The organism is Paenibacillus pasadenensis (assembly GCF_002864175.1).
Classification (GTDB): domain Bacteria; phylum Bacillota; class Bacilli; order Paenibacillales; family Paenibacillaceae; genus Paenibacillus_O; species Paenibacillus_O pasadenensis.
This window is the reverse complement of sequence record NZ_NFEZ01000004.1, coordinates 3,346,530-3,401,078: the sequence shown is the minus strand read 5'-3', so window position 1 is coordinate 3,401,078 and position 54,549 is coordinate 3,346,530. Positions and strand designations below refer to the sequence as shown.

Below are 54,549 nucleotides of genomic sequence, written 5' to 3'. Positions count from 1 at the left end.
GACGAGCTGGAGCGCGAGCTCGCCGGACGCGAGCGCGCCGCGCTCGCGGAGCTGGCGGCGGAATCGCAGCGGCTCGGCGGCGAGCGGGAGGCGGCGGATGCCCGCTGGCGCGAGGCGGAACGCCGCCGCGGCCAGGCGCAGGCGCTCGGCGCGGCCGCGGCCGAAGCGGCGCGCCGCTGCGCCGCGACGGAGTCCGAGCTCGAGGAGGTCGCCGACCTGCACGAGATGCTCAAGGGCGACAACGCGCTCAAGATCTCGTTCGAGCGCTATATCCTGATCGAGTTCCTCGAGCAGATCCTGCATGCCGCCAACGAGCGGCTGCATGAGCTGTCGAGCGGCCAGTTCGTGCTGGAGCGCAGCGGCCGCCTCGAGGCGCGGGGGCGGCAGAGCGGCCTCGGCCTCGACGTCTACGACAGCTACACGGGCCAGAACCGCGACGTCAAGTCGCTGTCCGGCGGCGAGAAGTTCAACGCCTCGCTGGCGCTCGCGCTCGGCATGACCGACGTCATCCAGTCGAGCCGCGGCGGCGTCTCCATCGAGATGATGTTCATCGACGAGGGCTTCGGCTCGCTCGACGAGGAGTCGCTCGGCCGGGCGATCTCCGCGCTCGCCGACCTGCATGAGGCGGGCCGGCTGATCGGCGTCATTTCCCATGTGCAGGAGCTCAAGGACGCGTTCCCGGCCGTGCTGGAAGTGAGCAAGACCAAGGAAGGACACAGCAGCACGAGGCTGCTGCTCAAATAACGACGCCCGGAGGCGAGAGCCGCCGGAGGGAGGGAGCGGGCAAAAATGGCGCTGAGATTCATCATCGGACGGGCGGGCACGGGCAAGACGTTTGCCTGCATGGAGGAGATCCGCCGCGAGCTGGCGGCCGATCCGGCCGGTCCCCCGCTCGTGCTGCTGACTCCGGAGCAGGCGACGTTCCAGACGGAGTACGCGCTGTTCGGCAGCGGCATCCGCTCCAGCCTGCGGGCGCAGGTGCTCAGCTTCCGCCGGCTCGCCATGCGCGTCATGCAGGAAGCGGGCGGCGCGGCGCTCGTGCCGGTCGGAGAGAACGGCAAGAACATGCTGCTGCATAAGATCGTGCACCGGCTCTCGCCGCAGCTCCGCCTGTTCCAGGGTGGCAGCGGGCAGCAAGGCTTCATCGCCAAGATGGGCGAGCTGCTGACGGAATGGAAGCGCTACGGCGTCGATGCAGCCGCCGTGCGCGGCAGCCTGGGGTACGAGACAGGCGCGGAATCGGAGGGCTCTGCCGCCGAAGCGCGCGCCCGCGGCTCGCTGCTGGAGCGCAAGCTCCATGACCTGTCCCTCGTCTACGGCGAGCTGGAGCGGGAGCTGGCGGGACATTACATGGACGACGAGGACCATCTGACGCTGCTCGCCGACGGGTATGCCGACTGCGGCTCGATGCGCGGAGCGCGGTACTGGCTCGACGGCTTCAACGGCTTCACGGCCCGCGAGCTGGCCGCGGTCGGCGCGCTGCTGCGCCAGGCGGAGTCGGTCACCGTGACGCTCTGCCTGGACCGTCTCTACGGAGCCGAGGAGCGTCCGCATGAGCTCGATCTGTTCCACCCCGCCGCCGACGCCTGCATCCGCTTGACGCGGCTGGCGGCCGAGCTCGGAGTCGAGGTCGATTCCCCGCTCGTCCTGCCGCCGGCCGATGCGCCCCGCTATCGCCCGGGGGGGATGCTGGAGCATCTGAACCGGCATTTCGGCGGGCGCGTGCCGCTGCGCCGTGCGGGGGATCGGGATCGGCTCGCGGAGGACGCCGCCGAAATCGTCCTTCGTCCGTCCGCCTCGCGGCGGGCCGAGGTCGAGGCGGCCGCCCGCGACATGGTGCGCCAAGTGCGCGAGCGCGGCATGCGCTGGCGCGAGCTGGCCGTCGTCGTGCGGCAGACGGCGGACTACAGCGACATGATCCAGCAGGTGTTCGCCGACTACCGCATCCCGTTTTTCCTCGACGGCAGCCGCGACGTGCTCCATCATCCGCTCGTCGAGTTCATCCGCTCGGCGCTGGAGACGGCGCTGTACGGCTGGAAGCACGAGGCGGTGTTCCGCTGCGTCAAGACGGAGCTGCTGTTTCCGGAAGACGGCCGGCTCGACCGCGAGCGGTTCGACCGGCTGGAAAACTATGTGCTGGCGGCAGGCATCGAGGGCCGCAGCTGGAAAAGCCTGAAGCGCTGGCAGCCGCTTCGGACCGGCAGCGTCGAGGACGAGCCGTCTGAGGCCGGAGCCCGCCAGCGCGAGGAGTTCGAGGACGTGCTGCGCGCCCGCAGCGAGCTGATGCGGCCGCTGACGCGCTTCGAGCGCGCCATGGCCAAGGCGGAGACGGTGCGGGAGCGCTGCGAGGCGCTGTTCGACCTGCTCGACCGCTCCGGGACGGCCGACCGGCTGGAGCGGCGCGCGGAGCAGGAGCTGGCCGCCGGCCGGCCCGGCGCCGCCCGCGTTCACCGCCAAGTATGGGACGGCGTGCTCGGCCTGCTCGACCAGCTGGTGGAGCTGGCGGGCGAGGAGCCGATCCCGGCCGACCTGTTCGCCGGCATGGTGGAGACCGGCCTGGAGTCGATGAAGCTGTCGGCCGTGCCGCCGTCGCTCGATCAGGTCGTCGTCGGCGCGATGGACCGCGTCCGCAATGGGCGCGTGCGCGCCGCCTATATTCTGGGCGCGTCCGACGGCGTGCTGCCGATGCGCATCCAGGAGGACGGCCTGCTCACCGAGCGGGAGCGCGAGCAGCTCGCGGACGCGGGGCTGGAGATGGCCCCGGGCGTGCGCCGCCGCCTGCTTGACGAGCGCTTCCACATCTATCGCGCCTTCCTTGCGCCGTCCGAGCGGCTATGGGTGAGCTGGCCGCTTGCCGACGAAGAGGGCAAGGGACTGCATCCGTCCGAATACATCCGCCACCTGCAGACGCTGTTCCCCGGCCTGCCGGCGAATGCCGCGGCCGGAGCGCCGGACGCCTCCGCGGCGTCCGAGCGGCAGCTCGACTATCTCGAGCTGCCGCAGCGCGCCTTGTCCTATCTCGTGCCGAGGCTGCGCGAGTGGCTGGACGGAGGCGAGCTCGCTCCGCTTTGGCAGGACGTGTACAACTGGTTCGCGGCGCGGCCGGACTGGCAGGGCCGGCTGACGGCGATGACAGGCGCGCTCGGCTACGACAACCAGGTCGTCCGGCTTGGCCGCGGCTTGGCCGACCGGCTCTACGGCGGGCAGCTGACGACGAGCGTGTCGCGGATGGAGCGCTTCGTCTCGTGCCCGTTCCAGCATTTCGCCGCGCACGGCTTGAAGCTCAAGGAGCGCCGTCTCTACCGGCTGGGCGCGCCGGACATGGGCCAGCTGTTCCATGCGGCGCTCACCAAGGTCGCGACGGAGCTCGGCGAGGGCTGGGGCCGCGCCGGCGAGGCGCGCATCCGCGAGACCGCCTCCCAGGCGGTCGACGAGCTCGTGCCGCGCCTGCAGTCGGAGATTCTGCTGAGCAGCAGCCGCTACCGCTACATCGCCGGCAAGCTCAAGGCGGTCGTCTCGCGCGCGGCGGTCGTGCTCGGCGAGCATGCCCGCCGCGCGGACTTCCAGCCCGTCGGGCTGGAGGTCCAGTTCGGGCCGGGCGGCGAGCTGCCGCCGCTCGACATCGAGCTCCCCGACGGCAGCGGCTCGATCACGCTGGTCGGGCGCATCGACCGCGTCGATGCCGCCCGTTCGGACAAAGGGCTGCTGCTGCGCGTGCTGGACTACAAGTCGAGCGCGACGCAGCTGCGGCTCGAGGAGGTGGCGAGCGGCCTATCGCTGCAGATGCTCGCCTATCTGGACGTGCTGCTGACCCATGCCGAGAGCTGGCTCGGAGAGCCGGCGCATCCGGCCGGCGTGCTCTATTTCCACGTGCAGAACCCGGTGCTCAGCGTGCCGGCGGGCCTAGGGGCGGAGGAGGCGGCCGCGATGCTGCTCAAGCGCTTCAAGATGCGCGGCCTGCTGCTCGACGACGCCGATACGGTCCGCATGATGGACGCCGGGCTGGAAGGGCGCTCGGACCTGCTGCCGGCCGGCTTCCGCAAGGACGGCGGCTTTCTGTCCGACTCCTCGGTCGCGAGCGGACGCCAGTGGGAGCTGCTCCGGCGCTCGGTCCGCCGCACGATCGGCGGCATCGGCCAGTCGGTCAAGGACGGCGAGATCGCGATCCGGCCGTACCGGCTCGGCGCCAAGACGCCATGCCAGTTTTGCGCGTACAAGCCGGTCTGCCAGTTCGATCCGCTCAACGAAGGCAACGAGTATTTGAAGCTGCCCGCGCCGGGCAAGGAGGAGTTCTGGACGTCGCTGGAGGAGCTCGCCGAGGCGCAGGCGGAGCCTGCAGCCGGGGCCGAGAACCCGCCGCGGCTTCTGCCTGCGGGCGAGGACGGAACGCAGGACAAGCACAGGAAGGATGGAGCCGGAGACGGGACCTTCCATTGGGAGAGGAGAGAGGACGATGAGCGCAGCCGATGACCGGGCGGCCGAAAGAGCCGGGGACGACACGATCGTCGGATCGACAGGCGATCCGACAGGCGAAACGGTAGTCGGACGGAAAGTCGGACCGGAAGTCGGACCGAAGGTCGGACCGAAAGTCGGTCCGGCTGGCGAACCGATGGACGAAACGATCGTCGGTCCGGCAGGCCGAGCATCGGACGAAGCGCGTCCCGAGGCGCTGGACGCGCCGCCGCCCAAGCCCGCCGGCTCGCGCTGGACGGACGACCAGTGGGCGGCGGTGACGGCGCGCGGCGGGGACGTGCTCGTTGCCGCCGCGGCCGGGTCCGGCAAGACGGCCGTGCTCGTGGAGCGGATCATTACCATGATCTCCGAGGATACGGATGTCGACCAGCTGCTCGTGGCGACGTTCACCAAGGCCGCGGCCGCCGAGATGAAGGAGCGGATCCGCGCCGCGCTGGAGGCGGCGCTCGAGCTCGAGCCGGAGTCGGAGCATCTGCGGCGGCAGCTCGCGCTGCTCGGGCGGGCGTCGATCACGACGCTGCACTCGTTCTGCCTCGACGTCATCCGCCGCTACTACCCGATGATCGGGCTCGATCCCGGCTTCCGCGTCGCCAACGAGACCGAGGGCGAACTGCTGCGGCTGGAGGTGCTGGACGAGCTGTTCGAGGAGCGCTATGCCGCTTCGGACAACGACGGCGGCCTCTTTCTCGAGCTGGCCGACCGCTACGGGCGAAAAGAGCGAGAACTATGTATCGGCTCGTCCAGGCTGTATGAGTTTTCGCGCTCGCAGCCGTGGCCGGACGACTGGCTGCGCGGCATGGCGGCCGCGTTCCGCGTGGAGGAGCCGTCCGATCTGGAGGCTACGCCTTGGCTGGCGGCGCTCTCCGCGGATTTGCGGCTCAGCCTCGAGGGGGCGGAGGCCGCCCTGTCGGAGGCGCTCGAGCTGGCCGGGGCGCCGGGAGGGCCGATGGCTTACGCCGACACGCTGCGGGAGGATCTGAGCCTCGTCTCGTCCATCCGGGAGTCCGTGCTGACCCGTCCTTGGGACGAATGGCGGGACGCCTGGCAGCTGGCCGGATCGTTCGGCCGGCTGAAGGCCGCGCGCGCGTCCCAGGATGCCGATCCGCTCCTGCAGGAGCGGGCCAAGGAGCTGCGCGCGGAGGCCAAGGGCATCGTGGAGGAGCTCGGCAAGGAGCTGTTCAGCCGGCCGGCCGCCGACTACGTCCGCGAGCTGCGGGAGCTCGCGCCGCTGCTCGAGACGCTGGCGGAGCTCGTCATCGAGTTCGACCGGCGCTACCGGGACGCCAAGCGCCGCAAGGGACTGCTCGACTTCGGCGACCTCGAGCACTACTGCCTGGCGATTTTGCGCGGGGAAGGCTCCTCGCCGGAGCGGGCCGTCCCGTCGGCGGCCGCCCTGGACTACCGCAGGCAGTTTCGCGAGGTGCTGCTGGACGAATACCAGGATACGAACCGCGTGCAGGAATCGATCGTCGAGCTGCTGACCGGCTCCCCCGCGGATCCGCCGGAGGAGAGAGGCGGGCGGCGCTTCATGGTCGGCGACGTCAAGCAGAGCATCTACCGCTTCCGCCTGGCGGAGCCGGATCTGTTCCTGGCCAAATACCGCCGCTTCGGGCGCGGGGACGCGGAGGCCGGCCGGCGCATCGACCTGGCCCGCAACTTCCGCAGCCGCTCCGAGGTGGTGGACGGCGTGAACGCCGTCTTTCGCGCGCTCATGCGGGAGTCGGTCGCCGAGATGGACTACGACCGCTCCGCCGAGCTCGTGCTCGGCGCCTCCTATCCCGAGCCGGAGCCGCGGGACGCGTTCGCAGTCGAGCTGGCGCTGATCGACCGCGAGCGCGGCGCGGCCGCCGCCGAAGCTCCCGCCGCGGCGGAAGGCTCGGACGGCGCCGAGGCCGGCCAGCGGGAAGAAGCGGCCGACCTGCAGACGGCCCAGCTCGAGGCGCGCTACATCGCCCGCCGCCTGCTGGACCTGCATGCCCGCAGCTATGCGGTGCATGACGGACGCGGCGGCAGCCGGCCGATGGCGTGGCGGGATGTCGTCATCCTGCTGCGCGCGACCAAGTCGTGGGCGCCCGTGCTCATGGAGGAGCTGCAGGCGGCGGGCATCCCGGCGTACGCCGAGCTCGGCAGCGGCTATTTCGACGCCGTCGAGGTCGACGTCATGCTGTCGGCGCTGCGCGTGACGGACAATCCGTTCCAGGACATTCCGCTCGCCGGCATCCTCCGCTCGCCGATGTTCGGGCTGACGGCCGAGGAGCTGGCGCTGATCCGCATCGTCGGCGGCTCAGGGCCGTATTATGAAGCGGCCGTCCGAACGGCCGACCATCTGCTCGCGCCGCAGGAGCTGCGCGCCAAGCTGTCGGCTTTCCTCGGGAAGCTCGACGAATGGCGCGACGCGGCGCGCCAGGGCAGCCTGGCCGACCTGATCTGGCGGATCTACAGCGAGACGGGGTATTATGACTGGGCAGGCGGATTGCCGGCCGGAGCGCAGCGGCAGGCCAACCTGCGCGCCCTGCACGAGCGGGCCCGCCAGTTCGAGGCCGGCACCGCGCGCGGCCTGTTCCGCTTCCTCCGCTTCATGGACCGGATGCGGGAGAACGGCGGCGACCTCGGCACGGCAGGCGCGCTCGGAGAGGGCGAGGACGTCGTGCGCATCATGAGCATCCACAAGAGCAAGGGACTGGAGTTCCCGATCGTATTCGTGGCGGGCCTCGGCAAGAAGTTCAACCAGCAGGATGTGAGCTCTCCGTTCCTGCTGCACAAGGAGCTCGGCTTCGGACCGAAGTTCGTCGATCCCGAGCTGCGGCTCAGCTACCCGACGCTGCCTTGCCTGGCGATCCGCCGCCGGATGCGGATGGAGATGCAGGCGGAGGAGCTGAGGGTGCTCTATGTCGCGCTGACGCGGCCCAAAGAAAAGCTCGTTCTCGTCGGCACGGTCGACGACGCCGTCCGGCAGACGGAGCGCTGGAACGCTTCTCTCGGCGAGAGCGGCGTCTTGTCGGACTACCGGATCGCCGCCGCCCGCCGCTTCCTCGACTGGCTCGGACCGCTTGCCGGCTTCGCCTCTAGCGAGCATTCGGACGAGCGGTCCGACGGTCAGGCGCCGCCGGCTCCGGCCGCGCCGGTCGAGCTGACGGGAGCGCGCGCGGAGCCGATTCCCGCCTCCGGCGCCGTTCCTTCTCCGGCCTCGCGTCCCGAAGCGTCTTTCGCCAGCTGGAAAAAGGGCATCCTGCCCTACTACGTCCTCGGGGGCCAGGCTGCCGCCGGCGCGGAGCCGGCCGCGGCGCCCGATCGGACGAAGGAACGGCAGGCGGCGCTGCATGCGGTGCCGCTCGCGCCGGGAGGCTGGGAGCGCGAGGTGGAGAGGCGCCTGTCCTGGAGCTATCCTCATGCCGAGGCGTCTCGGGTCGCGGCCAAAACCTCCGTCACCGAGCTCAAGCGCCTTCGCGGCGATGCCGCAAGAGGCGAGGACGCGGTTCCGATGGACAGCGGTCCGTTCGTCGAGCCTGTCGGCCGCATGGCGGCAGGCCGCGCTCCAGCTGGGGCCGCATCCGCCGCAGGCGCAGGCGCTGCGCCGCTGCGCTCCGCCCCGACGGGCGAAGAGGCCGCGCTGCGCCTGCGGCGGCCGAAGTTCATGGAGCAGCGCGGGATGACCGCCGCCGACAAAGGCACCGCCGTGCATACGCTGCTGCAGCATGTGCCGCTGGACGGACCGCTGCCGGACGGGGCGGTCGAGGCTGCGCTGGCGCGGCTCGTGCGGAAGCGCATCCTGACGGAGGAGCAGGCCGGGGCGGCCGACGTCGAGGCGGCCAAGGCCTTTTTCGCCGGGCCGCTCGGGCGGCGGCTGCTCGCCGCGGAGCGCGTCTGGCGGGAGCTGCCGTTCAGCTGCCTGCTGCCGGCGCGGGAGGCGTTCCCGGACGCCGGCCTGGAAGCCGCCGGCGAGCCGGTGCTCCTCCAGGGCGTCATCGACTGCCTGTTCGAGGAGGCCGGCCGGCTCGTGCTGTGCGACTTCAAGAGCGACCGCGTGCCCTCCGGCGATTACGAGCGGGCGGCGGACAAGCATCGCTTCCAGCTGGAGCTGTACCGCAAGGCCGTCGAGCAGGCGCTCGGCCGGCCCGTCGCCGAAGTCCACGTCTATTTTCTTCGGGGCCGTCAGGCGGTCCGCATGGTACTCGACTAAGAAAGGAACGATCCTGTGAAGCAAGAGCCTCAACCGAAACGCAGCATGACGACAGCCGTGCTTTTCATCCTGCTGACGATGAGCCTGGTCGGCAACGTCTTCCTATTCGCGCATTATCTGCAAGAGCAGCAGCAGGAGCGGGCAGAGCAAGGCGAGCAGGCCTTCCTCCTCTGGAAGGAGACGCAGGAAGGGCTGGACAAGGCGATCCAGGCATTCGGCAAGCTTCAGGAAGGCGCGGCTCCGGAAAAGGAGCGAGTCTCCCTGTTGGTTGGACTCGGACCGGACGGCGCCGGGCAAGGCCTGGGCGACATTCCGCTCGACAAGCTGTTCGAGACCGCGCGCAGCCGTTCGGCGGATTGGCCGGACAGCGCAGGCAAGGACGCCGCGGAATTTGTCCAGCTCATGAAAAAGACGGCTCTCGAAGGGTCGGCGGACGAGCTGCAGAAAATGGCCGGCGCTCTCGCCGAGCTGAAGCAGCTCGCGGATTCGGTCGACACCTCGATCGGCTCGCGCGAGCGCTACCTGACGCTGCTTGCCGACAAGAGCTGGCCGGATGCCGCCCGCCGGATGGCGGACGCCGTGGACGGGTACAAGTAGGAGACGGCCGAAGGAATCAGGCCGACGGGGGCGGGGCGGCAGGCGCCGGTCGGATGCGTGTGTTGGAGTCGGGACCTCCGCCTTCCTTTTTTTTGCGGCGCGCGGCAGCGGGCGATTAACCAATCGCCCATAGGCGGCATAGGATAGGGCAGAACGAATGTTGAGGAGATGGTAACCGACAATGGAACCGACGAATCCGACAGCTGTTGCCCCTGCGCCCGTGCCGGCAAAGACGCCTACGGCCGTGAAGCCTGCGGCCCCGATGCCGATCAAGGCTCCGACCGCCGCCATGCCGGTCGCGCCGCCCGAGCCGGTCATGCCGGTCGCGCCGGTCGCGCCGAGCCAGACGACGATCAAGAATACGGTCGTCGTGGTCATGGAAAAGCCGGAGATGAAGCATTTCTGCGACAACCACAAGCATCGCTACGTGCTCGCCCATACGAAAGACGGCTGGTGCGTCGACGGCTTCATCGAGCACTATGACGACGAGTACGTCTGTATCGCCGTTCCTTGCGGCATGAACGAGATCGACCCTCGCGCCTTTGTCGGCGGTCCCGGCTCCGGTCCTGGCTTCGGTCCCGGCTTCGGCCCCTATCCGCCGCTTTATCCGTACCCTTATTATCCGCGCCGCCGCTTCGCCCGCGCCGTGTTCCCGCTTGCTGCGCTGGCCGGCCTGACGCTGCTGCCGTTCCTGTAAGCCGCCCTTGCCGCCATGCGGCCCCGGACGGCCCGGATGCCGCTCCCCGGCACGCATCCGCGGCATCGTCCGCCGCCGGCCGCCATGAGCCGCGAGCCGCGGCCGAAGCCCGCCTCATCCATGCCCTTTGCGGCCGGATGGGGCTTTTTCGTTCGCGTTAGACGAACCGTGCGGAATCGGCTACAATAAGGAAAGCAAGGACAGGAGAAAAGGAGCTGGCGGGAGCTGTGAGCGATTGTGTTTTCTGCAAGATCGTCGAAGGATCCATTCCCTCGGCCAAAGTGTTCGAGAACGAGAGCGTGCTGGCGTTCCGGGATATCGCGCCTGCGGCGCCCGTACATATCCTCGTCATTCCGAAGCGCCATCTTTCCACGATGAACGATGCGGCTCCCGAGGACGCCGCCCTGCTGGGAGAGCTGCTGCTCGTCGCCCAGAAGCTGGCCGCGCAGGAGGGCATCGCCGAGTCCGGATACCGTCTCATCAACAACTGCAATTCCGACGGAGGGCAGACCGCCTACCACCTGCATGTGCATCTACTGGGAGGACGTCCTCTCGGCGCGCTTGTCGAAGGCCATACGAGTTGACACTGGCTCTTTCATTGAACTATAATTAAATTTGATTAGCCGTGTTCATCTTCTGGACCGTCTGTTTCGGAGGGAGGGATAACAAGTGTCTGAAACGAAAGTTCGCAAAAATGAGACCATCGATGCTGCACTCCGCCGCTTCAAGCGCACCATTGCTAAGGACGGCGTCCTGGCTGAGGTGAAGAAACGCAAGCATTACGAGAAGCCGAGCGTTAAGCGCAAGAAGAAATCCGAGGCTGCGCGCAAGAGAAAGTTTTAGGAGGATCCTTCCGAAATGAACCTTAGCCAAAGATTGGACGACGACATGAAGCAAGCCATGAGGGACAAGGACAAGTTCCGCTTGACCACGATCCGCATGGTGCGCGCAGCTGTGAAGAACCAAGAGATCGACCTGAAGCGTCCGCTTGAGGACGGCGAGGTTCTTGACATCGTCAGTCGCGAGATCAAACAGCGCAAAGATTCCCTCCAAGAATTTCAAAAAGCCGGCCGCGACGATCTTGTAAAAGATGTCGCAGCAGAAATTGATATTATTAGTGTCTACCTTCCCTCACAGCTGACCGAAGAAGAGATCAAAGCAATTGTAGAGCAGACGATCCAGGAAACCGGTGCTTCTTCCAAGGCCGACATGGGCAAAGTGATGAGCGCTCTCATGCCGAAAGTGAAGGGACGCGCCGACGGTAAGCTAGTAAACCAAACGGTACAGCAATTTCTGCCATAATCTCGGACCACAACAACACTCCCCTAGGGGAGTGTTTTTTGGCTTTTCGGCTGAATGGCGCCGCATAGGGCAAAATAGTCGAAACGAATCGGCTCCTCGCCCGTATCTAAGAAGGAGTTATTGCTTCACCACTGAATTAGTTAGGGACGAGAATGCATCAAGGGGGTATGCCATCTGAGAAGCAAAATAAGGATCGCGGCTGCAGGAGCCGCGCTGTTCGGCCTGTCGGCAGCGGCTTCCGCCTCGGCCGCAGGCGCGGGGGGAGCCGGGGACGGAACCGTCTGGCTCGCCGACCCGTACGTCGCGACGCTGCTGCTGTTCGCCGGCTTCGCCGGCACGATGCTCGCGCTGCTGCTGTCGGGCTTCGCGGCCCCGGGACTGATCGGCATCGTCGGCTTCGGCCTGTTTTTCCTCGGCGGACATCAGGCCGGCTACAGCGACGGCATGGACGTCTTCTTCTTCGTCCTCGGCATCGTGCTGCTCGTGCTGGAGCTGCTCGTGCCGAGCTTCGGCATCCTCGGCATCTTGGGAGCGGCCGCGCTCGTCCGGGCGATCCTGTTCAGCTTCGAGGACACGGCGACGGCGACGATCGCCATGCTGTCGGCGTTCGCCGCGGCCGTCATTGTCGTCGTCCTGATCGCCCGCCGCTTCAAGGAACGGGGCATCTGGAACCGCTTCGTCTTGAGAGAACGACTGACGAGCGAAGAAGGCTTCGTCCCGTCGTCGTCCAAGTCGAGCCTGCTCGGCCAGGCGGGCACGACGGTGACGCCGCTGCGTCCGGCCGGCATCGTCGATATCGGCGGGGAGCGCATCGATGTCGTCACGGCGGGAGAGTTCATCGCCCAGCATGCCCGGGTCGTCGTCTCGCGGGTCGAGGGCACGCGCGTCATCGTCAAGGAAATCCACTAACAGAGGAGTCGATTCAATGGGTATGGAATTTGCAGGTGTCGGATACGTCGTCGCCGCGATCGTCGCGGTCATCCTGATCGCGGTCTTTCTGAGCTTCTTCCCGATCATGCTCTGGATCTCGGCTCTCGCCTCGGGCGTGCGCATCGGCATCATCACGCTCGTCGCTATGCGGCTGCGGCGCGTAACGCCGAGCCGCATCGTCAATCCGATGATCAAGGCGACCAAGGCCGGCCTCGGCCTGTCGATCAACCAGCTGGAAAGCCACTATCTCGCGGGCGGCAACGTCGACCGCGTCGTCAATGCCCTGATCGCCGCCCAGCGCGCGAACATCGAGCTGGAATTCGCCCGCGCCGCGGCGATCGACCTCGCCGGCCGCGACGTGCTCCTGGCCGTGCAGATGAGCGTCAATCCGAAAGTGATCGAGACGCCGACCGTCGCCGCCGTCGCCAAAGACGGCATCGAAGTGAAGGTCAAGGCTCGCGTCACGGTCCGCGCCAACATCGAGCGGCTCGTCGGCGGCGCCGGCGAGGAGACGATCATCGCCCGTGTCGGCGAGGGCATCGTCACGACGGTCGGCTCGTCGAACTCGCATAAGGACGTCCTGGAAAACCCGGACCTGATCTCCCGCACGGTGCTCGGCAAAGGTCTGGATGCCGGCACGGCGTTCGAAATTCTGTCGATCGATATCGCGGACGTGGACGTAGGCAAGAACATCGGCGCCAATCTGCAGACCGAGCAAGCCGAGGCCGACAAGCGCATCGCCCAAGCAAAAGCCGAGGAGCGCCGCGCGATGGCCGTCGCCCAGGAGCAGGAGATGAGGGCGCGCGTCGTCGAGATGAGAGCCCGCGTCGTCGAATCGGAATCCCAGGTTCCGCTTGCGATGGCCGACGCGCTCAAATCCGGCAAGCTCGGCGTGATGGATTACATGAACCTCAAAAACGTCGAGGCGGACACCCAGATGCGGAGCAGCATCGCCAAGCCGGAAGGCCAGGCGAACGACAATAAGAACGGGGGCTGAACCGGCGCTCCCGAGCCGCATCGCAGGAGGTGAGCCGCGGCCATGCCCAACCCGATTCAACTGCTGATCAACTTTCTGCTCGACCATATCTTTTTCGTCTTCATCATTGCCGGCGCGATCTGGTCGGTCCTCGGCAAGCTGTTCAAGTCGGCGTCGCAGCAGCAGCCGGGCCGTCCTGCAAGCCGTCCGCCGGGGCGCATGCCGGATTTCGGCGGCGGCGGCCTCGACCCACGTCCGCAGCGTCCTGTCCCGGCTCCGCCGTCAAGGTCCGAGCGCGAGCCGGCCCCGCGAAGGGCGGAGACGGTTCGTCCTCCGGCCGTCCGTCAAGACCAGGCGGGGCCGATGGGCCGTACGGCAGAGCATGGACGCTCTCCCTTCGAGGCGGAGCCGGAAGGAACGAGCGGCGGCGAGGGCCGCTCGCTGGAATGGCGGGAGGAGCCGGCGCGAAGTCCGTTCCGGCCGCCTGAGAGAAGGATGGCGATGGAGCGGCCGGCCGGCGAGGACCCGGGTGAGTTCTGGGAAAAGTCGGCTTCCGATGCGATCGCCGAATCTCTGCCTTCGCATCCCGCTGCCGTCGGCAGCAAGCTGCCTCGAGCCGGCAGCGTGAGCGGAGACGATCTGCGCCAGGCTGTGCTCTGGGCAGAGATCCTCGGACCGCCCCGCTCGCGCGGCGGCGGCCGCCGCTAGGGCCCTGACCGAATGACTGTCCCGCTTTGCTAGAGCCGCTTCGACCGCCTTCCCGGCGGCGGAGCGGCTTTTTGCCATGCGCCGCCGGCGCCTCGGGGCCGCCGCAGCTCCTGGCCGTGCGCCGCTTGCCGTTCATAATCGCCCTTTTCGAGGCATAAGTATGGATAGATAAGCTCGATCAAAAGGGAGGGCGGACGCCTCGATGGGCAAGCTGAACCGCAAGCTGCGCAAATGGACCGCCGACATGCTGGACCTTCCTCAGGATGTAGCCTACGACCTGCCCCGCATGACGATGATCGGCGACCGGCAGCTTTATATCGAGAACCATCGGGGAGTGCTGCATTTCTCGTCGCATCAGCTGCGGCTCCAGCTGAGCCATGGCGTGCTCGAGGTGAGCGGCGCGGATCTGGTCATCCGCACGATCTGGACCGAGGAAGTGTTCGTCGAAGGCAAGATCGAATCGATACACCTGATGGACAGGGAGGGGCAGCGATGAAGGAAGGCTGGCTGCAGAGGATGAAAGGAATCGTCACGGTGCAGGTCCGCGGCGGAGAGCCGGAGGCGCTCGTGAACGGCGCGCTTCAGGACGGGCTCTCGCTCTGGTCCATCCGCCGGACGAGCCCGGAGCATATGGTGTTCTCTCTGACGGTGCCGGATTTCTTCCGGCTGCGCCCGTACTTGCGCCGGACAGGCTGCCGCATTCACGTGACGCGCCGGGAAGGCCTGCCGTTCTGGCTGCGCAAAGCCCGGAAGCGCAAGTTTTTCCTAGGCGGCATCGCGCTCTTTTTCGTCGCCATGTACTTGCTGTCCTCGCTGCTCTGGAACATCGAGGTCCGCGGCAACAAGGCGATCCGTACGGAAGATCTGCTCGCGGCGGCCAAGGCGGAGGGCGTGCATCCTTTCCAATGGGAATGGAAGCTGCCCGAGCCGTCGGATCTGGCCAAGCGGCTGGCGCAGCGGCTGCCGGACGCGGCCTGGATCGGCGTGGAGAAAAAAGGGACGAGGCTGATCATCCAGGTCGTCGAGACGAAAAAGCCGGCCGTGCGCGCGCCGCGGAATACGAGGCATCTGATCGCCTCCGCCGACGCCGTCGTCACCCGCATCATCGCGGACAAGGGGCGGCCGGTCGTGCATGTGAACAGCCGGGTGAAAAAGGGCCAGACGCTCATCTCCGGCACGATCGGCGAGGGGGCCAACACGGCGACGGTCGTGGCGGACGGAGAGGTGCGCGGGCTGGTGTGGTACGAGTATGACGTCGTGTCGCCGCTTGAGCGCACGGCGAACGTATATACGGGCGAGACGAAGACGAAATGGTCGCTCGTGCTGTTCGGACGGGCGCTTCAGCTGACCGGCTACGGCAAGGATCCGTTCTCGGCCTCCCAGACGAGGGAGCAGCTGCAGCAGCTCGGCTGGCGCGGCTGGGAGCTGCCGGTCGGCCGGCTCAAGGAGACGGTGATGGAGCTGCGGCAGGAGCGGAGGCAGCTCGGCCGCGAGGAAGCGGTGGAGAGCGGACTGCTTCAGGCTCGAGCCGACGTCCTGTCGAAAGCCGGCGCGGATGCCGTCGTGAAGGAGCAAAAAATTTTGCATGAGAAGACGGACAATGGTAAAGTTTATATGAAAGTTCTGTTGGAAGTGGATCAGTCTATCGTCAAGGAAATGCCACTAGTTCAGATGCAAGGAGAATGAGGAACGTTTGCCGACAGAGACGAGAACCGTAAAGATTGCACTGGACAACGCCGCGGAGGGACTGGCCCTGTTCGGCCCCCGCGACCACTACTTGAGGCTGATCGAGGAGCAGACGGAGTCGACGATCCGCTCGCGCGAGGCCGAGATCGTCATCACCGGCCCCGAGGCCGACGTCGCCTCGCTCGAGCAGCTGTACACCGTGCTGCTGCAGCTCGTGCGCGGCGGCTACACGCCGTCCGAGCGGGACATGCAGTACGCGTTCGATCTGTCCCGCACGCTGGAGGCCGACCAGCTGCTCGACCTGTTCAAGATGGAGCTGACGTCGACGTTCCGCGGCAAGCCGATCCGGGTGAAGACGATCGGGCAGCGGCATTACGTCAAGACCGTCAAGGCCAAGGACATCGTGTTCGGCATCGGACCGGCGGGCACCGGCAAGACCTACCTCGCCGTCGTCATGGCCGTCGCCGCCCTCAAGGAAGGCGCAGTCAAGAAGATCCTGCTGACGCGTCCTGCCGTCGAGGCGGGAGAGAGCCTCGGCTTCCTCCCCGGAGACCTTCAGGAAAAGGTCGACCCCTATTTGCGGCCGCTCTACGACGCCCTGCATGACGTGCTCGGCCCGGAAGCGACGGCCAAGGCATTCGAACGAGGGATCATCGAGATCGCGCCGCTCGCGTATATGAGGGGGCGGACGCTGGACGATTCCTATATCATTCTCGACGAGGCTCAAAATACGACGCCGGAGCAGATGAAGATGTTCCTGACGAGGCTCGGCTTCGGCTCCAAGATGATCGTGACCGGCGACGTGACCCAGATCGACCTGCCGCGAGGCAAGAAGTCGGGCCTGCGGGAAGCGCAGCGGATTCTCGCCGGCATTCCCGAAATCGGATTCATCCTGTTCACCGAAGCCGATGTCGTCCGCCACTCGCTGGTTCAGAAAATCATTCTCGCTTATAATGAGGATGCCGAAAACCAAGCATAGAGAGGATGGTTGCCTGCATGGACCGGAAGAGCGCCGAGACTCGGAACGCGGCCGAACAGCCTTCATGGGCAGCCAGCTGGAAGCAGAGCACGGGCATCCGCCTGTCGCTCTGCGTTTTGTTCGTGCTGCTGTTCTATCTCAACCTTTCGCCGCATCTCATCCCCCAGACCTACAACATCACGCTCGGCGAGGAGAGCGACCGGGACATCATCGCATCCAAAAGCTTGGAGGACAAGATCGCTACCGCCAAAGCGCAGGAGCTGGCGGCCGAATCGGTGGAGCCGATCTCCAGCTCGCTGCCGCTCAAGCCTGAAGCGATCCTGAACCGCGTCTTCAACCGCATCGAGGTGCTCAATCAGGACGAGGGCGTCAGCACGAGCGACAAGATCGAGATCTATCGCGGCGATATCCCCGGTTATTACAACGAATACATCGACGAGTTCGTGCGGACGAACTCCGGCAAGCCGGATGTCAGCGAGGCGCTGCTGGAGGAGATGTCCCGCGTCGCCAAGAGCCAGAGCTATGCCGTGCCGGCGGAGGTATTCTACAAGCTGCCGGCGCTGACGGCGGCCCAGGTGGCGGAGATGCGGCAGGTGGCCGTCAACGTCGCCCGCAAGCTGTCGGCGGACTCCATCCGCGAGGCGGAGACGTCCCGCGCCAAGGTGGCGGAGCTCGTCAACGCGAGCTCCCTGACGCAGCGGACGACGCGCGAGGTCGTGCAGGAGCTGGCGCGCATGTCGCTCATGCCCAACAAGTTCCTCGACACGGCCGCGACGGAAGAAGCGCGGGAGCTCGCCCGCCAGAATACGACGCCGGTCATCATCAAGGAAGGCGGCGTCATCGTCAAGAAGGGCGAGATCGTCACGCAGGAGAAGCTGGACATGCTCGCCGGTGCCGGCCTGCTCGGCGGCCAGCGCAGCTATTGGCCGCAGCTCGGCCTGCTGCTGACGAGCCTGCTGTTCCTGCTCGTGCTGATGGTCTACCTGTACCAAAGCGGCCGGATCGGCGGCGTCAAGCCGCGCTACAACAACATGCATCTGTTCATGCTGTGGCTGATCCTGTTCCTCGACCTGGCGCTCATGCAGGCGACGGCGCTGGCGCAGTCGCCGACGATGCCATATGTCGGCTATCTCGCTCCGGCGGCAGTCGGCACGATGCTCATCACGCTGCTGCTGGACAAGCATCTGGCGATCGTCAGCTCGTTCGTGTTCGCGATCATGGGCAGCATCATCTTCAACCATGACGTGAGCCTGATCTTCGACTTCCGCTACGGCTTCGTCATCTGCGTCGTCTCGTTCAGCGCCATCTTCACCGTGCACCGGGCGAGCCAGCGCTCGACGATCCTCAAGGCGGGCATCATGGCGAGCCTGTTCGGCGCCGTCACCGTGCTGGCGCTGCTGCTGCTCGGCGACCTGCCGGAGCGCCAGGAGCTGCTCTACTCGATCGGCTTCGCCTTCGGCAGCGGACTGATCACCGCCGTGCTCGTCATCGGCCTGATGCCGTTCTTCGAGCTCAGCTTCGGCATCCTGTCGGCGCTCAAGCTCGTGGAGCTGTCCAACCCGAACCATCCGCTGCTGCGCAAGCTGCTGACGGAGACGCCGGGCACGTACCATCACAGCGTGATGGTCGGCAACCTGTCGGAGGCGGCGGCCGAGGCGATCGGCGCGGACGGGCTGCTGTGCCGGGTCGGCTCCTACTACCACGACATCGGCAAGACGAAGCGGCCCGGCTATTTCATCGAGAACCAGAGCGGCGAGAATCCGCATGACAGCATCGATCCGAAGCTGAGCAAGTCGATCATCGTGGCCCATGCCCGCGACGGGGTGGAGATGCTCAAGCAGCACGGCATCCCGAAGCCGCTGCGCGACATCGCGGAGCAGCATCACGGAACGACTTCGCTCAAGTTCTTCTACTTCAAGGCGGTCAAGCAGGCGGAAGCCGAGGGAGCCGAGCCGGACTTCGTCGAGGACGACTTCCGCTATCCGGGGCCCAAGGCGCAGTCCAAGGAAGCGGCGATCGTCGGCATCGCCGATTGCGTCGAGGCGGCAGTCCGCAGCCTGCGCAGCCCGACGATGGAGAACGTCGAGTCGATGATCCAGAAGATCATCAAAAGCCGTCTGGACGACGGCCAGTTCAATGAGTGCGACCTGACGCTCAAGGAGCTGGACAAGATCGGCCAGACGCTGAAGGAAGCCGTCATCGGCATCTTCCATTCCCGGATCGAATATCCGGAAGAGGTCAAACCAAAGGAGAAGCTGGCATGAGCGTGACGATGGATTGGAGCAACGAGCAGGAAGCGGTCGAAATTCCCGTGGAGTGGGGGAAGCGGCTCGAACGGCTGCTGGAGCTGGCGGCGCGAGCCGAAGGCATCGAGGACGGAGAGGTGGCGGTGACGTTTGTCGACGACGCGCGCATCCATGAGCTGAACCGCGACTATCGCGGCATCGACCGGCCGACCGACGTGCTCAGCTTCGCGATGCAGGAAGACGGCGAGGACGAGCTCGGCATCGTGTACGAGGTCGAGGACGAGGCCGACGAGCTGCCGGTCAGCGAGCCGCTCGGCGACATCATCATCTCCGTCGAGACGGCGGTCCGCCAGGCGGAAGAATACGGCCACTCGCTGGAGCGGGAGCTCGGCTTCCTGTTCGTGCACGGCTTCCTGCATCTGATCGGCTACGATCATCAGGATGCCGAGGCCGAAGCCGTCATGACGGCCAAGCAGGAGGCCGTCCTGCAGCAGGCCGGCTTGACGCGGGAATAGGGCGGCCGCCATGGCAAGGCCGTTCCGCGACAGCTTGGCGGACGCATGCGCCGGCATCGCCGCCTCGATCCGCAGCGAGCGCAACCTGCGCGTCCATCTGGCCGCCGCCGCTGCCGCCATCGGCATGGCCGCCTGGCTGCGCATCGGTCCGCTGGAATGGGCGGCGATTTTGCTGGCGATCGCGCTCGTGCTGGCGGCCGAGCTGCTGAACACCGCCGTCGAACGGGCGGTGGATCTCGCAGCCGGCGGCAGCCTTCACCCGCTCGCCAAGGCGGCCAAGGACGCGGCTTCCGGCGCGGTGCTCGTCTGCGCCGCCGCCTCGGCCGTCATCGGGCTGCTTGTGCTGGGGCCGCCGCTATGGCGGCTTCTGGCCGTTTAGAAGTGATTGAATCCGGTCCTGAAGGACCGGCCAAGGAGAGAATACATGAGCCCGACCAACCAACCGATCGACAAGCTGCTACAGCAGCTGTCCGAACCTGCGCGCCAGGCGATGAGCCGCGCGTACGTCCCTTATTCCAAATTCCAGGTAGGCGCCGCCTTGCTGGACGAGCATGGCCGCATCCACCAAGGCTGCAACGTCGAGAACGGAGCCTACAGCCCCGGCAACTGCGCGGAGCGCACGGCGCTGTTCCGGGCGATTGCCGACGGCTGCGAGCCCCGCTCGTTCCAGGCGATCCTCGTCGTCGGCGACACGCCGGGGCCGATCTCGCCCTGCGGCGTCTGCCGTCAGGTGCTGTCCGAGCTGTGCCGGCCGGACATGCCGGTCGTCATGACGAACCTCAAAGGCGACCAGGCCGTCATGACCGTCGCCGAGCTGCTTCCGGGAGCCTTTTCGCTGGAAGAGAGCCGCATGGAAGACAAGGAGGACGAGCGCTGATGGCGAACGCGGCAGGCAGCAAAAAAGGCTCCGAGGCAAAGTTCCGCTCCGGGTTCGTCGGCATCGTCGGCCGGCCGAACGTCGGCAAGTCGACGCTCATGAACCGGATGATCGGCCAAAAGATCGCCATCATGTCGGACAAGCCGCAGACGACGCGCAACAAGATCCACGGCGTGCTGACGCGCGACAATTCGCAGATCGTCTTTCTCGATACGCCGGGCATCCACAAGCCGAACTCCAAGCTCGGCGACTATATGGTCAAGGCGGCGGAAGGCGCGCTGTCCGAGGTGGAGGCGATCCTGTTCCTCGTCGACGTGGCGGAGGGCTACGGCGGCGGCGACCGCTTCATCATCGAGCGGCTCAAGTCGGTCAAGACGCCGGTATTCCTCATCCTCAACAAAATCGACAAGATCGACGACGAGAAGCTGATGAAAACGATCATCGAGTACAAGGACCGGTACGACTTCGCGGAGATCATCCCGATCTCGGCGCTGCAGGGCAGCAACGTCGAGCGGCTGCTCGACCAGATCGACCGCTACCTGCCGGAGGGACCTCAGTATTATCCCGCCGACCAGGTGACGGACCATCCGGAGCAGTTCGTCTGCGCCGAGATGATCCGCGAGAAGATCCTGCAGATGACGCGCGAGGAGATTCCGCATTCCATCGCCGTGACGATCGAGAGCATGAAGGTCCAGGAGAACGGCGTCGTCCATATCGGCGCGGTCATCTTCGTCGAGCGCGATTCGCAGAAGGGCATCATCATCGGCAAGCAAGGCGCGCTGCTCAAGGAAGTCGGCAAGCAGGCGCGGCGCGACATCGAGAAGCTGCTCGGCTCCAAGACCTTCCTCGAGCTGTGGGTCAAGGTCAAGAAGGACTGGCGCAACCAGGACCGCGTCCTGCGCGATCTCGGCTTCCGCAACGAATAGCCGGACGTTTCCCGCTTTTTGACAGCATAGCCCCCCTTCCTTTTTCGCATGCTAAGAGTGCCAGACGCGGGTAGCCGCACCACTTTGGAAAGCGAAAGGAAGATGGCGGCATGCGGGATTTTTCGTGGACGTACTTTGCGATGACCGGTGATGTTGAGTCGTTTTTGCTTTACAAGGAAGTGGATCAGGTTCGCGAGGCGGGAAGCGCCGAAGCGGCGGCCGCGGCGGAAGCCGCCGCGCAGGAGGCGGCCGATGAGGCGGCATGGGGGACGTTGACGGTCTGACGTCCGTTCGTCGGCCATTCTGCAGATGCGGCTTTCCGAAGCCGTTCGGGCCCGCCCGGAGCACAGCGCTCCGGGCGGTTTTGGCATGTCATGCCTGCCCGTCGTCGCCTCCATGACGTCCGCGAGCAGGAAGGGGGAAGACGATTGATCTACCGGGTGGAAGGCATCGTCATCCGCAGCACGGATTACGGCGAAGGCAACAAGATCGTCACGCTGCTGACCGATTCGGCCGGCAAGGCGGGCATCATGGCCCGCGGCGCGAAAAAGGTGCGCAGCCGCCACTCGTCGCTCGTGCAGCCGTTCACGCACGGCGAGTTCGTTTATTTTCGCAACGCCGGACTGGGACAGCTGAACGGAGGCGAGATTCTGGAGTCGAACCATCGGCTGCGCGAGGATCTCGAGCTGTCCGCCTATGCGGCCTATGCGGCCGAGCTATGCGATCGGGCGTTCCAGGACGACGAAGCGGGCGCTTATCTGTACCATCAGCTCAAGGCGTGCTACGACGCGCTGCGGGAAGGGAAGGACCCGAGCGTCGTCATCCATCTGTTCGAGATGAAGATTCTCGAAGCGGCCGGTTATGCCCCGCAGCTGGACGTCTGCGTCGGCTGCGGCTCGGACCGCGGGCCGTTCCGGCTGAGCGCGGCGGGCGGCGGACTGCTCTGTCCCCGCTGCCGCCATCGCGACTCGCAGGCGTTTCCGCTGGAAGAGGGGGCGCTGAAGCTGCTGCGGCTGTTCGGAGCGATCGACCTGCGGCGTCTCGGCTCCATCCAGGTGCGCCCGGAGACGCGGCAGCAGCTGAAGGCGGCGCTGCGCTCGCTCATGGATGCCCATCTCGATCTGCGGCTCAAGACGCGCGGCTTCCTCGACCAGCTGGAGCGGATGAACGAGCCGATGCCGGCATCGGCCGCCGAAGCGGCCGAGCGCCGGCGGCTACGGGCGCAGGAGCGGGCAGCGCAGGAGGATGCTCCGGAAGCTTGACAGCGACTGGGCGAACGGTTACAATGGGAAAATATGCTCGAACGAACGATGATGGAGAAGGTAGTCTGCTGATCTTCCGAATTCCAAAGCGGGAACAGCGAGCCGGGGGCGGTGGGAGCCCGGCCGGAAGCGCAGGCGAGGGCACTCCGGAGTGCGTGCAAGTGAGGAAAGCGGGCTTCGAAGCGCGCCGCCGAGGCGGACGGAGAAGCCAAGTAGGGTGGAACCGCGGGAGATGCAAGCTCTCGTCCCTACGTCTGTATCGCAGACGTAGGAGGCGGGAGTTTTTTTGGCGTCTTCCGGACGGCTGCTGATTTTTCCAAGATTCCATTGAAGGAGAGTGGCCACAAGCATGAATTTCCAAGGCATGATTCTGACGCTGCAGCAGTTCTGGGCCGAACAGAACTGCATCCTCGTGCAGCCCTACGACACGGAGAAGGGCGCGGGCACGATGAACCCGATGACGTTCCTCCGCTCCATCGGACCGGAGCCGTGGAACGTCGCCTATGTGGAGCCTTCCCGCCGCCCGGCGGACGGCCGCTACGGGGAGAACCCGAACCGTCTGTACCAGCATCATCAGTTCCAGGTCATCCTCAAGCCGTCGCCGGACAACATCCAGGAGCTCTATCTCGAGAGCCTGAAGCGCCTCGGCATCGACCCGCTGCATCATGACATCCGCTTCGTCGAGGACAACTGGGAGTCGCCGACGCTCGGCGCCTGGGGACTCGGCTGGGAAGTATGGCTGGACGGCATGGAGATCACGCAGTTCACGTATTTCCAGCAGGTGGGCGGCATCGACGCGAGTCCGGTCGCGGTCGAGATCACCTATGGCATGGAGCGGCTCGCTTCCTACATCCAGGACAAGGAGAACGTGTTCGACCTCGAGTGGGTCGAAGGGGTCACCTACGGCGACGTGTTCCTGCAGCCGGAGTACGAGCATTCCAAGTACACGTTCGAGATCAGCGATTCGGACATGCTGTTCAAGCTGTTCTCGATGTACGAGGAGGAGGCGCGCCGCGCGATGGAGCAGAACCTCGTCTTCCCGGCGTACGATTATGTGCTCAAGTGCTCCCATGCGTTCAACCTGCTCGACGCCCGCGGCTCGATCAGCGTGACGGAGCGGACCGGCTACATCCAGCGCGTGCGCAATCTCGCCCGCTCTTGCGCGGCGACGTATCTGGAGGAGAGGGAGCGGCTCGGATTCCCGCTGCTCAAGAAAGGAGTGGACGCGAATGGCTAAGGACCTGCTGTTCGAGATCGGCCTCGAGGAAGTGCCGGCCCGCTTCGTGCGCGCCGCGGTCAATCAGCTTCGCGAGCGCGTCGAGAAGTGGCTCGCCGACTCCCGCATCGGCCATGGCGGCGTGACCGCCTATGCGACTCCGCGGCGGCTGGCGGTGCTGGCGCGCGCGGTGGAGGAGAAGCAGTCGGATGTGAGCGAGGAGGTCAAGGGCCCGTCCCGCAAGATCGCCCAGGACGCCGAGGGCGGCTGGAGCAAGGCGGCGCTCGGCTTCGCCCGCAGCCAGGGCGTAGAGCCGGAGCAGCTTTTCTTCAAGGAGCTGGCCGGCGTCGAGTATGTCTATGCGGTCAAGTCGAGCCTCGGCGTGGACACGGCTTCCGTGCTGTCGGACGGGCTTGACGGAATCGTGCATGCGATGACCTTCCCGAAAAACATGCGCTGGGGCTCGTACGAGCTGAAGTTCGTCCGTCCGATCAAATGGCTGCTCGCGCTGTACGGCACGGACGTCGTGCCGCTGGAGATCGCCGGCGTGAGAAGCGGAAACGTCTCCCGCGGCCATCGCTTCCTCGGCGAGGAGACGGCCGTGGCCGAGCCGGCCGCCTACGTGGAGGCGCTGCGCAGCCAGCATGTCATCGTCGACATCGCGGAGCGCGAGCGGCTGATCGTGGAAGGCATCGAGGCGCTGGCCGCCGAAAAAGGCTGGACGATCTCGATCAAGGACGACCTGCTCGAGGAGGTGCTGTTCCTCGTCGAGACGCCGACCGTGCTGTTCGGCTCGTTCGATCCGGCCTTCCTCGACATCCCGCAGGAGGTGCTGATCACCTCGATGCGCGAGCATCAGCGCTACTTCCCGGTGCTGGACAGCGCCGGCAAGCTGCTGCCGTTCTTCGTGACGGTGCGCAACGGCGACGCCGTGTCGCTTGAGAATGTCGCCAAGGGCAACGAGAAGGTGCTTCGGGCCCGGTTGTCGGATGCGAAATTCTTCTATGCCGAGGACCAGAAGCTCCATATCGCCGACGCGCTCCGCAAGCTGGAGACGATCGTCTATCACGAGGAGCTCGGCACGGTAGCCGACAAGGTCGGCCGCATCGTCGCCTTGACGGGCCGCATCGCCGCCGCCGCAAGCGCCGAGCCGCATGCCGCCGCGGCTGCCGCGCGCGCCGCGGAGATCTGCAAGTTCGACCTCGTGACCCAGATGGTCTACGAATTCCCGGAGCTGCAAGGCATCATGGGCGAGGACTACGCCCGCAAGGCCGGCGAGGACGAGGCCGTCGCCAAGGCGATCAACGAGCACTATCAGCCGCGCTTCTCCGGAGACACGGCTCCCGCCTCGCTGCCCGGCGCGCTCGTGAGCCTCGCCGACAAGCTCGACACGATCGTCGGCTGCTTCTCGATCGGCATCGTTCCGACCGGCTCGCAGGATCCGTACGCGCTGCGCCGCCAGGCGGCGGGCATCGTGCAGACGCTGATGGCGCATGAGCTGCCGGTTCGTCTCGGAGAGCTGTTCGACCTGGCGCTGGACATCCATGAGCAGCGCGGCCTGAAACGGAATCGGGCCGACATTCGTAAAGAATTATACGATTTCTTCGCGCTGCGCTTGAAAAACGTGCTGACCGAGCAAGGCAACCGCTACGACGTGATCGAAGCGGCGCTCGCCGCCGGCTTCGACGATCTGACGCTGACCGTGAAGCGGGCCGCGATCCTGCTGGCGCGGGCCGCGGGACCGGAGCAAGGCGAGTTCAAGACGGTCGTCGACGCGCTCACGCGCAGCGCCAACCTCGCGGCCAAGGCCGAATCGGATGCCGCCGTCGACGCCTCCCGGCTCGAAGCGGGAGCGGAGCGCGGCCTGCATGAAGCCTACGAGCATGTGTCCGGCCCGTACCGCAAAGCCTTGGAAGCCGGAGACGCCGCGACGGCGCTCGGCCTGCTGACGGAGCTGCGCGAGCCGATCACCGCCTTCTTCGACTCCGTCATGGTCATGGCGGAGGACGAAGCCGTCCGCCGCAACCGGCTGGCGCTGCTGTCGGCCATCTCCCGAGACGCCGCGCGGTACGCGGACTTCTCGAAGCTTGTCTGGGCTTGATCCAGGGGTCCCATCTGATCCAAAGGAGAGTGGCGACGTGAGCGCATACGAGCGGGATGTCATTGTCTATGTCGTATCCGACTCGGCGGGAGATACGGGCGATCTGGTCGTGCGCGCCGCCGCGGCGCAGTTCCACCCGATCGTGCCGCAGATCCGCCGGGCGCCCTTCATCGCCGACGAGACGGCGCTGGCCAAGGTGGTGGAGCTCGCGCGCGGCAACGGCGCGATCGTCCTCTACACGCTCGTGCTGCCGCATCTGAGAGAGGCGATGGTCCGTCTGGCGGACGGGAGCGGGGTCGAGGCGATCGATCTGCTCGGCCCGCTGATCCACAGCCTCGAACGCAAGACGGGCATGCCGTCCCGGCAGGAGCCGGGGCTGAACCATGTGCTCGACGAGGATTACTTCCGCAAGGTGGAAGCGGTCGAGTTCGCGGTCAAATACGACGATGCGAGAGATACGACCGGCATCAAAAAAGCGGACATCGTGCTTGTCGGCGTGTCGCGCACGTCGAAGACGCCGCTGTCGATGTATCTCGCCCACAAGAAGTACAAGGTGGCCAACGTTCCGCTCGTGCCGGAGCTGAAGCCTCCGGACGAGCTGTTCACGATACCGAAGGAGCGCGTCATCGGCCTGACGATCGGCGTGCATTACCTCAATGTCATCCGCAAGGAGCGGCTGAAGGCGCTCGGCCTTCCGGACAGCGCTTCTTACGCCACTTCCGAGCGGATCGAGCGCGAGCTGGCCTATGCCAAAGGAATCACCGACCGGATCGGCTGCTTCACGATGGACGTGTCGCATCGGGCGGTCGAGGAGACGGCCAGCATCATCATGGAGCGGATCCGCAGCAGCTGACGGATCGCCCGGAGCCGGCCGCGGCCGAAAGGCGGGGAAGCGCATGGAGGAAAAGGCAAGCACCCGCATCGTCGTCGATGCGGACGCCTGCCCGGTCAAGCGGGAGATCATGGACATCGCCTATCCGCTCGGCGTGCCGGTGCTGATGGTCTCGTCCTACGACCACCGGCTGGAGCCGGAGCCGGGGCTCGAGATCGCCCATGTCGACCGGAGCAGCCAGGCGGCGGATCTGTATATTTTGAACCGCGTCCGGCGCGGCGACATCGTCGTCACCGGGGACTACGGCCTGGCGGCGATCGCGCTTGCCAAAGGGGCGGAGGTGATCGGCTTCCGCGGCCATCGCTACCGGAACGAGACGATCGACTCGATGATGGCGAGGCGTCATGAGCAGAGCGTCATCCGGCGAAGCGGAGGCCGGACCAAAGGGCCGAAGGCAATGACCGCGGAGGACCGGGCGGCTTTTCAACAAAAGCTGACAAAACTTTTGCAGGGCAGGCAGGAAAAAGAATAGGACCAGCGAATAGTATTACGTGTTATTCGGACGAAGGTGATGAACGAGTGGCATACGGCAAGATACCGGAAAGCGTCATCGAAGAGGTGCGCCGGAATCATGAAATTGTGGACACCGTCGGGAAGTACGTTCATCTGACCAAAAACGGCAAATATATGAAGGGGCTTTGTCCGTTCCATTCGGAGCGGACGCCTTCCTTCACGGTCACTCCCGAGCTGCAGATCTTTCATTGCTACGGCTGCGGCAAGGGAGGCAATGTCATTCGGTTCATCGAAGAGATCGAGGGCTACTCCTTCCCGGAAGCCGTCCGCCATCTGGCGGAAGAGGCAGGGATGCCCATTACATGGGATGCGCCCGGCGAGGGCTCTTCGCCGCGTGACCCCGAGCTCGACAAGTCCTATGAGGCGCATGAGCTCGCGGCCAAGTTCTACCATTATCTGCTCAACAATTCCGCTCAGGGCCAGGAGGCGAGAGCCTATCTGCTCGGACGGGGGATGAGCGGCAAGCTGATCGACGAGTTCTCCATCGGCTTCGCGCCGGAGGGATGGGACACGCTGTCCAGATTTCTGCAATCGAGGGGCTACGAGCCCGAGCTGCTGGAAAAAGCGGGCCTCCTTTCGGCGAAAAACGATGGCAGCGGTTATGTAGACCGGTTCCGTGCGCGCATCATGTTTCCGATCCGGGCGCGGGACGGCAAAGTGTGCGGCTTCGCAGGCCGCGTCATGGACGACTCCAAGCCGAAATACCTGAACACTCCCGAAACCCGCCTGTTCGCCAAGAGCAAGCTGCTCTATCAGCTGCATGCGGCGCGGTCCGTCTTCCGCAAGAAGAGGTCCGCCGTGCTGTTCGAGGGATATATGGACGTCATCAAGGCCTGGTCCGCCGGCGTCAAGAACGGCGTGGCGGCGATGGGCACCGCGCTGACGGACGATCATGCGGCCCAGCTCGCGCGCGAGGTGGACGAGGTGATCCTCTGCTACGACGGCGACGATGCCGGCCAGGCGGCGGCGATGAAGTCGATTCCGATCCTGGAGAAGGCCGGCGTCCGGGCGCTCGTCGCCGTGCTGCCCAAAGGCATGGATCCGGACGAGCATATCACCCGGTTCGGCGCCGAAACGTTCATGAGGGAAGTCATCGAGCATCCCGTCTCCGTCACCAAATTTAAGCTCTTATATTCGCGCCGGAATCATACACTCATAGGAGAAGAGGGCCGCAAGAACTATGTCATGGAAGCTGTCGGCATAGTGGCGGAGCTTGATTCCCGTACGGAGCAGGAAGTTTACCTGAAAGAGCTTTCCCGCGAGTTCGAGCTGTCCCTGGAGTCGCTCAAGCAGGACTGCCACCGGATCTGGAGCGAGCGGCAGAAAACGAGGCCGGACAGGGATAAGAACGATCAATCGTGGAATAATGGTAGGAATGAAACAAGGCGTGCGCCCTCGGCCGCGAGGACGGACACCACGCCTTTATTCAAACGAGCGGAACGACATCTGCTGGCTTGCATGATGCATGACAAGGAAGTGGCATCGACGGTTTACGAACAGCTCGGCGATTCGTTCATCCTTGAGGATCATGTCGCGTTGGCTGCTTATCTGTATGCCTATTACGCCGGAGGCAACGAGCCGGATGCGAGCCGATTCATCAGCTCGATTCAGGACCATCGTCTCGAGCAGCTCGCTTCTTCCATCCTCATTCATGAGGACAGCTCCTCCCTTCATTTCGAGCTTGTGCCTTCAAACATTCTCGACATCAAGAAAGAATCGGAAAGAATGGTCTTGAAGCAGAAGATCCAGGTTTTGAAGGAAGAGGCGACGCGGGCGGAAAAGGCGGGGGATGTATTGAAGGCGGCTCAGATCCATCTTGATATCATTCCTCTCGAGAGAGCGATCGACGTTTTGAAGAGCAAGGATCCAAAGTGAGATTATCGCCCTAGAAAGACAGCAGAAGGAATCGGCAGGATGACCTTTCTAGGGAGGAGGGAGTCGGGAATATGGCGAATGACCAACATACGGAGCTGGACAACGAGCAAAAAATGGAGCTGGTCAAGGATCAGCTCATCGAACAGGGGAAAAAGCGGTCTTCCCTTTCTTATAAAGAGATCATGGATAAGCTCGCTCCTTTCGATCAGGAGCCGGAGCAGATCGACGAGTTTTTCGAGCAGCTCGACGATCTCGGCATCGAAGTGACGAACGAGCGGGACGATCGGCCGTCTCCGCTCGGAGGCGAGGATCAGGAGCGCGAGAGCGACGAGTTCAACTTCGACGACGACCTGAGCCTGCCGCCCGGCATCAAGATCAACGACCCGGTCCGCATGTACCTCAAGGAGATCGGCCGCGTGCCGCTGCTGCTCGCCGATGACGAGATCGAGCTGGCCAAGCGCATCGAGCAAGGCGACGAGGAAGCGAAGCGCCGGCTGGCGGAAGCGAACCTCCGCCTCGTCGTCAGCATCGCCAAGCGCTATGTCGGCCGCGGCATGCTGTTCCTGGACCTGATCCAGGAGGGCAACATGGGCCTGATCAAGGCCGTCGAGAAGTTCGACCACCAAAAGGGCTTCAAGTTCAGCACCTACGCGACGTGGTGGATCCGTCAGGCGATCACGCGCGCCATCGCCGACCAGGCCCGCACGATCCGGATCCCGGTGCATATGGTCGAGACGATCAACAAGCTGATCCGCGTCTCGCGCCAGCTGCTGCAGGAGCTCGGACGCGAGCCCACGCCGGAGGAGATCGCGGCCGAGATGGATCTGAGCACCGACAAGGTGCGGGAGATCATGAAGATCGCTCAGGAGCCGGTATCGCTCGAGACGCCGATCGGCGAGGAGGACGATTCGCATCTGGGAGATTTCATCGAGGATCAGGAGGCGCTCGCTCCGGCGGATGCCGCGGCGTACGAGCTGCTCAAGGAACAGCTGGAGGACGTGCTCGATACGCTGACCGAGCGCGAGGAGAACGTGCTGCGCCTGCGCTTCGGCCTGGATGACGGCCGTACGAGGACGCTGGAGGAGGTCGGCAAGGTATTTGGCGTGACGCGCGAGCGGATCCGCCAGATCGAAGCCAAGGCGCTCCGCAAGCTCCGCCATCCGAGCCGCAGCAAGCGGCTCAAGGATTTCTTGGAATAGGTCGAAGGCCGGCCCGGCTCTCCGCATACGCGGGGAGTCTTTTTTTTGCTTGGGGAGCGGATAGGTCCAACGTCCCGGAGACGGATGGCCCTTCAGCCGCTTGGCCGAGATGACGATGTAAGGAGGGGAGCCGACCGGCTCCGATTCCATAGGCCGCTCGTCTGCGAGCGGCTGCAAGGAGAGCCGTCATTATGGATATGGACAAGCGAAACCTTATGGTGCAGGAGATTCGCGGGTGGAAAAAAAGCAAGCTGCTGCCGGATCACTATTGCGACTTCCTGCTCAATCTGTATGCCGAGCCGGCGTCCGCCGACGAGGATCCGCTCCCAGAGGCATCCCCCAAAGAAAGGCTGCGGACGAAAAAAGCGGTAAGGGCGGCGGCGGGCGCATCCGGCTGGAAATGGCTCTTATTTCTTGCCATCTTCTCCCTTTTCTTCTTGATTGTTCTTCATTTTAGCTCTTTTCATCCGGCTTTGCAAATCGCGATCGCGCTGCTTGTCTCGGGCGGCTCCTTGACCGCGGGAGCGGTCATCCGGCCCCGCAGCGAGACGGCGGGCATGGCCTGGACCGGCGCAGGCATGCTGCTGCTTGCCGGCTTCGCGCTCTACCTGATGGGCCTGCACGGCCTGCTCGGCTGGCAGTGGAACGCCGCGATCTGGAGCGGATGCGCCGTTTTTTGGATCGGATACGGCATCTGGCAGCGCATACCGCTGCTCCATTTTTGCGGCTGGGCCTGCCTGGCGCTCGTGTATGCGATTTTGCTGCAGCAGCTTGCCGGCGGCGCCGCCCTCGGCGAGAAGCAGCTGTACTGGCTGCCGCTCGCGGTGCTGTTCGGCTGGTCCGGCTGGTTCGTGCGCCGCTGGTCCAAGCCTTCCTGCGCCGTCCTGCTGGGCGTCGCCTCGTTGATGGCGTTCATGCCGGAAGCGACGCTGCTCGTCGAGCAAGGTCGGGGCGTTTGGCTCCAGAGCGTATTTGTTGGTAAACTGGTGCTAGGCGGAGGAGCGCTGTTCCTCCTGCGAAACTATTGGATAGAGTGGGTTGCTTAATATGCTGACATCAAAGCGCTTAAGCGCGATCGCGGATTACGTCCTCGAGGGCTCGCGCCTCGCGGACATCGGCTCGGATCACGCGCTGCTGCCGGTCGAGCTCGTCGGCCGCGGCACCTGTCCGTCGGCGATCGCCGGCGAGGTGAACGACGGTCCGCTGGAGGCGGCTCGCCGCGGCATCGCCGCAGCCGGCCTCGCCTCGTCCATCGAGGCGCGCAAAGGAGACGGGCTGGAGGTGCTGCAGCCCGGAGAGGCCGACACGGTGACGATTGCCGGCATGGGCGGCGCGCTTATCGTGTCGATCCTGGAGGCGGGCCGCCTCGGCGGCAAGCTGGACGGCGTGCGCCAGCTCGTGCTGCAGCCGAACGTAGGCGAGGAGCTCGTGCGCGCCTGGCTGCTGGAGCATGGCTGGCATCTGGCCGAAGAGTCGATCCTCGAGGAGGACGGCAAGATCTATGAAGTGCTCCACGCGCTGAGCTCCGCCGAGGCGCGGGAGCGGAGCGAGGAGCTGTATGGAGGCGAGCCGCTGCTACCGGGGCTGACGTCCGAGGAGGACCGGAGGCTCAAGCTGCGGATGGGGCCTTATTTGACCCGTCGTCCGTCGGAAGCGTTCGCCCGCAAATGGAGCTCGGAGCTGCGCAAGCTGCGAGGCATCGCGCTCCAGCTGGAGCGTTCGGACACGGAGGAGGCGGCGGCCCGCAAGCGCGAGCTCGCCCAGGTGATCGATCGAATCGAGGAGGTGCTCGCATGTACGCGAACGGACATGTCGTCGCTGAGCTGATGGAGCGGCTCGCGCCCAAAAGATATGCCGTGGAGAACGATCGGATCGGCCTGCAGCTCGGCACGCTGCAGAAGCCGGTCCGCAAGGCGCTGGTCGCGCTTGACGTGACGATGGAAGTGGTGGAGGAGGCGATCGCGGAGGGAGCCGAGCTGATCGTCGCCCATCACGCCATTATTTTCCGGCCGCTCGCCAAGATCGATACCGCATCGCCCGCGGGGGCGCTGTACGAGAAGCTGATCAAGCATGACATCGCGGTCTATATCTCGCATACGAATCTCGACGTCGCCGAAGGCGGCATGAACGACTGGATGGCCGATGCGGTCGGCATCGCGGCGGAGGGCCGCGTCAGCCTGGAAAAGGTGCATGAGGACCGGCTGCTCAAGCTTGCCGTCTATGTGCCGCAGACGCATGCCGACGCCGTGCGCGAGGCGATGTGGCAAGCCGGCGGCGGCGCGCTCGGCAGCTATGACCAATGCAGCTTCAATACGAGCGGCACGGGCACGTTCCGGCCTGGAGCGGGCAGCGCTCCGTTCCTCGGCACGCAAGGGCGGCTGGAAACCGTCGACGAGGTCCGCATCGAGATCGTCGTGCCTGAGAGCCTGCTGCGCAAGACGGTGAAGGCGATGCTGGCCGCCCATCCGTACGAGGAGACGGCCTATGACGTCATCCGGCTGGAGCGGGAAGGCAAGTCGCTCGGCCTCGGCCGCAGCGGGCGGCTGGAGCGGCCGCTCACGCTCGCCGAGCTGGCGGAGCGGGTCAAGGCGGCTTTCGACGTGCCTTTTGTGCGCGTGACGGGCGACCTCGGAACGGAGGTGCGCAAGGCGGCCGTGCTCGGCGGCTCGGGAGCCCGCTACTGGCGGCAGGCCCAGTTCGCCGGCGCGCAGGCGCTCATTACGGGGGACATCGACTATCATTCCGCCCACGACGCGCTCGCCGCGGGCATGCTGCTCATCGATCCGGGGCATAACGCCGAGAAGATCATGAAGGCGAAGGTGGCGCAGTGGCTGTCCGCACGGCTCTCCGAATCGCGCTATGCGACGGAGATCGTCCCTTCGGCGATAAATACCGAGCCGTTTCGTCTTGCATGAGGACTCCGATCCGGCTATACTAGCTTAGGTATCGGAAAGTCTGACAGACAATCGCTGGCGGCCTCGGCCGCGAGAGGAAAGTCCGGGCTCCGTAGGGCAGGATGCTGGATAACGTCCAGTCGGCGCGAGCCGAAGGATAGTGCCACAGAAATGGACCGCCGATGGCCGGCGCCTCGCGCGCCGGATCAGGCAAGGGTGGAACCGTGGTGTAAGAGACCACGAGCGGCGTTGGCGACAACGCGGCTGGTAAACCCCATCTGGAGCAAGACCTAAGAGAACGCGGGAGCTTCGGCTCCAGCCCTTGCCCGGGGTGCGTTCGGGTTGGTCGCTTGAGCCTGCCAGCAATGGCCGGCCTAGATAGATGATTGTCGCTTGACCGTGGGAGGGTCGTTCCCGTTCGAACCACGAAGAGCACAGAACCCGGCTTACGGCAGACTTTCCGCAACGACCCTGCGATCAACAGCGCCCAGCGCTTTGGAGCATGTTGCCGTCCTATCGGACGGCGCTTCAAAAAAAAGCGTCCTTCTCCCGCTCGGGAGAAGGACGCTTTTTTCACTTCAGGATCCAGGCTCTGGCAGCTAACCGCGCTCCAGCCTCCGCCGCAGCTCCTCCAGCTGCTTGCGGATCCGTTCGACAAACGAATCGGGCGCATGCGAAGCGGCCGATTCAGTGGCAGGAGCATCGCTCTCCGCCGGAACGAGGCCGGCCGGCTGCCGCCCGTCCGAGGCGGGGACCGTCGCCGCGGAGCCGCCGCCTTTTCCGGCGGCGCGCAGCGCCTTGTCGATGTCGATCTGCCCGTAGCCGAAGTAAGGATCTCTTCCCTTGGCGCCGAGATCGCGTGCCGTGCTGCGCATGATGTCATAGACCTCGACGTTGGTCAGCTGCGGATTGAGCGAGCGGATGAGCGCCGCCAGCGCCGCGACATGCGGGCTGGCCATCGACGTGCCCGAGAGGGCGGCGTACTGGCTGCCCGGATAGGTGCTGGCGATGCTGTCTCCCGGCGCCGCCGCGTCGATGTAGTCGCCATAGTTGGAGAAGGACGACTTCTGCCCGCGCGAGTCGGTCGAGCCGACGGCGAACACTTCCGGATATGCGGCCGGGTAGCCGGGCTGCTCGGAGTTGTCGTTGCCGCTTGCCGCGACGAGCACGACATCCTTGTCGTAGGCGTACTTGATCGCGTCGTGAAGGAACTCCGCCTGCGCATAGTTGCCGAGGCTCATGTTGATGACCTTGGCCCCGTGATCGGCCGCCCAGATGAGCCCTTGGGCGACGGAGTAGGTGGAGCCGGCTCCGCTCGAGTCGAGCACCTTGACCGGCATGATCTTGTTGTACCACGTCAGGCCGGCGACGCCTTCCCCGTTGTTGACCGCGGCGGCGATGATGCCCGCGACATGGGTGCCGTGGCCGACATCGTCGTCGGGCTGCTGGCCGGAGGTGACGACGTTGTAGCCTTCCGCCAGCTTGCCTTCGAGATCGGGATGGTCCAGCTGCACGCCGGTGTCGAGCACGGCGACCTTGACGCCATCGCTGCCTTTGGACAGGTTCCAGCCGATTTCCGTCTCGATGGACGGGAGGTTCCACTGATAGTCGGAGTAGAGCCGGTCGTTCGGCACGATCGGCCTCACGTCGGCCGGCGCTTCGTTCGTCAGGTACAGGTAATGGGGCTCGACATAGATCGGATTCCACTTTTTGCGGAAATAGCCCATCATCTTCATTGCATCCATCGAGCGCGAGCGGAACACGTAGACGCCTCGCATCCGGTTTTCGGCGGAAGCGCCGATGTCGCGGCGGATCTGCTCCAGCTGCTCCGCGGACGGCTCGGCGCGGAAGCGGACGACGACTTCCTGGACATGGTAGTGGCTGGCGCCTCCGTTGTCGTTGCCGGTGCGGACGGTGAACTCCCGCTTCGTGCCCGCGCGGACCGACTCGATCCGATAATGGCCCTCCGCCGGAAAGGGAACCTGGCGCAGGTTGCGCATCTGATGCCGCTGCACGTCGCCGACGATGTCCTGCCGGATCAGGCCGACGATGCCTTCCTTGCCGCTTGGCGCGGGCACGGCGAGCAGCAGGTACCGCTTGCCGGCGGCCGTCAGCGTCTGCGACTGGTAGCGGGAGCCTTTGGCGATCGCCTCGGCAGCCGGCTTCGCATGCGCCGCGACGAACGATTCGGCGTCGGCCGGGACGTTTCCGGCTTCGGCGTCAGCTGCGCCGGGGCTTTTCCAGCTCAGATGAGCCATCTGCGGATGGTGGCGGATGAGCTTTTTCATCCGGTCGGCGCGGCTGGCGGCCGGCGCGTCCGTCAACGCGAACAGCTTGCCGATATCCCTGGAGCACTCGCTCGCGCACAGCATCGCGGTCGCTTCCATGTCGTGGCGGATGTCCGCCTCTTTGAGCCGGCTTTCCTGCTCTGCGGACAGAGCCCTCGTCTTGGCCTTCTGTTCCTGCGGACGCGCGCCGGGAATGAGCCAGGGGCTGATCGGAATCAACAGCGTCAGCAGAGCGAGCGCGGTGAACGCGCCGATCCATTTTTTTCTCATGAAGGCCTCATCCTCCCGGTCAAGTCTATAGCCGTTCCTGCTTAGAGTCCGGCAAGCGGGCGTAAATTATTCGGAGGGACGGCGCGGCTTCGCGGCCGCGGCAAGGGTCATAAAGAGTACAAATCGCGCCGATTGTATGTTAGGATAGACATAATCTTCAACTTCTTACGGGATCGATGAAAGGGGAACCTAATTCACCATGCCATCCGCCAATGTAAAGCCGCTCAGCGAATCAACCCGCGCCAAGCTCAAGGACGCCATCTCGCAGCTGGAGCCTTTCCTGAACGAGCATGCTCTTCCTCAGCTCGCGTCCCCGGAAGCAAATGACGAGGAGCTCACCTTCTACAAAGGGCTGCTGTCCGACCTGCGTCATCTGCTGGTCTACTCCGAGGTCGCCTATGAGAAGCTCGGGGTCACGCTGCGCCGGCCGAACTTCGACGCCGAGCATGCCGAGCGCCAGCTTTATGAGGTGTACCACCACTGCGTCAACGCCTTCTTCTATCCGAAGAACGAAGGCTACTCCGAGGACGGCCGCTACGCGTACACCGGCCAGGATGCGATCCGCTTCCGGCACAAGCCGCTGCGCAGCGCGCGCGACATCGTGCTCGGCGTATCCAAGATCTACGAAGAGCTGAGGGACGATCTCTCCTACTACGAAAACGACTACATGACCTCGCGTCGGATGCAAGGTCAAAAATAAGGAAGGCATACCGCGTCCCCTCCCTGGCCAGCCTAGGTAGCGGAGGTGAGGGACCATGCCAAAAGGCGTTGCATGCAGCGTTTCGAATTGCGCTTTCTGGGGACAAGGCAACCAATGCTCGGCCGATGCGATCCATATCGAGATCGACCAGCATGCGCACGCCGATCTGTCTGCCGAGTTTGCCGGCGGAGAGTTCGGAGACCGCCATACGGACGAGGCCAAGGAGTCGTCCGCGACCTGCTGCCACACGTTCCAACCCAAATCCGATTCGCCATCATGAGCCTCATCGAGCCGTCCCGTCCGGGGCGGCTCTTTCCTTTTTCGATAAAGCCATATCGCCGAGCTCTACATTTCCGAGGCTGGTCCGCCGATATACCGAGGATAATGGGAAATGAGGAGTGAACCTATCATGTCGATCGATCCTCGAATGCTTACGATGCTCATCCAGCAGCAGCTGCGGCCCAGCCTGGATCAGCTGACTGGCGGCGGCAGCCAGGCATCAAGCGGAGCGGCCTCCGCTTTCGATCAGATCTTGAGCCAGCTGTCGGGGGCCGCTGGGGCTTCGGGTCTGGCCGATGCGGGTGCCTCCGCCTCCGCCGACTCCGGTATGATGGCGCTCGCCGCTTGGTCCGGGCTGTCTGCCGGAACCGGCTTGAACGGCCAAGCCGCGGCGGCGGCGGGCGGATGGGACGCCTCGGCTTCGCCGGCGCTGCAAGCCGCGCTGATCGCGGCGGGAAGCGGTTATGCGTCGTCAGCCGCCGCGTGGATCGGAGAGGGCGCAGGCTCGGCGGGAGCGGAGTACGAAGGGCTGATCGCCTCGGCCGCCGCCCGCCATGGACTGTCTCCGAAGCTGATCCGCTCTGTCATCGAGGCGGAATCCTCCTTCCAGCCGCTGGCCGTCTCCGGCGCCGGCGCGAAGGGCCTCATGCAGCTCATGGACGGAACGGCGCGCGGACTCGGCGTGACGGACTCGTTCGATCCCGCTCAGAACATCGACGGAGGGTCCAAATATCTCTCCTACCTGCTTCGCAAGCTGGACGGCAGCGTGCCTGCCGCGCTGGCGGCCTACAATGCCGGACCGGGAAGGCTCGATCGGCTCGGCATCCGGGACGAGGCGACGCTGACCGAGCATTTCTCCGAGCTGCCGCAGGAGACGCAGTCGTACGTCGTCAAGATCATGGCCAAGCTCGGCGGCTCCGGCACCGGGTTGTAACCGGAGGCTTTTTATAATAGGATAGGCGTAGGCTGGCTCTAGGCGTTCGGCCGGAGCCCACGGAAGGACCGCATTCGCGGCTGCACGCTTGACGGGCGGCCGGCGAAGCCGGTCTTTTTGTTTGATTCAAGGAGGTCATGGCGATGAGCAAGCACCGCCCGGTGCTTTATTTTGATCACGGAGCCTCGACGCCGCCGCATCCCGAGGTCATCCGCACGCTCGCGGAGGTGATGGAGCGGCACTATGCCAATCCGTCCTCGATCCACGGAGCGGGGCTGGAGGCGGGCAGGCTGCTGCGGCGCTCGCAGGAGCTGGCGGCCGAGCTGACGGGCACGTCGGCCGAGGAGTGGGTGTTCACCTCCGGCGGCACGGAGAGCAATCAGCTTGCGGTCGTCGGAGCGGCGAGGGCCGCGAGGTCGAGGGGCCGCCATATCATCGTGTCGCAGATCGAGCATCCATCGGTGAAGCAGGCGGCCGACCGGCTCGAGGCGGAAGGCTTCGAGACGACGAGGCTGCCGGTCGACGGCAACGGCCGGATCCGGCTGGACAGCCTGGAAGCGGCCCTGCGTCCCGATACGACGCTCGTCAGCCTCATGCATGTGAACAACGAGGTCGGGTCCGTCCAGCCGATCGAGGAGGCGGGAGCGCTGCTGCGCCGCTTTCCAGGGGTGCTGTTCCATGTGGACGGCGTGCAGAGCGTCGGCAAGCTGCCGATCCGGCTCAAGGAGTGGGGCATCGATCTGTTCAGCGCTTCGGCGCATAAGCTTCGCGGGCCCAAAGGAACCGGCTTCCTCTATGTCCGCGCCGGCGTCAGGCTCGAGCCGCTCATCGGCGGCAGCGGCCTGGACGGAAGCTGGCGCGGCGGAACGCCGAACGTGCCGGCGATCGTCGCTTCCGCCAAGGCGCTTCGCCTGGCGATGGAAGGCCGGACGGAGCGGACCGAGCGGATGGGGAGGCTGCGCAAGCGGCTGATCGGCCGCTTGGACGCGATTCCGGAGCTGCGGCTGAGCGGCGATCCGGATCCGGACTCGCCGCTGCAGGCGCCGCATGTGCTGCATCTGTCTTATCCGGGCATGAAGCCGGAAGTCGTCGTGCATGCGCTCGAGGAGGAGGGCATCATCGTCTCCACGAAGTCGGCTTGCTCGTCCAAGGACGAGAAGCCGAGCGAGGTGCTGCTGGCGATGGGGTATCCGGTTTCGCGGGCGGCTGGCGGCATCCGCATCACTTTTGGCGACGAGCATGACGAGGAGGCGGCGGACCGGCTGGCGGACAGCCTGGAAGCCGTCGTGAAGCGGCTGAAGCCGCTGGAGAGGAGCAAGATCTGATTCATGGAGTATGATCTCATCACGGTCCGGTACGGAGAGCTGACGCTCAAAGGGCGCAACCGCGGCCGGTTCGAGCAGCAGATGTTCCGCTATATCAAGCTCAGCCTGCAGCATCTGGAAGGGCTCGAATTCGAAAAGACCTATGCCCGCGCCTATATCAAGCTTAATGGAGTCGAGTATGAGCGCGTCGCCGAGGCGCTGCGCCGGGTGTTCGGCATCCATTCGTTCAGCCCGGTCAAGCGGGCGGCGAACGAGCTGGAGGCGATCCAGGAAGCCGCGCTTCAGCTGTGGAACGCGCTTCCGGCCAAGCCCGCGACGTTCAAGGTGACGGTGAAGCGAGGGTGGAAGGGATTCCCTTATGTCACCCATGAGCTCAACCATCTGATCGGCTCGCATATCCTGCGCGCGGCTCCCGAGCTCAAGGTGGACGTGCGGCGGCCGGAGATGGAGCTGCGCGTCGACATCCAGCCGGAGGGGGCCTACGTCTTCAACCGCATCGAGCCGGGAGCGGGAGGCTTCCCGTACGGCTCCAACGGCAAGGCGATGCTGCTGCTGTCCGGCGGCATCGACAGCCCGGTCGCGGCATGGTCGGCGATGCGCAAGGGGCTGGAGCTCGAGCTGGTCCACTTCCACAGCTATCCGTTCACGAGCGAGCAGGCGACGGACAAGGTGATCGAGCTCGCCCGCCAGCTGTCGCGCTTCGCCGGCAAGCCGCTCAAGCTGCATCTCGTGCCGTTCACCGATATTCAGACTCGCTTCACGCAGACGGGGCAGGATCATCTGATCATCACGCTCATGCGAAGGGCGATGCTGAACATCGCCGGCCGGCTGGCCGAGCGGGCCGGCGCGGGCGCGGTCGTATCGGGCGACAGCCTCGGCCAGGTGGCGAGCCAGACGCTCGGCAGCATGAACGTGATCGGCCGCAGCCTCGAGCTGCCGCTGCTGCGCCCGCTCATCATGATGGACAAGCAGGAAATCATCGACCGAGCGGTACAGATCGGCACGTACGAGACGTCGATCCTGCCCTTCGAGGACTGCTGCACGCTGTTCGTGCCCAAATCCCCGAGCACCAATCCGAACCTGCGCATCGTAGAGCGGATCGAGGACGGCATTACCGAGCTCGACGAGCTGATCGGACAGGCCGTCCAAGGCGTCGAGACGGTGCAGCTGGACCGGGGCAGGACGTTCCGCCGGCAGCCGGCCGTCGCCGAGGCGGAGGAGCGGGACTGGTTTTGACGGAGAAAGCCTGGAAACAGGCTTTTTTCTTTTGGCTGGACTGCCGCTGGCCGCTGCGGCATGCGGCGAGGGCGGCCGCGCCGGCAGGGCATCCAGGACGAGCCGCCTCGGAGCCGGCCGTCTGCTCCAGGACAGCTCGCTCGGCTGTACAAAGCGAAAAGCCGAACCGTCCGCAAGGGACGATTCGGCTTTTCGGATTCAATGGATTCAATGCGTTTCCCGCTCGCGATGGGCGGGCTGCTTGTTTTTGCGGATCGCTTTGGTGAGAATGCCGGCTCCGACGATGAGCGCGACGACGAGTCCGATGAAGAGCCACTCCGGAATGCCGCCGTTTCCGAACAGATGGGCGATCTTCTTTTCTCCCGTGATCATGTGGCCCGCGGTATAGCCCAGAATCGCCGCTCCGACGTAAAGGATCCACGAGAAGCGCTCGATCAGCCGGATGAACAGCGTGCTGCCCCAGACGACGATCGGGATGCTGATAATCAGCCCGGCGATGACGAGCCAGATGTTGCCGTGCGAGGCGCCGGCGACGGCCAGCACGTTGTCGATGCCCATGGCGGCGTCGGCGAGCACGATCGTGCCGATCGCCTGCCCGAGGGTGCTGCCGGCCTTGATGTTGTCGTGGCTGCTTTCTTCCTGCACGAGCAGCTTGTACGCGATCCAGACGAGCAGCAGTCCTCCGGCCAGATGCAGCCAAGGAATATCGAGCAGCTTCACGACCAGCACGGTGGCGACGATGCGGATGGCGATCGCTCCGAACGTTCCCCAGATGACGGCTTTTTTCTGTTGATGCTTAGGCAGGTTGCGGGCGGCAAGCGCGATGACGATCGCGTTGTCTCCGGCCAGCATAAGGTCGATGAAGACGATGGTCAACAGCGGACCTAACCATTCCATCCTTGCTCCTCCTTCGTGTTCGAACAATCCCCGACTCAAATACTTACCCGTATACGGATGAGCTGGACAATGGATTCGTTTTTTTTTGTAACATAAATGGACCTGCTTGTACATACCCCTGTAGGGAAGGGGGTCGTACGGCTTGGACCATCTATGGATCTTTCTGCAAATCATCGCGATCAACGTGCTGCTGAGCGGCGACAACGCCCTCGTCATCGCCATGGCGAGCCAGCATCTGCCTCCGGAGCAGCGCAAGCGGGCGATCGCCTGGGGCACGTTCGCCGCCATCGCCCTCCGCTGCGTGCTGACGCTTGCCGCCATCTCGCTGCTTCAGCTGCCCTATTTGCAGGCTTGCGGCTCCGCGCTCCTGCTCGTTATCGCCGTGCAGCTGCTGCGGGATGCGGAGCGTCCCGGCGAGGAGCGCCGCTCCAAGGGGGCCGGCGTCAAGCGAGCAGGCACGCTGGCCGGCGCGGTGGGCACGATTGTCGCCGCCGATTTTGTCATGAGCCTCGACAACGTGCTCGCCGTCGCCGCCGTGGCGGGCGGAGAGCCTGCGCTCATGCTGCTCGGCATCGCCCTTAGCATACCCATGATCCTGTGGGGAAGCCAGCTTCTCGGAGGCCTGCTGCTGCGCTTCCCGTCTCTTGTGTATGCCGGCGCCGGCCTGCTCGGCTATGCCGCCGGAGAGATGCTCGTCTCCGACGCGGCGCTGCAGCCTCTGCTCCGTCACGCTCCGCTGCTGCACGGGGCGCTGCCGGTGCTGATGGTGCCGGCCGTCATCGCGGCGGGCATCCTGCTGACCCGCTCCGCCCGCCGGAGCTGAAGGCTCCTCCGCCGTTCGCCAGCCTCGTTCCGGGCAGGCGAGCGGCGCTTTTTTTATTGGCATGCCCGGTTTCCCGCTGGCAATTTCACTCCGCTTCCTTTAGAATAAGAAAGATCTGACTGGTCGTACCTCTGCCTGCGCGCAGGCAGTCGTCAAGGGAAACGGGGGATAGGGTTGATCCGCAATCAATATTCCGCCGGAATCGTCATCTTGCTTGCAGGGATCGCCATCCTGCTGGGCCGCATGGGCGTCTTCAGCTTCATCGGCTCCGTATTTTGGCCGCTGTTCATCCTCGTGCCGGGCATATTGCTGCATGTGCTCTATTTCGGCCGGCTCCTCCCTGCGGCAGCGCTTGTTCCAGGCGGCATTTTGTCCGTATATGCACTGGTTTTCCTGTTCTGCAACTGGTTCGGATGGGGCTACATGAACTATTTGTGGCCGTTTTTCATCCTCGGCCTCGCGGTCGGACTGTACGAGTACTACACCTTCGATTCGTCCCATCCGAGAAGCGCCTTTACGATTGCCGCCGCGCTGGCGGGAGTCTGGGCGCTCTGCATGATCTTCGTGCTGCTCTGGAGCTGGGGCATCTATCTGATCGCGTTCGCGCTCGTCGCGCTCGGCGGCTGGATGATGGTGAGCAAGAAGGCCCGCTGGTAGCGGGCCGGCGCCTGTCGTAGATTTTAGCTTGATCCTATACAGATGGAGTGGATAAGAAGTTATGCAAGCAAGAGAGAACATTCGCAATATCGCCATCATCGCGCACGTCGACCATGGCAAGACGACGCTTGTCGACAAGCTGCTGCAGCAGTCCGGCACGTTCCGGGACAACGAGGTCGTGCACGAGCGGGCGATGGACTCCAATGACCTGGAGCGGGAGCGCGGCATTACCATCCTGGCCAAAAACACCGCGATCAACTACAAGAACTACCTGATCAACATCGTGGATACGCCCGGCCACGCCGACTTCGGCGGCGAAGTCGAGCGCATCATGAAGATGGTCGACGGCGTCCTGCTCGTCGTGGACGCCTTCGAGGGCTGCATGCCGCAGACGAAGTTCGTCCTGCGCAAGGCGCTGGAGCACAATCTGACGCCGATCGTCGTCCTCAACAAGATCGACCGCCCGAACGCGAATCCGGAAGGCGTCGTCGACGAGGTGCTCGACCTGTTCATCGAGCTCGGCGCGAACGACCAGCAGCTGGAATTCCCGGTCGTGTACGCATCGGCGCTGATGGGCACGTCCAGCCGCAACGTGGAGAAGCAGGACGAGAACATGGAAGCCCTCTACGAGACGATCATCGAGCGCATCCCGCATCCGACCGAGAACGTCGAGGAGCCGCTGCAGTTCCTGGTGACGCTGCTCGACTACAATGAATACATGGGCCGCATCGCGATCGGCCGCGTCAACCGCGGCGTTATCCGCCAAGGCCAGCCGGTCGCCGTCATGACGCGCGAAGGCGCGATCAAGCAGGCCCGCATCGAGAAGCTGTTCGGCTTCCAGGGGCTCAAGCGGATCGAGATCGAAGAAGCGGCGGCAGGCGACATCGTCGCCATCGCCGGCATCAAGGAGATCAACATCGGCGAGACGATCGCCGATCCGGCCAAGCCGGAGGCGCTGCCGGTGCTCGAAATCGACGAGCCGACGCTGCAGATGACGTTCCTCGTCAACAACAGCCCGTTCGCCGGCCGCGAAGGCAAGTGGGTCACCTCCCGCAAGCTGCGCGAGCGCCTGTACAAGGAGCTGGAGACGGACGTCGCCCTGCGCGTGCAGGACACCGACAGCCCTGACGTGTTCATCGTATCCGGCCGCGGCGAGCTTCACCTCGGCATCCTGATCGAGAACATGCGCCGCGAAGGCTACGAGCTGCAAGTATCGATGCCGGAAGTCATCGTCAAGGAGATCGACGGCCAGAAGATGGAGCCGTACGAGCGCCTGCTGATCGACGTGCCGGAGGAGAGCATGGGCGCGGTCATGGAGAGCCTCGGCACGCGCAAGGCCGAGATGGTCAACATGATCAACAACGGCAACGGCCAGGTCCGCCTGGAATTCATCATTCCGGCGCGCGGCCTGATCGGCTACCGCACGCAGTTCCTGACGCTGACGCGCGGCTACGGCATCATGAACCATGCGTTCGACAGCTACGGCCCGACCGTCGGCGGCAACGTCGGCGGACGCCATCAGGGCGTGCTTGTCGCGACCGAGAACGGCGTCTCGACGTTCTACGGCATGATGGGCGTCGAGGATCGCGGCATCCTGTTCCTCGAGCCGGGCACGGAGATCTACGAGGGCATGATCGTCGGCGAGCATAACCGCGACCAGGACATCGTCGTCAACATCTGCAAGGAGAAGCAGCTGACCAACATCCGGTCGGCCTCCAAGGATGAGACGGTACGCCTCAAGACGCCTCGCACGTACTCGCTGGAGGCGGCGCTGGAGTACCTCAACGACGACGAATACTGCGAGATCACGCCGAAATCGATCCGCATGCGCAAGAAGCTGCTCAACAAGAGCGAGCGCGAGCGGGCGGAGAAGCAGCGCAAGACGTCCCAGGCCGGAGTCTGATTCCAGCCGAACCCATGAAGCGAGCAAGCGGCGGTTTGGCGCCGGCGAACAGCCGGACAGCCAAATGCGCCGCTTGCTCGTTGTATCCATATCGGACCGCTTGTACAACCAACCGGAGGAGTGAACTCGGATGCAGGACTGGCTCAGCGACCATCCGCTTGTATCGTATATTCTGATTCTGGCCAGCGTCATCTATATTTTCAACAAAGTATTCCGTCCTCAGCAGCGGCTGCCGTTGCTGAAGGAGGTTCTGGTCTATCTGATGATGGCGATCGGCTCGACCGTGCTGCTCGTATTCCAGATCGATAAGCTGCCGATCATCCAATGCATGGCCGTCGCCGTCGCGATGATGCTGATGCTGCGCATCCGCCAGTTCAACGACCGGCGGACGGCGAAGCGCGAGCAGCGCCAAAGCGACGCCGGCCAGAGCTGATCCGCCTCTCCTGGCGTCCGGGAGGAAGCGTCCGAAATCAGGCTTGCGAACAAGGAGACAGCTATGAACAGGGGAAATGAATACCCGGCCCGCGGGCAGGGGAAATCCGGCGCTCCCGCCGGAAGCCGGAAGGGACGGCCCGGCAGACGCAAGCCGAAGCGGGTGTATTGGCTGCGCAGGCTGATGACGCTGCTGGCGCTCGTCCTGCTCGCGGGGGCGGGCTTCGCGGCTTATCTGCTCTACGACGCCAACAAGGCGCTCGGCCAGATCAGCAGCGGCGCCCCGGCCGTGCCTTCGGCCGGATCGGTGCGCACGCAGCCGACCGCGATGCTGCTGATGGGGCTCGATACCCGCGGAGAGAACGGCCTGCTCAATACCGACGTGCTGATGGCCGCAGCGTTCAATCCGCGCACCAAAAGCGCCGTCGTCGTGTCGATTCCGCGCGACGCTCGCGTGCCGGTCCAAGGCTACAAGCAGCGCAAGGTGAACAGCTATTATGCGGCGTTCATCGCCAACGCCAGATCTAAGAACAAGGACCTCAGCCGGGAAGAGGCAGAGCGTCAAGGCAAGCTCGGCATGAAGGATGCGATCGGCAGCTACCTCGACATCCCGATCGACTACGCCGCGACGATCAATTTTCAAGGCTTCGCGGATGTCGTGGACGCGCTCGGCGGCGTCGAGGTGGACGTCGACATGGACATGGATTACGACGACCACGCGGGACAGCCGGGAGGCACGAGCATCCACTTGAAGAAAGGCGCGCAGAAGCTCTACGGCGAGGACGCGCTGGGCTTCGTCCGTTACCGCAAGTCCAACGACGGCACGAACATGAGCAGCGACTTTGAGCGCAATCAGCGCCAGGAGCAGGTGATCGGGGCGATGACGTCCAGGCTGAAGTCGGTTCCCGGCATCCTGAGGCTCGGCAAAGTATTCGGCGCTGTCGGCGACAACATGAGGACCGACATGCCGGAGTCGGAGATTCGGGCGATGCTCATGGCCTACTTCGGCATCGGCGGCGGCGACATCGAGTTCATCGCGCTGACGGGCGACTGGCGGAGCCCCTACGTCTACGTCGACGACGCCTCGCTGGCCAAAGCCAAAAAAGCGCTGCAGGCCAAACTGGGCGAATGACGGTAGTGGGTGCGGCATACGTATGTTATACTACAGCTAAGATGCTCATCATGAAAATCTGACTCGCGGGAGGTAGGCCGATGAGAGAGCGCGCTAGGGCTTGCTCTAAGATTCGCCTGGACGCGCCGTCGCATCCGGCTGCAGCGGCGCCGTTTCGCGCCGACAGCCCGTCCGCTTCGGCGGCGCGGCGCTCGCTCGTCTTCTCCGCGGCGACATGAAAAAGAAGCCTGGCGACCTCAACGGGTCGCCAGGCTTCTTGCGCGCTCGGGGGCTTGTCCCCCGCGCCCGGCATTCGCCTCCGGGCTAAGGCCGGGCGGGAGAAGCAGCGGGCTCCTTGACGTTCGATTCCGGCAGCGGCATGACCTCGCTCGGCAGCTGCGGCATGACGCGACCGATCAGATCGGCCATCTCCTCGGCGAAGCCCTGGATCGGCCGGCCGGCGCGGATGTCCTCTCCGAGCTCGGCAAGCCTGCGGCTCACGTCCATGTCGGCCGTGACGACGGCATTCACGCCGAGCGGATCCTCGCGGAGCGCCTGCGCGACGGCATACTTGATCGTTCCGACCTTGGAGCGCTCGACGCTGCCGCCGACGTCGATGCCGACGACAGCCGTGGTTCCGGCTACGACGGCATGCGCCTTCTCGACGCCTTCCACCCGGGCCGCCAGTTCCTCAAGCCGCTTGGCGGCTTGCGCGGAATCGAGCTTCTTGCCGTCGTCGGCATGGGTCTGCTGGGAGCGCATCGCCGCATCGCCGGCAGGCGGGGGAGCGGCATCGCGGCGTGCGGACGTCCCGCAGCCGGCAGTCGCCAAGCAAAGCACAGCAGCAGCTGAAAGCAGCCATTTTCTCATTGCGGGACACCAGACCTTTCCTCGTACTTTGGACTCTGCAACCGACCCTAGTTTGTCCCTGTTCCGGAAGGATTATGCTTCCCGCCTTCCGGAACCATCCGGCGCCAGGAGGGGTTCTTCATGACTAAAATCTTCGTATTGGATACGAATGTGCTGCTTCATGATCCGCAGGCGATCTTCTCGTTCGACGACAACGAGGTCATCATCCCGGCCGTCGTGCTCGAAGAGATCGACTCCAAGAAGAGGCTGGCCGACGAGCTGGGCCGCAACGCCCGGCATGTCTCGAGGCTGCTCGACGGCTTGAGGGAGAACGGGCGCCTCCATGAAGGAATCGCGACCCCGCGCGGCGGCGTGCTGCGCGTCGAGCTCAACCATCGGAGCTTCGTCCGCGTCCAGGAAATGTTCGGGGAGATGTCGAACGACAACCGCATTCTCGCGGTCGCCCTGAATTACGATATGGAAGAGGAAGAAAAGGGCTCGGAGCGGGACGTCGTGCTCGTGAGCAAGGACGTGCTGGTGCGCATCAAAGCCGACGTGCTGGGGCTGCAGGCGGAGGACTATATGTCCGATCGCGTCGCGGAGCCTTCCGACGTCTATACCGGCACGGCGACGCTGTTCGTCCATCCATCGGTCATCGACGAGTTCTACTCCTATCGCTTCCTCAGCGTCAAGAGCCTGCAGCTGAGCTCAAGGCTCCATCCGAACGAGTTCATCATCCTGCGCGACGAGCTGGGCACGTCCAAGAGCGCGCTGCTCAAGGTGAGCCAGGACGGAGCAAGGCTGGAGCCGCTCTATATGAGCAACGATCCCGTCTGGGGCATCACGGCGCGCAATGCCCAGCAGCGGATGGCGCTCGAGCTGCTGCTGAACGACGACATCCCGCTCGTCACCCTCACCGGCAAGGCCGGCACCGGCAAGACGCTGCTCGCGCTGGCCGCCGGGCTGCTTAAGATCGAAGACGAGCATAAATACAAGAAGCTGCTCATCGCCCGCCCCGTCGTGCCGATGGGCAAGGATATCGGCTATCTGCCCGGCGAGAAGGACGAGAAGCTGCGTCCGTGGATGCAGCCGATCTACGACAACCTGGAATTCCTGTTCGATACCAAAAAGTCCGGCGACATCGACAAGATTCTGATGGGGCTCGGCAGCATCCAGGTCGAAGCGCTCACCTACATCCGCGGGCGCTCGATTCCGGGCCAGTTCATCATCATCGACGAAGCGCAGAACCTAAGCCGGCATGAGGTCAAGACGATCGTCTCGCGCGTCGGCGAAGGCAGCAAGATCGTGCTCATGGGCGATCCCGAGCAGATCGACCATCCTTACCTCGACTCGATGAGCAACGGCCTGTCCTACATCGTGGAGAGCTTCAAGAAGGAAGGGCTGAGCGGGCATATCAACCTGGAGAAGGGCGAGCGCTCCAAGCTGGCCCAGCTGGCGGCGGACCTGCTCTAAGGACGGCGACAGGATAGGCCGAAGGCTTCAGATTGCTGAAGCTTTCGGCCTGTTTTTTTGCGAAGGCAAGGAAGACAAGTCCCGATTCTTTTGATAGGATAGAAGAATAGAGAAGAGAAGGGGAGACCGAGGAGGACTGGACCCTGGAACGCAAAAAGTGGATGATTCTACCCGGCGCCGTCGTCGTATGCGCGCTGCTGCTGCTCGTCCAGGAAGGACCTTCCCCCGTCTCGCTGCTGCCGCAGCCCGCGGATCAGCCGTCGGGAGGCGCCGAGCGCCCGCAGGACGGCAGCGACGACAGCCGGGAGGCAAGGCTCCGTGTAAGCGTTTCCCTGGAACCGGAGGCGCTTGAAGCCCTCGAGCGGATCACCGAGGAATGGGAAAACCGCCATCCCTATTGGCAGGCCGAGCTCGTGCCGGCGGACGCCGAGGCCGATCGGGGAACGGACGTCGACGGGCAGCGGGCCGACATCGCGCTTCTATCGAGCCGCGACGTCTTGCGCTGGGCTTCGGCGGGCAAGCTGCTGCCGGCGGACGGACTCGTCCCGCAGGACAGCGGCTCGGGTTCCGTCTCCGAGGCAAGCCCGATCGTCCAGGAGCTTCGCTGGCGGGGCTATGCGTGGGGGACGCCGGCTTATGCGGATCCTCCCGTGCTGATCTGGAGCCGCGAAGCGCTGCAGGCTGCCGGCTGGAGCAAGCCGCCCGAAACCTGGGCGGAGCTGGAGCGGCTGCGGGCGCAGGCGCCGGAGAGGGCGGCGGCGGCGATCCCCGCCGCGGACGGCATCCAGGCGCTGTCCTGGCTGGCGCGCTGGCATGGCGGCGGCGCGACGCTTGATCCCGCGCTGCTGGAGGCGTCCGTGCTGCCGCGGACGGCTCCCTTGCAAGCGGCGGATCTGGCGGCTGCCGGGAGCGCGGACGCTGCCGTCGAGCTGGCGCGCCGGGGCGGCAGCTATGCGGCCGTCGTGCCGCTGTCCTATTATCGCAGCCATGGTTTGCACGTCGAATTCATCGCCGATGCGAGCCTCGCCGCCGCCGCCGCTCCGTCCGCTCTGGGCGGGTACGGTTACGTGATCTCTTCCGACACGGAATTCCCGGCTGCCGCCGGCTCCTGGATCGCTGCCGCGGCGGGCCGGAGCGCTCAAGAGCGGCTGCGGGAGGAGGCCGGGCTGCTGCCGGCCGATCCGAGCTTGTACGCGGGCGCCGGCGCGGCGGCGGAGACGCCGCTCTCCGTCTGGAAGCAGGCGCTCTTCCCGCAAGGAAGCGCGGGCGCAGGGCCGGAGAGCGGCCGCCTGCTGCCGTTCGGGCCGCTCTGGTCGGCTTACGGGACATCTGCCGGCGCGATGAGCCCGCAGCAGCTGGCGAACGCCTGGAGGCAGTCGCTGGAAGCGTCGTGAGCCTGCCTGCCGAAGCGGCAGGCAGGCTGCGGCTAGACCGTCGCGGCACAGGCATGCCCATCTCAATAAAAAGGCCGTTTCCGGCGTCGCAGACGCTTGCGGAAACGGCCTTTTTGGCGTTGTTTTGAGCTATAGGGAAAACTTGAAGCGAAGGAGCAGCTCATGCTCTTGAATCTGAACGGAATCGACGCGCACGAACGAGATGAACTTGCTTGGATAAAAGCCGAGATTGAACGACTGCTCCAGCTCGTCGATCGTCGACTGCGGCAGGTCCAGGCCATTGAAGCGCAGTCCGTCAATGCGGAAGCGGATGCCGTTTTTCGGCTCCTCGACAAGCTCGTAGCGGCCGATCGCCTCCAGCTCGAGCTGTCCCTCGCTGCCGCTGGCGACGACCCTTCCGTCCTCGAAGGCGAAGCGGAACGAGGCGAGCGCCGGGTCCTGCTCCTGCAGGAAACGGTTCAGCGTTTCGTCGGGCAGCGTCAGCGTATAGCCTCCGGCGTCGAGCTTCAAATGCTCCGGATGCTCCTTCAGCCAGTCGGGCAGCCGGTTCATCGCCTTCGCGAGCGCCTTGAAATAGGAGCGCAGCTTTTCCCGCCCCTCGGACTCCCACAGCTGCTGGACCGAGCCGACCCGGCTGCGCGTCGCCTCCGGATCGTCGCTCGCCGCGATTTCCCGCTCCAGCTGCTGCCGCAGGCCGTCCATCTGGCTCCGCCGCTCCGTCAGCTGCCGCTCCAGCGCCGCCAGCTCGCTCCGTTCCCGGCTCAGCCGGGCGAGATCCGCGCGCAGCCGCTCGGAGCGCTCGCGGTAGTCGGCGATTTTGACGCGGTCGCCGCTCACGACCAGCTCGATCAGATCGAGCGTACGCAGCAGGTCGCCCAGGCTGCGCACATGCAGCAGCGCTCCGAGCAGCTTTTCCTGCTTGCCCATATAGTAGCTTGCCAGCGACTCGCCCGCCTGCCGCTTCCGCTCCTGGAGCTGTGCTTCCTGCCGCTGAAGCTGTCCCGACGAGTCGTCGATCCGCTGCTGGAGCTGAAGCCGGTTCGTCTGGATGCGGCCTAGCTCCTGATCGATCTCGACGATGCGCAGGCTCATCTCGAGCAGCTGCCGCTGGGCGTCGGCGCTGCCGCCGCCGGAGGAAGCGGCCGGGGCGGAGGCAAGCGCATGCGCCGGCAGCTGCGCGAGCGCGATCAGCAAGACGAGCAGGCTCGCCAGACGGGCAGGGAATGATTTCGGCATCGGTGTCAGAAGGCCCTCCCCTCTTGTCCGGTTGTCTTCTACCCTATGCCCCGGCAGCTCCCGGAATGCAAACAACCGCCGGGCGCAAGGCCCGGCGGTCGGTCGCTTGAAGCATGTCGGATCAGAACGGAAGGTCCATCTTGAAGATGGTCCAGTAGCTGAAGCCCAGGAAGGTCAAGATCATGTAAGCCCAGAACATCAGTATGTACGTACGCTCCGTAAAGTTCAGGTAGCCCAGGAAGAAGAAGGCGATAGCCTGGAAGAAAAACAGAAGCGAAAACTCGGTCATATGTCCTGCAAATGCCATGAGGGCGATCACCAGACACCAGAAGCCGAGTACGCGAAACATGCGCGCCATGAGACGAATCCCCCTCTCGTTACGACCAGATAATATGCTAAAGAACATTATAGCGTTTTGGTCAAATACTGTAAACCGCTTTCCCGGACAACCCGGACTGAAAATCGCCATTCCGTTCTTCGCCCTTATCCTTGCCCCGGAAGGAGGATCTTATGTATGAGGCGCACCTTTATTGGATATACATTTTAGTATCAATAGATTCTATGAACTCCTGGGAGGGCATAGAGTGGAAGAAAGCGCGTTATCGCGAGGAGGTTGTAGCGAGAATGACAGCAGTCAGGCAAGATGCATGGAGCCCGGAGGACGACTTGATCCTCGCCGAGGTGACGCTGAGACATATTCGGGAAGGGGGAACCCAGCTCGGAGCCTTCGAGGAGGTCGGAGAGCGGATATCCCGCACCCCCGCGGCATGCGGCTTCCGCTGGAACAGCTGCGTGCGCAAGCGGTACGAGGAGGCGATCCAGCTCGCCAAGCAGCAGCGGCAGAAACGGAATTATTTGAAGAAGCAGACGGCGGTCGCCTCGCATGTCTCGGCCGTGGCGGAGCAGGACGTCCGCTCGAGCCGCTCGGAGGAATCCGGGTTCGGCGAAGAGACGGTCGCCATCGAGGCCGTCATCCGGTACCTGAAGCAGTGGAAAGCGACCTACAGCGACCTGCAGCGGCAGATCAGCCGGCTCGAGAAGGAGCTCAAGCTTCGGGACGACGAGCTCTCCGGGTTGAGGGAGCTGAACGACAAGCTGTCGACCGACGCGAACCACGCGCAGCTCGACTACCAGTCGGTGAACGACGATTACAAGATGCTGATCCAGATCATGGACCGGGCGCGTCGGATGACGGTCTTGAACGAAGAAGAGGAGACTCGTCCCCGGTTCAAGATGGATGCGAGCGGAAACTTGGAGCGGATCGAATGAGCGCGGGGCGGCAGTCGACTTCGGAAGAAGGCGGCTGCCGCTTTTTTGCGCCTTGTTTGAGCATTGCCGGCGGGGAGCAGGCTGCTGCGCTGCGCGAGCCTAGCCAAGCTGTCAAGAGGACGAACAAGGCGCTGCGCGAGCCTAGCCGCGAGCCGAGTCTTATGGGACGAATAGGCCGCTGCGCGAGCCGAGCCTTTCTCCGATTCCACTGGAAGCCGGATGCCCTGATTTTCTGACCTCCTATGCGGAGGCCATCCGTCTTCCAAGAGGACCGCTGCCGCTTCTCCGAAAGGCATCGTCTCGCTTCGCTCCCTTCGTCCCGGCGCCCGCCTCCCCCCCTTTTTTTGGGGGGAGGGGAGCGTCTCCCGCATACCCGGGAGACGGCAATGCTCATTCGCGCTCATCGCCTGACCACGCTATGAAGTAAAGCCAACAAGTCGAAAAATCGAGTTAGTTGGAAGGCGCTAGCGTCGCAACGCTCGGAGTTGCGCGGAAAAACCGAGTAACTTGGGTACGCAGAAGGGGGAACGGGCGGAGTTGCGCGGAAAAACCGAGTAACTCGGGTACGCAGAAGGGGGAGCGGGCAGAGTTGCGCGGAGAAACCGAGTAACTCAGGTACGCAGAAGGGGGAGCGGGCGGAGTTGCGCGGATAAACCGAGTAACTCAGGTACGCAGAAGGGGGAGCGGGCAGAGTTGCGCGGAAAAACCGAGTAACTCAGGTACGCAGAAGGAGAAACGGGCAGAGTTGCGCGGAAAAACCGAGTAACTCGGGTACGCAGAAGGGGGAACGGGCGGAGTTGCGCGGAGAAACCGAGTAACCCAGATACGCAGAAGGGGGAGCGGGCAGAGTTGCGCGGAAAAACCGAGTAACTCAGGGTTCAGCGGGATCAAGAAGCTTTTGTGGGTTCTGGAGAATGCGATCTAAGGGATCTGAACCCAGGGAGATCGGAACGAGCACCGGCCCCGGGAAGCGGAGCCGTTTCAATCCCGCTTTCCGGTCGAGAGTCCCATTTTGTGCTGTCCAAGCCTCCCGTCCTTCTGCTAAAATGCCCCTGTGAAGAAGGAGGATGACGATGAAGATCGAGATCATCGGAGCCGGAGCCGTCGGGCTGCTGCACGGGGCGAGGCTGGCGCTCGGCGGCGCGCAGGTGCGGATGCTGACGCGCGGCAAGGAACAGGCGGAGCTGCTGGCGCGGGAAGGCATCCGCCTCAGCCGAGGCGGGGAGGCGGTTGACGTCGCGGTCGAGGCGTCCACGCTGCAAGACGCGGCAACGGCAGAGGCCGAGGCGTCCGCGCTGCAAGACGCGGCAAAGGCTGAAGCAGGCCGGAACGAGCGCGAAGGGCGCTGGCATGTGCTGGCGGTCAAGCAGACGGCGCTCGGCCCGGATCTGCTGCGGCAGCTGGCGGCGCTGCTGCGGCCCGGAGACAGCCTGCTCTGCCTGCAGAACGGAATCGGGCATCTCGAGCAGCTGGCGCGGACGCTGCCGGGAATCCGCCTTTACGCCGGCGTGACGAGCGAGGGGGCGCTGCGCGTCGGCGCGCGCGAGGTTGTCCATGCCGGAGCGGGCGAGCTGCATTACGGCCCGGCGCCGGGAGCGGACGGAAGCGCCTCCGCGGACCCGCTGCTCGCCGGCTGGAGGCAAGCGCTGCAACGGGCAGGAATCGCCGCTTTTTTGTCGAATGACGTGGAAGACCGCATCTACCGGAAGCTTCTCCTGAACGCCGTCATCAACCCGCTCACCGCGCTGCTCGACGTTCCGAACGGCCGGCTGCCCGAGCATCCGCAGGGCATCCGCCTCATGAAGGCGCTGCATGAGGAGAGCCTCTCGATCCTCGTGAGCGCTGGCTTCGCCGCGACGGGCGAGGAGTGGGAGCGGCTGCTGGACGTATGCCGCAGGACGGCCGCCAATACGTCGTCGATGCTGGCCGACGTCCGGGCCGGCCGCCCGACGGAGATCGCCAGCATCAACGGGGAGCTGGCGCGCCTGGCGGCACGGCACGGCGTGCCGGCGCCGCTGAACGAGGCGGCCGCGGCGCTGGTGCATGCGCTCGAATGACGCTCCAGAGAGGTCAGGTGAAGCCTATGTTTCTTTGGGACCTGTTGAAGACGATCTACGCCGTGCTGGCCGCGGCGCCGTTCCTCCCGTTCGCGGCCGTCTATCTCGGCAGCCGCATGCTGACGGGCGACAAGGGCCGGTCGTTCCGGCTGGCGATGGATGTCACGACGCTGCTGCTCATCGGCTGCGTGGCGGTGCTGTTCAACCGCGTCTTCTCCAACTCTTTCGGCTTGTACGGCATCCTGCTCCTGATGCTGCTCGGAGGCGGCCTCATCGGCAATCTCCAGCATCGCAAGCGCGGCGAGATCGACGCGGCCAAGGCGTTCCGAGCCGTCTGGAGAGCGGGCTTTTTCGTCATGGGCTTCCTCTACG

At 64.8% G+C, this 54,549-nt stretch carries 51 protein-coding genes and 1 other RNA gene (1 of these 52 cut by a window edge); 47 read left to right on the top strand and 5 right to left on the bottom strand.

What is annotated here, in order from left to right:
- The 31 genes from B8V81_RS24335 to rnpB all read left to right on the top strand — a co-directional run.
- A partial coding sequence (locus tag B8V81_RS24335) for an SbcC/MukB-like Walker B domain-containing protein (protein WP_280522986.1) occupies nucleotides 1-744 on the top strand: 744 nt, incomplete at its 5' end.
- A gap of 45 nt (nucleotides 745-789) precedes the next feature.
- Nucleotides 790-4,470, top strand: a complete 3,681-nt coding sequence (gene addB / locus B8V81_RS24330; protein ID WP_084136458.1) for a helicase-exonuclease AddAB subunit AddB — start codon at nucleotides 790-792, stop codon at nucleotides 4,468-4,470.
- Complete coding sequence (gene addA, locus B8V81_RS24325; protein ID WP_244912812.1) at nucleotides 4,454-8,653, top strand: helicase-exonuclease AddAB subunit AddA; 4,200 nt, start codon at nucleotides 4,454-4,456, stop codon at nucleotides 8,651-8,653. Before addB ends, addA begins: the two co-directional genes overlap by 17 nt.
- Before the next feature lie 15 nt (nucleotides 8,654-8,668).
- On the top strand, nucleotides 8,669-9,250 hold the full coding sequence (locus B8V81_RS24320) for a hypothetical protein (RefSeq protein ID WP_101809380.1): 582 nt from the start codon (nucleotides 8,669-8,671) through the stop codon (nucleotides 9,248-9,250).
- A 181-nt stretch (nucleotides 9,251-9,431) separates the two neighbouring features.
- Entirely contained in the window at nucleotides 9,432-9,947 is a 516-nt protein-coding gene (locus B8V81_RS25935; RefSeq protein ID WP_244912811.1) for a hypothetical protein, read from the top strand.
- Between the two features lie 227 nt (nucleotides 9,948-10,174).
- A complete protein-coding gene (locus tag B8V81_RS24310; protein ID WP_028597066.1) occupies nucleotides 10,175-10,531 on the top strand; it encodes a histidine triad nucleotide-binding protein in 357 nt (118 codons plus the stop codon).
- A gap of 85 nt (nucleotides 10,532-10,616) precedes the next feature.
- The gene (gene rpsU / locus B8V81_RS24305) at nucleotides 10,617-10,790 is read left to right on the top strand and encodes a 30S ribosomal protein S21 (protein ID WP_028597065.1); all 174 of its coding nucleotides are present in this window, start codon (nucleotides 10,617-10,619) and stop codon (nucleotides 10,788-10,790) included.
- A 15-nt stretch (nucleotides 10,791-10,805) separates the two neighbouring features.
- Nucleotides 10,806-11,249: a GatB/YqeY domain-containing protein gene (locus B8V81_RS24300; RefSeq protein WP_028597064.1), complete on the top strand. Its 444-nt coding sequence runs from the start codon at nucleotides 10,806-10,808 to the stop codon at nucleotides 11,247-11,249.
- 156 nt (nucleotides 11,250-11,405) lie between these two features.
- On the top strand, nucleotides 11,406-12,158 hold the full coding sequence (locus B8V81_RS24295) for an NfeD family protein (protein WP_483406836.1): 753 nt from the start codon (nucleotides 11,406-11,408) through the stop codon (nucleotides 12,156-12,158).
- A gap of 22 nt (nucleotides 12,159-12,180) precedes the next feature.
- Nucleotides 12,181-13,176 carry a flotillin-like protein FloA gene (floA, locus tag B8V81_RS24290; RefSeq protein WP_028597063.1) on the top strand — a complete coding sequence of 332 codons (996 nt, stop codon included), beginning with the start codon at nucleotides 12,181-12,183 and terminating at the stop codon, nucleotides 13,174-13,176.
- 42 nt (nucleotides 13,177-13,218) lie between these two features.
- Nucleotides 13,219-13,863, top strand: coding sequence for a hypothetical protein (locus B8V81_RS24285; protein WP_028597062.1), 645 nt, complete (start codon nucleotides 13,219-13,221; stop codon nucleotides 13,861-13,863).
- Between the two features lie 202 nt (nucleotides 13,864-14,065).
- Nucleotides 14,066-14,359, top strand: a complete 294-nt coding sequence (gene yqfC, locus B8V81_RS24280; protein WP_028597061.1) for a sporulation protein YqfC — start codon at nucleotides 14,066-14,068, stop codon at nucleotides 14,357-14,359.
- A complete protein-coding gene (yqfD, locus tag B8V81_RS24275) occupies nucleotides 14,356-15,549 on the top strand; it encodes a sporulation protein YqfD (protein WP_028597060.1) in 1,194 nt (397 codons plus the stop codon). Before yqfC ends, yqfD begins: the two co-directional genes overlap by 4 nt.
- A 7-nt stretch (nucleotides 15,550-15,556) precedes the next feature.
- On the top strand, nucleotides 15,557-16,528 hold the full coding sequence (locus B8V81_RS24270; RefSeq protein WP_101809378.1) for a PhoH family protein: 972 nt from the start codon (nucleotides 15,557-15,559) through the stop codon (nucleotides 16,526-16,528).
- A 17-nt stretch (nucleotides 16,529-16,545) separates the two neighbouring features.
- Nucleotides 16,546-18,792 (top strand): HD family phosphohydrolase, encoded by a 2,247-nt coding sequence (locus B8V81_RS24265; RefSeq protein ID WP_028597058.1) that lies wholly within the window; start codon nucleotides 16,546-16,548, stop codon nucleotides 18,790-18,792.
- Nucleotides 18,789-19,289, top strand: a complete 501-nt coding sequence (gene ybeY, locus B8V81_RS24260) for an rRNA maturation RNase YbeY (RefSeq protein ID WP_101809377.1) — start codon at nucleotides 18,789-18,791, stop codon at nucleotides 19,287-19,289. Before B8V81_RS24265 ends, ybeY begins: the two co-directional genes overlap by 4 nt.
- A gap of 10 nt (nucleotides 19,290-19,299) precedes the next feature.
- Nucleotides 19,300-19,668 (top strand): diacylglycerol kinase family protein, encoded by a 369-nt coding sequence (locus tag B8V81_RS24255; protein ID WP_101809376.1) that lies wholly within the window; start codon nucleotides 19,300-19,302, stop codon nucleotides 19,666-19,668.
- 45 nt (nucleotides 19,669-19,713) lie between these two features.
- Nucleotides 19,714-20,166 carry a cytidine deaminase gene (cdd, locus tag B8V81_RS24250; RefSeq protein WP_101809375.1) on the top strand — a complete coding sequence of 151 codons (453 nt, stop codon included), beginning with the start codon at nucleotides 19,714-19,716 and terminating at the stop codon, nucleotides 20,164-20,166.
- On the top strand, nucleotides 20,166-21,092 hold the full coding sequence (era, locus tag B8V81_RS24245) for a GTPase Era (protein ID WP_101809374.1): 927 nt from the start codon (nucleotides 20,166-20,168) through the stop codon (nucleotides 21,090-21,092). Before cdd ends, era begins: the two co-directional genes overlap by 1 nt.
- 110 nt (nucleotides 21,093-21,202) lie before the next feature.
- Complete coding sequence (locus tag B8V81_RS24240) at nucleotides 21,203-21,376, top strand: YqzL family protein (RefSeq protein ID WP_101809373.1); 174 nt, start codon at nucleotides 21,203-21,205, stop codon at nucleotides 21,374-21,376.
- A 144-nt stretch (nucleotides 21,377-21,520) separates the two neighbouring features.
- Complete coding sequence (gene recO, locus B8V81_RS24235) at nucleotides 21,521-22,354, top strand: DNA repair protein RecO (RefSeq protein WP_101809372.1); 834 nt, start codon at nucleotides 21,521-21,523, stop codon at nucleotides 22,352-22,354.
- 349 nt (nucleotides 22,355-22,703) lie between these two features.
- Nucleotides 22,704-23,591, top strand: coding sequence for a glycine--tRNA ligase subunit alpha (gene glyQ, locus B8V81_RS24230; RefSeq protein WP_028597053.1), 888 nt, complete (start codon nucleotides 22,704-22,706; stop codon nucleotides 23,589-23,591).
- Nucleotides 23,584-25,671: a glycine--tRNA ligase subunit beta gene (gene glyS, locus B8V81_RS24225; RefSeq protein WP_101809371.1), complete on the top strand. Its 2,088-nt coding sequence runs from the start codon at nucleotides 23,584-23,586 to the stop codon at nucleotides 25,669-25,671. Before glyQ ends, glyS begins: the two co-directional genes overlap by 8 nt.
- 37 nt (nucleotides 25,672-25,708) lie before the next feature.
- The gene (locus tag B8V81_RS24220; RefSeq protein ID WP_028597051.1) at nucleotides 25,709-26,524 is read left to right on the top strand and encodes a pyruvate, water dikinase regulatory protein; all 816 of its coding nucleotides are present in this window, start codon (nucleotides 25,709-25,711) and stop codon (nucleotides 26,522-26,524) included.
- Nucleotides 26,525-26,567: 43 nt separating this feature from the next.
- Nucleotides 26,568-27,035, top strand: a complete 468-nt coding sequence (locus tag B8V81_RS24215; RefSeq protein WP_028597050.1) for a YaiI/YqxD family protein — start codon at nucleotides 26,568-26,570, stop codon at nucleotides 27,033-27,035.
- A gap of 47 nt (nucleotides 27,036-27,082) precedes the next feature.
- The gene (gene dnaG / locus B8V81_RS24210; protein WP_101809370.1) at nucleotides 27,083-28,951 is read left to right on the top strand and encodes a DNA primase; all 1,869 of its coding nucleotides are present in this window, start codon (nucleotides 27,083-27,085) and stop codon (nucleotides 28,949-28,951) included.
- A gap of 71 nt (nucleotides 28,952-29,022) precedes the next feature.
- A complete protein-coding gene (rpoD, locus tag B8V81_RS24205) occupies nucleotides 29,023-30,150 on the top strand; it encodes an RNA polymerase sigma factor RpoD (RefSeq protein WP_101809369.1) in 1,128 nt (375 codons plus the stop codon).
- 191 nt (nucleotides 30,151-30,341) lie between these two features.
- The gene (locus B8V81_RS24200) at nucleotides 30,342-31,196 is read left to right on the top strand and encodes a DUF2339 domain-containing protein (protein WP_028597047.1); all 855 of its coding nucleotides are present in this window, start codon (nucleotides 30,342-30,344) and stop codon (nucleotides 31,194-31,196) included.
- A gap of 1 nt (nucleotide 31,197) precedes the next feature.
- Nucleotides 31,198-31,977, top strand: coding sequence for a tRNA (adenine(22)-N(1))-methyltransferase (locus B8V81_RS24195; protein ID WP_028597046.1), 780 nt, complete (start codon nucleotides 31,198-31,200; stop codon nucleotides 31,975-31,977).
- Nucleotides 31,944-33,065: a Nif3-like dinuclear metal center hexameric protein gene (locus tag B8V81_RS24190; protein ID WP_101809368.1), complete on the top strand. Its 1,122-nt coding sequence runs from the start codon at nucleotides 31,944-31,946 to the stop codon at nucleotides 33,063-33,065. The genes B8V81_RS24195 and B8V81_RS24190 overlap by 34 nt, the downstream gene beginning before the upstream one ends.
- A gap of 35 nt (nucleotides 33,066-33,100) precedes the next feature.
- Nucleotides 33,101-33,508, top strand: an RNA gene (gene rnpB, locus B8V81_RS24185) — RNase P RNA component class A.
- 135 nt (nucleotides 33,509-33,643) lie between these two features.
- Here the strand turns inward: rnpB and B8V81_RS24180 are convergent.
- Entirely contained in the window at nucleotides 33,644-35,602 is a 1,959-nt protein-coding gene (locus B8V81_RS24180; protein ID WP_101809367.1) for a S8 family peptidase, read from the bottom strand.
- A 199-nt stretch (nucleotides 35,603-35,801) separates the two neighbouring features.
- Here B8V81_RS24180 and B8V81_RS24175 point away from each other — a divergent pair, with 199 nt between their 5' ends.
- The 5 genes from B8V81_RS24175 to thiI all read left to right on the top strand — a co-directional run bounded on the left by B8V81_RS24175 (nucleotide 35,802) and on the right by thiI (nucleotide 40,076).
- Entirely contained in the window at nucleotides 35,802-36,302 is a 501-nt protein-coding gene (locus B8V81_RS24175) for a YpuI family protein (protein WP_028597044.1), read from the top strand.
- A 55-nt stretch (nucleotides 36,303-36,357) separates the two neighbouring features.
- Complete coding sequence (locus tag B8V81_RS24170) at nucleotides 36,358-36,582, top strand: DUF1540 domain-containing protein (RefSeq protein ID WP_028597043.1); 225 nt, start codon at nucleotides 36,358-36,360, stop codon at nucleotides 36,580-36,582.
- A gap of 129 nt (nucleotides 36,583-36,711) precedes the next feature.
- Entirely contained in the window at nucleotides 36,712-37,515 is an 804-nt protein-coding gene (locus tag B8V81_RS26100) for a lytic transglycosylase domain-containing protein (protein WP_280522985.1), read from the top strand.
- A 143-nt stretch (nucleotides 37,516-37,658) separates the two neighbouring features.
- On the top strand, nucleotides 37,659-38,840 hold the full coding sequence (locus B8V81_RS25450) for a cysteine desulfurase family protein (RefSeq protein ID WP_244912810.1): 1,182 nt from the start codon (nucleotides 37,659-37,661) through the stop codon (nucleotides 38,838-38,840).
- A 3-nt stretch (nucleotides 38,841-38,843) separates the two neighbouring features.
- On the top strand, nucleotides 38,844-40,076 hold the full coding sequence (gene thiI, locus B8V81_RS25445) for a tRNA uracil 4-sulfurtransferase ThiI (RefSeq protein ID WP_180968520.1): 1,233 nt from the start codon (nucleotides 38,844-38,846) through the stop codon (nucleotides 40,074-40,076).
- Nucleotides 40,077-40,283: 207 nt separating this feature from the next.
- On the opposite strand, the gene B8V81_RS24155 is transcribed toward thiI, so the two are convergent.
- On the bottom strand, nucleotides 40,284-40,973 hold the full coding sequence (locus B8V81_RS24155; RefSeq protein WP_101809365.1) for a TerC family protein: 690 nt from the start codon (nucleotides 40,971-40,973) through the stop codon (nucleotides 40,284-40,286).
- A 142-nt stretch (nucleotides 40,974-41,115) separates the two neighbouring features.
- Between B8V81_RS24155 and B8V81_RS24150 the strand changes: the two genes are divergently transcribed.
- The 6 genes from B8V81_RS24150 to B8V81_RS25440 all read left to right on the top strand — a co-directional run bounded on the left by B8V81_RS24150 (nucleotide 41,116) and on the right by B8V81_RS25440 (nucleotide 46,138).
- Complete coding sequence (locus B8V81_RS24150; protein ID WP_028597038.1) at nucleotides 41,116-41,796, top strand: TerC family protein; 681 nt, start codon at nucleotides 41,116-41,118, stop codon at nucleotides 41,794-41,796.
- Between the two features lie 174 nt (nucleotides 41,797-41,970).
- Nucleotides 41,971-42,453: a hypothetical protein gene (locus B8V81_RS24145; protein WP_028597037.1), complete on the top strand. Its 483-nt coding sequence runs from the start codon at nucleotides 41,971-41,973 to the stop codon at nucleotides 42,451-42,453.
- 61 nt (nucleotides 42,454-42,514) lie between these two features.
- Nucleotides 42,515-44,356: a translational GTPase TypA gene (gene typA, locus B8V81_RS24140; RefSeq protein ID WP_028597036.1), complete on the top strand. Its 1,842-nt coding sequence runs from the start codon at nucleotides 42,515-42,517 to the stop codon at nucleotides 44,354-44,356.
- A 130-nt stretch (nucleotides 44,357-44,486) separates the two neighbouring features.
- Nucleotides 44,487-44,789 (top strand): YlaH-like family protein, encoded by a 303-nt coding sequence (locus B8V81_RS24135; RefSeq protein ID WP_028597035.1) that lies wholly within the window; start codon nucleotides 44,487-44,489, stop codon nucleotides 44,787-44,789.
- A 63-nt stretch (nucleotides 44,790-44,852) separates the two neighbouring features.
- On the top strand, nucleotides 44,853-45,920 hold the full coding sequence (locus tag B8V81_RS24130) for an LCP family protein (RefSeq protein WP_228551563.1): 1,068 nt from the start codon (nucleotides 44,853-44,855) through the stop codon (nucleotides 45,918-45,920).
- Between the two features lie 80 nt (nucleotides 45,921-46,000).
- A complete protein-coding gene (locus tag B8V81_RS25440) occupies nucleotides 46,001-46,138 on the top strand; it encodes a hypothetical protein (RefSeq protein ID WP_153783833.1) in 138 nt (45 codons plus the stop codon).
- An 85-nt stretch (nucleotides 46,139-46,223) separates the two neighbouring features.
- Here B8V81_RS25440 and B8V81_RS24120 read toward each other — a convergent pair whose 3' ends face one another.
- Nucleotides 46,224-46,769, bottom strand: coding sequence for a YhcN/YlaJ family sporulation lipoprotein (locus B8V81_RS24120; RefSeq protein ID WP_101809363.1), 546 nt, complete (start codon nucleotides 46,767-46,769; stop codon nucleotides 46,224-46,226).
- A 120-nt stretch (nucleotides 46,770-46,889) separates the two neighbouring features.
- Here B8V81_RS24120 and B8V81_RS24115 point away from each other — a divergent pair, with 120 nt between their 5' ends.
- Both B8V81_RS24115 and B8V81_RS24110 read left to right on the top strand, forming a co-directional pair.
- Entirely contained in the window at nucleotides 46,890-48,221 is a 1,332-nt protein-coding gene (locus B8V81_RS24115; RefSeq protein ID WP_101809362.1) for a PhoH family protein, read from the top strand.
- 161 nt (nucleotides 48,222-48,382) lie between these two features.
- Nucleotides 48,383-49,615: an extracellular solute-binding protein gene (locus B8V81_RS24110; protein WP_101809361.1), complete on the top strand. Its 1,233-nt coding sequence runs from the start codon at nucleotides 48,383-48,385 to the stop codon at nucleotides 49,613-49,615.
- 129 nt (nucleotides 49,616-49,744) lie between these two features.
- Here the strand turns inward: B8V81_RS24110 and B8V81_RS24105 are convergent, their stop codons facing one another.
- A complete protein-coding gene (locus B8V81_RS24105) occupies nucleotides 49,745-50,851 on the bottom strand; it encodes a hypothetical protein (protein WP_101809360.1) in 1,107 nt (368 codons plus the stop codon).
- 121 nt (nucleotides 50,852-50,972) lie between these two features.
- A complete protein-coding gene (locus tag B8V81_RS24100; RefSeq protein WP_028597029.1) occupies nucleotides 50,973-51,209 on the bottom strand; it encodes a DUF2626 family protein in 237 nt (78 codons plus the stop codon).
- A gap of 266 nt (nucleotides 51,210-51,475) precedes the next feature.
- On the opposite strand from B8V81_RS24100, the gene B8V81_RS24095 reads away from it, so the two are divergent.
- From B8V81_RS24095 to B8V81_RS24085, 3 genes are all read left to right on the top strand, one after another.
- The gene (locus B8V81_RS24095; protein ID WP_028597028.1) at nucleotides 51,476-52,120 is read left to right on the top strand and encodes an RsfA family transcriptional regulator; all 645 of its coding nucleotides are present in this window, start codon (nucleotides 51,476-51,478) and stop codon (nucleotides 52,118-52,120) included.
- Between the two features lie 1,073 nt (nucleotides 52,121-53,193).
- Nucleotides 53,194-54,177, top strand: a complete 984-nt coding sequence (locus tag B8V81_RS24090; protein ID WP_180968519.1) for a ketopantoate reductase family protein — start codon at nucleotides 53,194-53,196, stop codon at nucleotides 54,175-54,177.
- A 26-nt stretch (nucleotides 54,178-54,203) separates the two neighbouring features.
- On the top strand, nucleotides 54,204-54,549 hold the 5' portion of the coding sequence (locus tag B8V81_RS24085) for a DUF3397 domain-containing protein (RefSeq protein WP_028597026.1). 47 nt of this gene lie beyond the right edge of the window; only the first 346 of its 393 coding nucleotides appear in the window; it begins with the start codon at nucleotides 54,204-54,206; its stop codon lies off the right edge, out of view.

Bases quoted from the DNA above. Each gene is read 5' to 3' on its own strand.
- addB (WP_084136458.1), top strand. From the start codon at position 790: ATGGCGCTGAGATTCATCATCGGACGGGCGGGCACGGGCAAGACGTTT.
- addA (WP_244912812.1), top strand. From the start codon at position 4,454: ATGAGCGCAGCCGATGACCGGGCGGCCGAAAGAGCCGGGGACGACACG.
- B8V81_RS25935 (WP_244912811.1), top strand. From the start codon at position 9,432: ATGGAACCGACGAATCCGACAGCTGTTGCCCCTGCGCCCGTGCCGGCA.
- B8V81_RS24300 (WP_028597064.1), top strand. From the start codon at position 10,806: ATGAACCTTAGCCAAAGATTGGACGACGACATGAAGCAAGCCATGAGG.
- floA (WP_028597063.1), top strand. From the start codon at position 12,181: ATGGAATTTGCAGGTGTCGGATACGTCGTCGCCGCGATCGTCGCGGTC.
- B8V81_RS24285 (WP_028597062.1), top strand. From the start codon at position 13,219: ATGCCCAACCCGATTCAACTGCTGATCAACTTTCTGCTCGACCATATC.
- yqfC (WP_028597061.1), top strand. From the start codon at position 14,066: ATGGGCAAGCTGAACCGCAAGCTGCGCAAATGGACCGCCGACATGCTG.
- yqfD (WP_028597060.1), top strand. From the start codon at position 14,356: ATGAAGGAAGGCTGGCTGCAGAGGATGAAAGGAATCGTCACGGTGCAG.
- B8V81_RS24265 (WP_028597058.1), top strand. From the start codon at position 16,546: ATGGACCGGAAGAGCGCCGAGACTCGGAACGCGGCCGAACAGCCTTCA.
- ybeY (WP_101809377.1), top strand. From the start codon at position 18,789: ATGAGCGTGACGATGGATTGGAGCAACGAGCAGGAAGCGGTCGAAATT.
- B8V81_RS24255 (WP_101809376.1), top strand. From the start codon at position 19,300: ATGGCAAGGCCGTTCCGCGACAGCTTGGCGGACGCATGCGCCGGCATC.
- cdd (WP_101809375.1), top strand. From the start codon at position 19,714: ATGAGCCCGACCAACCAACCGATCGACAAGCTGCTACAGCAGCTGTCC.
- era (WP_101809374.1), top strand. From the start codon at position 20,166: ATGGCGAACGCGGCAGGCAGCAAAAAAGGCTCCGAGGCAAAGTTCCGC.
- B8V81_RS24240 (WP_101809373.1), top strand. From the start codon at position 21,203: ATGCGGGATTTTTCGTGGACGTACTTTGCGATGACCGGTGATGTTGAG.
- glyQ (WP_028597053.1), top strand. From the start codon at position 22,704: ATGAATTTCCAAGGCATGATTCTGACGCTGCAGCAGTTCTGGGCCGAA.
- glyS (WP_101809371.1), top strand. From the start codon at position 23,584: ATGGCTAAGGACCTGCTGTTCGAGATCGGCCTCGAGGAAGTGCCGGCC.
- B8V81_RS24215 (WP_028597050.1), top strand. From the start codon at position 26,568: ATGGAGGAAAAGGCAAGCACCCGCATCGTCGTCGATGCGGACGCCTGC.
- rpoD (WP_101809369.1), top strand. From the start codon at position 29,023: ATGGCGAATGACCAACATACGGAGCTGGACAACGAGCAAAAAATGGAG.
- B8V81_RS24200 (WP_028597047.1), top strand. From the start codon at position 30,342: ATGGATATGGACAAGCGAAACCTTATGGTGCAGGAGATTCGCGGGTGG.
- B8V81_RS24195 (WP_028597046.1), top strand. From the start codon at position 31,198: ATGCTGACATCAAAGCGCTTAAGCGCGATCGCGGATTACGTCCTCGAG.
- B8V81_RS24190 (WP_101809368.1), top strand. From the start codon at position 31,944: ATGTACGCGAACGGACATGTCGTCGCTGAGCTGATGGAGCGGCTCGCG.
- B8V81_RS24180 (WP_101809367.1), bottom strand. From the start codon at position 35,602: ATGAGAAAAAAATGGATCGGCGCGTTCACCGCGCTCGCTCTGCTGACG.
- B8V81_RS24175 (WP_028597044.1), top strand. From the start codon at position 35,802: ATGCCATCCGCCAATGTAAAGCCGCTCAGCGAATCAACCCGCGCCAAG.
- B8V81_RS24170 (WP_028597043.1), top strand. From the start codon at position 36,358: ATGCCAAAAGGCGTTGCATGCAGCGTTTCGAATTGCGCTTTCTGGGGA.
- B8V81_RS26100 (WP_280522985.1), top strand. From the start codon at position 36,712: ATGTCGATCGATCCTCGAATGCTTACGATGCTCATCCAGCAGCAGCTG.
- B8V81_RS25450 (WP_244912810.1), top strand. From the start codon at position 37,659: ATGAGCAAGCACCGCCCGGTGCTTTATTTTGATCACGGAGCCTCGACG.
- thiI (WP_180968520.1), top strand. From the start codon at position 38,844: ATGGAGTATGATCTCATCACGGTCCGGTACGGAGAGCTGACGCTCAAA.
- B8V81_RS24155 (WP_101809365.1), bottom strand. From the start codon at position 40,973: ATGGAATGGTTAGGTCCGCTGTTGACCATCGTCTTCATCGACCTTATG.
- typA (WP_028597036.1), top strand. From the start codon at position 42,515: ATGCAAGCAAGAGAGAACATTCGCAATATCGCCATCATCGCGCACGTC.
- B8V81_RS24135 (WP_028597035.1), top strand. From the start codon at position 44,487: ATGCAGGACTGGCTCAGCGACCATCCGCTTGTATCGTATATTCTGATT.
- B8V81_RS24130 (WP_228551563.1), top strand. From the start codon at position 44,853: ATGAACAGGGGAAATGAATACCCGGCCCGCGGGCAGGGGAAATCCGGC.
- B8V81_RS25440 (WP_153783833.1), top strand. From the start codon at position 46,001: ATGAGAGAGCGCGCTAGGGCTTGCTCTAAGATTCGCCTGGACGCGCCG.
- B8V81_RS24120 (WP_101809363.1), bottom strand. From the start codon at position 46,769: ATGAGAAAATGGCTGCTTTCAGCTGCTGCTGTGCTTTGCTTGGCGACT.
- B8V81_RS24115 (WP_101809362.1), top strand. From the start codon at position 46,890: ATGACTAAAATCTTCGTATTGGATACGAATGTGCTGCTTCATGATCCG.
- B8V81_RS24110 (WP_101809361.1), top strand. From the start codon at position 48,383: ATGATTCTACCCGGCGCCGTCGTCGTATGCGCGCTGCTGCTGCTCGTC.
- B8V81_RS24105 (WP_101809360.1), bottom strand. From the start codon at position 50,851: ATGCCGAAATCATTCCCTGCCCGTCTGGCGAGCCTGCTCGTCTTGCTG.
- B8V81_RS24100 (WP_028597029.1), bottom strand. From the start codon at position 51,209: ATGGCGCGCATGTTTCGCGTACTCGGCTTCTGGTGTCTGGTGATCGCC.
- B8V81_RS24095 (WP_028597028.1), top strand. From the start codon at position 51,476: ATGACAGCAGTCAGGCAAGATGCATGGAGCCCGGAGGACGACTTGATC.
- B8V81_RS24090 (WP_180968519.1), top strand. From the start codon at position 53,194: ATGAAGATCGAGATCATCGGAGCCGGAGCCGTCGGGCTGCTGCACGGG.